Source organism: Nostoc sp. (assembly GCF_036917515.1).
Taxonomy (GTDB): Bacteria; Cyanobacteriota; Cyanobacteriia; order Cyanobacteriales; family Nostocaceae; genus Nostoc.
The window spans coordinates 1-56,125 of sequence record NZ_JBALDE010000047.1 but is presented as its reverse complement, the minus strand read 5'-3'; the positions used below and the strand labels follow the sequence as shown (position 1 = coordinate 56,125).

Here is a 56,125-nt window from a genome sequence, read left to right as displayed (position 1 = left end):
GTTAGGTTTTTGATTGGCTAAAAACCTTGAAATTACGTTAACTTTTGGTCACGCTATGGTTCACAGTTTGGTCATACAAGGAGTAAAATCACATTGAGTTAGACCAGACCATTACAAATGCCTTCAATGCAGTAACTAAAAAAGACATTATTGGATGGTTCACCCACTGCTGTTACTATATTGCACCCAACTGAGAACCGCTATAGTAAATACATTTATACGCCAAAAGATAGGAGTGTTTCAGGGGTAAAATCCCCATGTTGGGTGCAAATGCCGAGGTATGATCGCATGACTGCAAATGTTCCTCTACATCAAAAATTCAGGGACACTAATATTAGTCAAGACCCCCGCATAATATTTGAAAATAACTTCTGGAGAATTACCAACCTACCGCGCCACTTGTTGTACTGGGACACCACGCTCTAAACACTCTGTGATGAACGTGTGCCGAGCGTTGTATGGCGGTCGATATCGTGCTATTTTCCCCTCTTCTACAAGCTGACTAACCACACCTTTGTAGATTTTCTTCCCAGACCTACAGCCTCTCCACCTCTCCACACCTGGTATGTAAACTTACTAGCATCTATCAAGCCACCACGCAAAGATGGGAATACAACGCCGTCATGGGCTAGCTCGTTGGGGCGAATATCCAAAAGTAAATTTTTTAATTGTTCGTTACATGGAAATCGCCTAGATTTATGAGTTTTGGTGTCTTTACGAATTTTGAACCGTGTGTCATAACTTTCAACAATTAGAATCTCCGCACAATCAGTTTTAATATGGTTCCATTGAAGTGCGATTGCTTCACCGGGACGACACCCAGTCAAGAACAGGAATTTTACAAACGAGACATAGTGCTTGTACTGGTTGTGCGCTTCAAATGCCTGGATGATGCTGTTCATCTCACCCTTATTGAAAGGGTCAATGGCATTAGGAGCCTTACTTTTTGACTGCTTAACATCAGCCGCTAGACCATCGAAAGGATTAGTGGGTAGCAGATGTGATCGCACAGCCCATCGACAGCAGGCGGATATATATGTGAGGACACGCTTAGTTGTCTCTGAAGAGAATTTAGCCAAAAGATAATCTCTTATCTCTATAGCATTCCGAACATCTTTAGTTGGGAGCGCTCTAATATGGTTAGTGAACTTCCGAACGTAATCCTTTTCGTAAGTTGTTTTAGCTAACTGCGATCGCATAAATTCGCAGTACCTACCCCAAAGCTTGTCTAGGTTCCAAACCCAGTCCTGGGCTTGCAATAAAGGAGAACCCCCAGTCTTATATTTGTTCAAAGTCCAATCTAAAACGCCTTTGGCTATATCCTCTTCTATCGCCCATGCAACGACCTGTGCTTTTTTCTGATTCTCTGCCGTTGAAACCAATCCAGTGCTGAAATATCTGGATGCACCTTTAGCTACACAAGAGGGAAGCCTTATGCGAAAAAAACCACGGAAAGATTCAATACCAACTGTGCCCTTTGACACTCTACTCACAGTAAAACCTCGCAAAAATAATGATAGCTAACAGAAGAGAAACAGCTATCATTCTCTAACGAGGATTTGGTATATCCCTGTAAGAATTTATTGAAAAAGCCTATTTTGCCAAGGTTTGGGACTTACCCCTCACTACCTCTTAGAACTTTTGCAGACCTCTGCCTTACCACTTGGCTATGCCGCCACAGCAAAATATCCTGAACTACTTTAATGTTGCTAAGGTATTTTAGTAGCCATTTAGTAGTCATAGGGCGCTAGTTAAACCATGATAGCATAGGATTCTGAGGTAGAGATAGTAGGTTAACTGGATGTTTTTGGTAGTTTTTAGGCGATCGCTAAAAGGTGGCGATTACAAGTTGACCAAACCACAAACTCTCTTGGCAGATTAAAAATTTTGGGTTGTAACTCCTCACTCCTAACTTGTTACACCTTTACTTCATCGGCAAAACTACCCCAACGGAGAAAGTGAAATGGACCGGCGATAGAACCCCAGAGACGTTCATCGGTGTCTAAATCCCTTCCCCGGTCGAGACTGAAAAATTCTTTAGCGTCAATCTCAAATTCGTTATCTAGATAAGTATTTTTGCCGTCGCGAAACACTATGCAGCCTTTACCAGGTTCAACTCTGCCTTTGAAACTTTTTCCTGTCCACTCTACAATCATGTTGCAACCTGACATTTTTTCTAATTGGTCAACAGACAACTCTTTGAGGCGTTCGGGTTCACGAGATGCACCGTAAAATTTTTGTTCTTCTTTAACGGTGTAATGTTCAATCGCAATGTGGTTTTCTGCCGGAATTAACTTCATTACCCGCATCCGGTAGGGTTGATTGAGCATAAAATCATAAGCTTGTTCGAGAAACAAACTTACCCCTGAGAACAATTCTAAGGGGAGGGGACGGATACAGACGCGGATATGAGCATAAAAAGGCGGATTTTCAAAAGCTTGTTCTTGATTGCTAAAGTCAGCTGCCATCCAGCGGGCTAAAGTGGCGATATCAGTAGAATGAGTCATTACAAAACGATCGACTAGTTACTTAAATATTATCTAGGATTATTTTGACACTCCCCTGACTCAAAAATCCTGGCTGCGATCGCAATTTTTAAATTACATCTACGATAGATGCTTTAACTGGAGAAAATTAGTCTGCTTCAGTACAAGTTAAACTGCTGACATCTTGCGCCTAACAACTTAAACTCGTTAAGCATTTATTTTGGCAAAATTTGCACACTGCTTATTATCTGTGTGCTGAAGCCATATAGCTTTCACATAAGCTTTTCTTGTAAAGCTGGAGAAAAGCTGGAGAATAGTTAGTCAATAATAGGGGATGGGATAATTGCTAATTATCTCATGCAATTCACTCAAGGTAAAGTAAAGTACCCATGCTCAGGCACTTAATTGCGATCGCTACTGCCACTACACTCTTTAGCAATTCCTTCGCACTGGCAGAGAGTAAACCGCCGAAACCACCCGATCAATTTCCTCCCAGTCCTTTAGAGATTACCACACCCGATCCACTGTCACCACGTTCGCCCAAGAATAAACAGCCGTTAACGCCCCAAGAACGGCAAAAGTTAGAACCAGCGTTAGATGCATTAAATCAAGAAGCGACGGCGAAACTGCAAGCAGGTGAACCGATTGCGGCGTTTGAAATTTGGAACCGAGAATTACGTTTGCGGCGCTTTTTAGGTTCATTAGCAGAGGTGCAAGCATTATCACGAGTTGGGGCGATCGCTTGGAAGCAAAACAACAGCCAAGAAGTACAATATATTACGCAACGATTGCAAGCAATTCAAAAGCAAGCCCAATCTCAGAAAAAAACTACCCCAATCGATTTAGAATTGTGGCGATCGCTGGGTGAAGCTTACAAAAATGTGCGCTCGTCTAAACTGGCTATAGAAGCTTATGATCAAGTTTTGCTAGTGGTACGACAACAACAAGATCGAACAGCGGTATTAGAAACCCTCAAAACAATTGGAGAACTGCATTTGAGTTGGTTTGATTATCGCAAAGCTGCGCCAATCTACGAAGAATTGTTGAGTTTCGCTACTTCTCAAGGCGATCGCGTCAACGAGCTAAGATATCTGCAACAGCTGGCTTATATTTACGAGCAGACAGACCAACCGCAGCAGTCATTGAATGTACTTAACAAACTAACAGAAATTTATAGCAATGAAAATAATCTTACGGAAATATTAGAATTGAAGTTAGCGATCGCTTCAGATTACGAATCTCTAGCCAAAAAAGATCCTAATTTACTGCTAGAAGCTTTTAACAATTATCAAGAAGCTTATACCACTGCTTGGCAATTAAGGGAATACGTTCGTGCTGGTGATGCTTTGCAGAAGTTAATTGCGCTGTATCGTTCTCAAGGACAAACACAAGAGGCTTTGCAGGCTAGCGACATTCTGGTGCAGATACAAGCGCAAGCCGCCAACTTTTACGGAATGATGCAAGCTTATGACCAAATTGGGCAATTGTATCTAGAACGCAAAGAATTTCCTCAAGCACTAACAGCTTTTCAACAAGGGTTAAAACTGGCGCAACAACTCAAACATCAAGAAGCATACTTTACTGGACAAATTGAAAAACTGTCGAAAGCAAATTAATTGAAATTTCTGCGATCGCTTAACATAAAAATACCCGCCACGCTTACTACAAGGTGAAAAGCTATGTCAGAAACTACCCTAGCTGCACCAGATATTCAACTCCCACCCACTCAAGCAGAATTACCCGATGATGACGGTATTCCGATGGAAAGCGCGCGACACAAAGCCCAGATGGATTTGCTGATAGATGCTCTGATACCTTGGCTGGAAGAACGAGAGGATGGGTTTATCGGCGGTAATATGTTTGTTTACTACAGTCTGGCCCAGGTGCGAAACAAAGACTTTAAAGGGCCAGACTTTTTTGCTGTGTTGGGAGTCCCGAAAGGAGAACGTCGCAGTTGGGTGGTTTGGGAAGAGGAGAAAGCACCAGATGTAGTTATTGAGTTGCTTTCTGACAGCACAGCCCAAGCAGACAAAAATGAGAAAAAGCTAATTTATCAAAATCAAATGCGTGTGCCAGAATATTTCTGGTATGACCCTTTTAACCCTGATGATTTGACTGGTTTCTCTATTGAAAAAGGAGCTTATCAATCTATTGTAGTCAATACTCAAAATCAGTTAGTGAGTCAATCTTTAGGGTTAGCATTACAGTTGTGGCAAGGAAGTTATAAAGGTATTGATGCTACTTGGTTACGCTGGGCAAATTTGGCAGGGGAATTGCTACCAACTCCTGAAGAAAAGGAACGTCAAAGGGCAGAACAAGAAAGCCAAAGGACAGAACAAGAACGCCAAAGGGCAGACAAGGCAGAATCGCAGTTATTACAAACTGCACGTAACTTACTTGAATCTGGGATGACAGTAGAACAGGTAGCGAGGTTAACAGGTTTGAATGTATCTGAGATAGACACTGAAAAGGATGGATGATTTGTGGAATTTGTTTAAGTGATTGCTCCACCAACGTAATCATACAAGCGATCGCTAATCAATATCAATCCTGTTTTAAAATCCTGATACTAGTTCGTAGTGAGGGCTTCAGCCCTCATTTGAGGACTTTAGTCCTCACTACATGTTAATGAAAGAAAAGCGATCTGTACCGCCCTTAGCTATTGTATAGGGAAGGTAATAGAAAAAAATTCCATCGTTGTGTAGACAGAGGAAGAATCTGATAGTCGTATTCCTGATATTTTTTCAGTAGTTCAAATGTCAACTTAAACACAATATATTAGTACGAAAGTCTTCTTTGAGAACTATTTATAAATATTGGCAAATATTATTTGTATTACTAAATATTTCTTGCAATATTTATAAATTTAGTGCATGCTTCAGAAGTTGATAAAATCCAGAAAATTTTTTAGAAAAATCGTAATTTTAAACTTGATTGTGATAATACGTTTAGGTAACTCAAACCTGTTTATCCTAAACTATTAAAGTTCCCCGTACTAAACATGAGTAGAGTCAATGACTGCTTCATCACCAGAAAATTCAATCAGTTCATCAAGTACTCATACTTTAGATATAGCTAGGCAAGAGTATCAATATAACTACATCCATATACCATCTATTGCGATGCTAGATCGGCTTTCTATCGCCGAAGAGTTCACTACTAACTGGTATTTTTTATTAGCCCAGCAGTTACGAGTTGTGTTTATCAATACCTTGATTGTTAACAGAGGCAATCAAGGTTCTAAATCGATTCGTGATGATGTCGCAAAGTTTATTTTAGAAGCCTTGCTCAAGGGGGCAGTACCAGTTAAAATCAGCATTCTGGCAAGAATCTTGCAAATTATCCCTCAGTTTTTGCTCAATGGCATATCCAAGGATCTTAGAGAACTTGACGATCTTTTTTATTCTATTTTGAAAGAAAATGGACTTGTGATCCTCAGAGATGCTCTAAATAGGATAATTAACCTTCTATATGAAGGACAGCCTACAGGACATGCAACCAGTCTCAAAGACTACGAAAATTTGTTTCCAGTGATTGGTGTACCAGCGATCGCTAAAACCTACCAATCAGATGAAGTATTTGCCTACATGCGAGTAGCTGGCTACAATCCAGTCACGATTGAGCGAGTAACGACTCCAGGCGATCGCTTCCCAGTCACAGACGAACATTACCAAGGAGTAATGGGAACTGACGATTCATTAGCAGCAGCCGGACTTGAAGGCAGGCTCTACCTAGCTGACTATAAAATTTTAGATGGTGCGGTCAACGGTACATTCCCACACGAGCAAAAATATCTCTATGCTCCCCTAGCACTGTTTGCCTTACCCAAAAGCTCAGATCCCACCCGTCTATTGCGTGCGATAGCCATTCAATGCGGTCAAACCCCAGGCCCAGATTATCCGATTGTTACCCCTAACTCCGGTAAATACTCTTGGCTTTTTGCCAAAACAGTAGTCCAAATCGCAGATGCCAACTTCCACGAAGCTGTTACTCACCTAGCAAGAACTCACTTGTTAATTGGTGTTTTTGCGATCGCCACCGCTCGACAACTGCCACTCACCCATCCTTTAAGAATTCTACTACACCCGCATTTTGACAGTACTTTAGCAATTAACGATGCCGCTCAACGTATTCTCATAGCTCCAGGTGGTGGTGTCGATAGATTACTCTCAGCATCAATCGATAACTCTCGCGTTTTAGCAGTACTAGGATTACAAAGCTATGGTTTCAATAATGCCATGTTACCCAAGCAATTCCAACAGCGCGGTGTAGACGATCCTAATCTATTGCCTATTTATCCTTACCGGGATGATGCACTACTAGTCTGGGATGCCATTCATCAATGGGTTTGGGACTACCTGAACCTTTACTACATCACGGATGAAGACATTCAAAAAGACACAGCCCTGCAAGCGTGGGCAGCAGAAATCTCAGCTTACGATGGTGGTCGCATCCCCGATTTTGGCGAAGATGGGAGCATTAAAACGCGCAATTATCTAATTGATGCCATTACGCTGATTATTTTCACTGCCAGTGCTCAACACGCTGCGGTTAACTTTCCGCAAAAAGATTTGATGGGCTACGCCGCAGCGATTCCATTGGCAGGTTATTTACCAGCCTCAACTCTCAAAAGAGAAGTTACTGAGCAAGACTACCTGAATTTGCTCCCTCCCTTAGATCAGGCACAACGGCAATACAACATACTCAGCTTGTTGGGGTCTATGTACTATAACAAGCTGGGCGATTATCAGCAAGGATACTTTACAGACCAAAAAGTAAAACCATTGTTACAAGCATTCCAGAGTCATCTTCAGCAGGTAGAAGACACCATCAAGCAACGTAATTTGCAGCGTCCACCCTATGAATATTTGCTTCCTTCTAAAATTCCTCAGAGCATCAATATCTAAATTGGAAACAAATGCCCAATGCCCAATGACAAATGACTAAAAATAAATACCATGACACTTAAAGATAAAGTCCTCAAAGCTCACGATCGCCAGCTTTGGCTTGCACCTATACTAGCTAAAGTAGGTTACGACACTGCGATCGGCAAGTTTCTACGCTTGATTTTTTATTACATGGATGCGTCAATCATGCTCAACGCATGGCGAGACTTTCTCTACATCCGTAAGGACAATATTGGAGACAAGTATTTTGCAGTAGACCAAGCAATTATGCATTCCTCTCACTCCCAGGTAAGAGAACTAATGCAAACCCAACCACAACTGCGGGGAAATGATTTAGGTATCATCAGAATATTAGCTCCTAGCTACTTGCTTGATAATCCTTTGAGCTTGGGAACAAACGGTAACGAACACACAGGACTACGTACTGTAATCTTACAAGCCTTACCAGAACCGTCACAAAAAATAGACTTTTTAGGGAATCTAGTTGAGCAAAGGCTGTTAGAAGCTGCTAAACAAGGCAAATTACACATCGGCAACGATTTGCCAAAGATCATCCTGTCGATTTTGCATCAACTGGTTTTTCAGATATCTTTATCTGAGGAAGAAATCACAGCATCCGATAGTTACATTAAAGGTTTGGCTCTCGCATCCTTACCTAATTTTATCAGCAAGTATCTGCTAGCAATCTTAACAGCGCCAAAAATTCGGCATCGTCAATATTTAACTAAGCAATATAAACAATCAGTTTTCTGGCCATCTTACTTTCAAACAGGTACTCAGTATCAGTTGAACGAACACCAAATCGCTAATACCCTTTTCGATATGATTCATATCGCTGGTACTGCCGGCACAAGTGCGCTTTTGGGATCTGTGATTGGTGTTCTCTGCTTAGATAATACCCTTAGAAAGGATGTAGTATCAGAAATCAATACAGTCTGGAATGGCAAGAAAAGTCTAGATCCAGATGCTCTAGAAAAGTTAACACTTCTCAATCAAGTGATTTTAGAAACGGCTCGTCTCTATCCACCTGTACGATTTGTTAGCCAACTCACCACTGAAGCGGGTGAAGTTGAGATTGGAGAACAAAAATGTCCATTCCAAAAAGGTACTCGCTTGCTTGGCTCTATTCTTACAGGTAATCGGGATGCTAATAGATACCAAAATCCAGATGATTTTGACCTAACACGAAATTTTTCAGATATCTTATCTTGGAACGGCGCAGAGCATGAGCGAGCCTGTCCTGGTAAATCCTTATCAATTGGCTTTATCAAAATTTTCTGTTTACATCTGTTTCACAACTATCAATGGGACTCAATTACAGAAGTCAAGTGGGATTTTGAAAAAGTGACTGCCGTTACTCCTAACAACTTAGTACTACAAAGTTTTGCTCAACGACTGTGAGTAAGAGACTTCCAATTAAAAAAACATTCCATCGTAGAGGTGCACAGCTAACTGTGCGCCCATACCTCTTATGCTTGATTAAGTAAGCTTAAAGCAAGTGGCATTCCTGAATTATAATTTGGTAATTGTTCTAGTTTTTTGAGTTGATTTTACTCTTTTTCTAGTGTAAAATTACTCATCTTTTTTCTGACTCAGTTATTTAAAAATTTAGGTATTCGTTTAGCTGAAAGGAAGTAATTACAAATTATATGGCTGAATTAATTGAGAAAAAGCAACTTAATAATATTGCTACCTGGATGATTCCAATCAAAGAAACAAACTTACCATCTGTCCTGAAAGGCGTGTTTTTTATGGATGGCAATCCCCTGCCAGATACTTGCATTACTATGTATAATTTAGAATGGGATATACAGAATATAACTTTGCTTTTACCAGTCTTTGCACCGTTACAGTGGACTTTTCATAACTCGATTGCGGGTTGGATATTACTACGTTTAGTTCAATGGTTTCAAGTAAGTTACAAAATTCAGTTTGAAGATGAAACTTTGCAACAAGCTCAAGTCATACCTGTTTTCTTAGGAATACCAATTTCAAAATCGATTGTCAGTTTGACAATGTCCCAAGACAAAAATTCTCTCAATGGAGATGTTTGGCACAGAAAGAACGTTTGGTTCGGCGGACTTTCTCGGGCTGGTGAATATACTCTCCGTAGGGTTGTTGATCAAGATGGTTGTTATACTCCTACTTTTAACGATATGCTTACCAGAGTCCAAAATGAATGTTTAGTGATTGGACACCACTCAAATTGACCTAGCTCAGGTTGGTAAGCTAAAGCTTAAAGCCTTGAGAACCTATCAAGTAGTTAGCCATTATACGCGAATATCAAAAATTTAGTACCTTCATAAATGAACTCTGCCATCTTGCATATACCCATCTTTTGATGTGCTTGAAGTGATGCTTTGTTATTTGCCTTGATGAACAGTATTCCTTCCCGCTCTGGTAGAAAACCTTTTAACTTAGCAAACATCACCGCAGCAATACCTTGTCCACGCATAGTTTCATCAACACAAATGGGGCCATACAAGTAAGCATCTTTTTTACCAGGATAGGCTTGTAACATCACCTTTATAATTGGTAAATTAGCAGTTGTCTTTGACCAACTGAGTAAGAATCCTATAACTTGACCATCTTTACGGGCTACAACGCTCGGCATTTGAGAGATAGTCATTATCACAGCCTCTGGCTCAAGATGACCTAACAACATACCACCATGTTCTGCGTCATTGGCTTGGGCCAACTTGACGATTTCAGTAACATCATTGAGACTGGCACGGTCAATCACTACATCATTGAGACACATACCTGGTTGATAAAAATAGGAGAAAGACTTGGAGCAAAAGAATTTTCTTTTAGAAGAATAACAGAGACTAACAAAACCTATTTTTATGTTTTGTTACGTAATAGTTTAGCCCTAAGTTTCAGTACACAGCTTTAGCTCCAGAAAAACCTGCTGGGATTTGCACGACTTTAAGATTGACTACTTTACTTTATAAGCCAGTAGTCCTTAGCAGCGATCGCTTGGAACAGGCAGTACACTCTACTATGCCAAACCTTCCAAAGTGCGTAGGCGTAGCCCGCCGTAGGCATCGCTGTCTTTTTTGAATTTTAGATTTTGGATTGGGAATCGCTTTCTCTGTTTGGGTTCTATTAGTGCATCTGTCGTAATTATTTTTAAAATGGGTATAACTTAACAGTGATGCTTTGTCGATCGCTCTTCATTTTTATGCCCCAGGTATCGCTCCCCCAATCGTTCTATCCACACCTACCCCTCACCGCTCTTGCGCCCATGCAGGATGTGACAAACCTCTGGTTTATGAAGGTCATCGCCCACTACGGCAGTCCTGACTACTTTTTTACCGAATATTTCCGCGTCAATGATACCTCACGGCTCAATCGTAGCATTCTGGCAGCAATCACCGAAAACGACACAGGTCGTCCCGTTTTTGCTCAAATGATTGGCGAAAGCATTCCAGACTTAGTAAGAACAGCAAAGGAACTCTGCAACTATAATATCGCTGGAGTTGACTTGAACATGGGCTGTCCAGCACCTAGAATCTATCGCAAAAATGTTGGGGGTGGATTGCTGCTCTTGCCGGAAAAAGTGGATCGGATTTTGGGAGAACTACGGCAGGCAGTCAATGATCGACCTTTAACCGTCAAGATGCGTGTAGGCTTTGAAAATACAGATAATTTTTACAAAATTCTAGATATAATCAATCGCCACAACATTGATTTGCTCTCTTTGCATGGTCGCACGGTGAAAGATATGTACCACGGGGCAGTGAAATATGATTTGATCGCTGAAGCAGTCAGACGAGTTCATTGTCCTGTGCTTGCTAATGGCAATATCAACTCGGCGACAACTGCTGTTGAAGTGCTTTCTCAAACAGGTGCGGCAGGTGTGATGGTGGGACGCTGGGCGATCGGGAATCCTTGGCTTTTTAATCAAATTCGGCAAGCTTTGCGTTTCGAGCTGATCGCGCCCGTTCCTTTAGCGGAGGTACGCAACTATATTGATCGTTTATGGCAAACTCCCACAGCAGCAACTATGCCAGAGCGATCGCGCGTAGGCTACCTGAAAATGTTCCTCAACTACATTGCCCTGAGTGTTGACACTGAAGGTCATTTTTTGCGGTTGATGCGACAGACTTCTACTGAGGCAGAATTGTTTAACCTCTGCGATCGCGTTCTCCTTACTGATTTAACAAAAACTTTAGCCCTAGCACCCTCCTTGAGTGTGTAATATCGTGTCCAGCTAAAAACTTGCCTTAACCGAACATTGTGGCGTTGTAGATTTGGCTGTGATTTATGGTAAATTCAACCGCTTGCGCGCACCAAATCGAAATAAGTTATCTGGCAATATTGCTTTTAAGCGAGGCAACCATTGTGCCTCATTGCCAACACGATAGCGTAATCGTGGCAACCGACTACGAGCAGCCAATAGAATCGTCTGTACAACTTTTTCAGGATCGTCGCCTTGTGCAATTGCTTGACTAACAGTTGAGCGAATCACATCGCGTACATTGTCGTAATCAGCGTAATTCAATGTGGGTGACAACATGGCGTGGTTGAAGTTGGTCTTAAAGTAACCAGGCTCAATTAAAGACACTTTAATATTGAAGGGGTCTAGTTCCACGCTCAATGCTTCGCTATAACCTTCAAGTGCAAACTTACTTGCACTGTAAAAACCTTGTCCTGGTGCGCCAATCAATCCCGCCACTGAACTGATATTAATAATATGCCCACTACGCTGCTGTCTCATAACTGGCAAAACAGCATTGCTAACCCGGACAACACCCCAAAAGTTGGTTTCAAAAACCTCCTTGGCTTGTTCTAAAGAAGTTTCCTCAATCATGCTGGCATGAATTTGTCCAGCATTGTTAATCAGTAAATCAATGTGATTAGTCCGTGTGAGCAACTGTTTGATACAGGATTGTACTGAAGACTCAGAGGTAACATCGAGTGTCAACATTTCCACATCTTGTAAAGTTGGATGTTCCTTGCGACTAGTACCGAAGACCCAGTAACCTTCTTGAGCAAACTTTTGAGCAGTTAGCTGCCCGAATCCAGATGATGCTCCTGTTACTAGCACGACCTTTTTATCAGTCATCGGTTCTCCTTTTGTTTGTGAATTTCTTGGTACTGCGATGGACTACACCCTGCCTAATAAAGCGATCGCGTTTTTTCTAAATCTTATTCGTTCATTATTCATTCTCAATAACAACATAATTTTAGCAGTCCTGCACTTTGTACCTTATCTACTTGAGAACTGCTGTATATGTTTTTATAGAAATTTCATCAGTAACACCAAAATAAAAATATCCCCGACTTCTTTAAAGAAGTCGGGGATCTCAAGCTTTCAATTAGGATTACCAAAGCTATTTAATTGCACACAATATCACTCAAATTGCACAAGTGATCGCCCCGATACAACAATAAAACCCACAGAATCAAGCCTCAGAAGCGGCTGGCGAATTCCCTCTAGAATGGCTGCATTTAAAGCAGTTTCTATCTTCAATTCTTCAGCTAATGCATTATCCCAACTTTGCTGATTTAAACGTAGGCGTAATTGTTCTACTCTATTGGCTAATTTCTTTTCGGCGACTTTAGCACAACTTTGACATAAAGCAATAAAATCGGGACGATTGGAAAGTAATTCTGAAGAAGTGTTACGCACTTGATAGCAAAAATTTTCCCATTTACTAGGATCAACAAAATCGTCAAGAATTCCTAAGCGCTCTTTTGCTAAGTTGTAATCTCGTCCTTGATTATTGTTTTTATCTTTATATGGACGTTGCAGGATACTTAAGAGCGCTTTATCCTCAACAACCCGTATTGGCTCTTTGCGACCATCAACATAGATAGTTTCTATAATTGGCGGAAATAGAGCATCAACCCGTCGCTGCAAGTTTTTGAATTGAGAATTATCTAGTTTGTTATCTAGTAAAACTTGTTTGGCAATTCTTAAATTTGCCTCGACTACATAATTACATTGAAAACCGAACCACTCCTTTCCTTCTTTTGCATCCCAAGAAGTATCAGTGCGCCACAGAGCAAAGGCTTCACCTCGGTCATCCCAGTTGATATAGTTCAAAAGTGCTTCGATAAATCCTTCGCCAACTCGAAAGAGTTTAACACCAGTATTCTGGTTTGCCACTCTGCGATTATAAGTACCAAATTGGTCTAGATAACTCTCAGTAAAACGGTCTTTTAACTCATTTATCGGAACCAATGTCCGCGTTGTCGGTTGATAACGTCGTATCTCTGATGAATCTGGATTATTGAGTCCTCTGAATCCCAGTGCGTCACAAATCCAGCCTTCAATTGCTCGCCTAATTTCTAGATGACGAGCATCGTAATTATCTAGGTCTTGAAAATACTCGGTAGCAATTTCATCGTTTGCATCAATTTCATCTAGAGCATTTTGTTCGCTAATTTTGGCTATTTCTGCTTCAATTTGCTCTTGAATTAGTGAAACCATCTCTAACAATCCAGCTGCATTTGATTGAAACAAAACTGTTTCTAATTCTGCAAGTTTCTCATCGACATAAAACTGGAGACTAGCAATTGATTGTTGGAAAATACCAAACCCATCTTTTAATACTTTATACCAAGCATTGTGAGGGCTATCTTCCAAGTAGGGGCCAATCAAGGCACTAGATTGGATGCCAATTTTGCTGCCAATGCGGTCAAGTCTGCCAATTCTCTGTTCTAATTGATTAGGCGACCAAGGAAGGTCAAAATGAATTAACCAATCGGCAAACTGGAGGTTACGTCCTTCTTCTCCAGAACGATCGCATACTAAAATAAAACAGTTTGGGTTATTCTTGAACCTATTTAAGCCTTCCTCAACCTTGTCTGCTGATTCTCCAAATTGATGGCTAGCTATTGTCTGGGCACCAAAGGTATCAGATAAATACCGGACAATTTCGCCACAAGTTTGCACAAAACTGGTAAATACAACAAATTTGGGCAGAATGTCACCAGTAATTGGTCTCTTAATTCTCTGCTGTATTCTTGTGATGAATTCCTTTTGATTCTTGCGAACGTTTGCAGGAATTTTGAAGTATGTACCTAGCTGATTCAGCAACACTGTTTTCAAATTTTCCGTCCGTTGTCCGTCCTCTTGAGGTTGACGAACAATTTTTAGTAAGGATTGGAGAATCTCTTCTTCCCCTGAAAATTTGGGGGTTGTAGTTAATAGGCGAACATCATCTTCTTTAAATTCTTGGATGAGTTTAGCATGAGGTTTCGCTGTTAAACGCGCCGTAATTACCTGCTCTAAAATCCCTAACCAAGTACCAGCAGCAAGAAATAACAGCAGAAAAACTCGCTGATATTGCTTTTCATCAGGAGCAACACTCCGCCATTGATTGAGGAGTTCGTGGATATCAAGCGATCGCTCGTCTAAATCATACTCTTCTTTTGGCGTAAAGTTGCGGTCAAATATCACATCTTCCACGGCAGCGCGACGGTTGCGAAGCATTCGCCGATGTAGTCGATAGATATCGCTGACATGGACGCGAATCGCTTGGACGATTTGCTCTTGCTTGGTAGAATTTGCTTGTAAATTTTCTAAATCATCCGCCAGCTTCAGTAAATACTCATCCTCCGCAAACAGGTTTCGTAATTGCTGCAAGTTGCTTTTGAGAACTTCTGATTCTGCATCTTCTTTAAAAGAAAGTAGAAGTTTACCAATTTGTTGACGGCTTTCAACTTTGGTGCGGAAACTTGCTAAATCGCCCAGTTTATAGGTTGTCGGGTCGAGCAAGTGCAACATTGCCAGAAAATCCTGCTCGTGATTGAGAACCGGAGTGGCAGATAATAAAAGTAAGCGATCGCTTTTATGAGCAAGTTCTTTGCAAGTCTGAAAACGCTGGCGCACTGTTGCATCCTTAGAGGTCGCCATTGCCGCAATATGATGGGCTTCATCTAAAATTAAGCAACCTATCTTAGCTTTCAAGTTGATTTTATGGATATCTTCAACCGCCAGCACTGCTACCCGTTTAGGAAAATGGGAGATGTAAAACTTGTTTTCTAACTCAGTTTGCCATTGTTTGAGCAAATATTGCGGAACTATCACCACCGCACCTTTTTTCGGTTCATCAAGAAGAAATTGACGCAGAATCGCACCCGCTTCGATGGTTTTTCCGAGTCCCACCTCGTCTGCTAACAAGTAGCGTTGAATTGGGTCTTCCAGTACCCGCCGTACTACTTCAACTTGGTGAGGATAAAGATTAATATTTGCCGAAATTAGTCCCGTCATCCCGCGACTCACAGCGCGTTGCTGAATCAAAGATTTCACGAAAGCCAATCTTTTGTCGTGGAAATAAGGCGTTTCGTGACCCTTCATCGCCAGAGTTTGGATAGGGTCTGTATTTGGTAGATTACAACGAACGTAAATGTCTTCTTCATATGCGATCGTAGTTTTCTTATCTGGTAAATCAATTTGATACATTTCTGTATCATCATCCCAGATAAAAACTCTGCCAACTATCCATTTATCCTGAGTTTGGGACTTAATATAGCATCGAGCTTGGGGTTCCAGCTTGACTTGAGAAAGAGAATTTAAAGGTAAAGTTTTTTGGAGACGTTGCCCTATAGAGCAGAAATACTCAACAATTGCATTGGTATCAGATATTTCTGTAACTTTTCCGATACCCAAAGAGTTATTCTGGGACTGTACCAATAAACCAAGCTTAATCATAGATCCAGTCCCCTGAACACACTAAAAGAACCTTCCAGACTAGTTTTTAGCCCATATCTGGCAGTTTTATCGATTAACATTATAGATAATAAACTGGTATTACAGTTTTTGTGAGAGCGATATCTACCACTGGCTATTCAGCGTCGCTCCACCACAGCCAATTAATAAAATTAACAATTTTCAGGTAAATACACCACACAGTAGAGGTACAGCATTGCTGTGCTTCTACAACATATACGGTTCAATTAAATGAAAACTGGTGTAAATTCACATTTATCAGTAAAGTTTTTGCGTAAAAGCACAACGTTGTTAAGTGCAGGGCGACACAATGGCATTGTTTGCTGAGGCATTGGCATTGTCAGCCGATACAATGGCATTGTTTGCCGAGGCATTGGCATTGTTTGCCGAGGTATTGGCATTGTTTGCCGAGGCATTGGCATTGCAGGGTATGACCAAATTTAATTTGCTACGAATTAATGAAATGCTGTACTTAGCTGATTATGTGGTGTAACAGATTTACGCTTTGGCTTGAGAAGGCCACGATACAATTAAGATTGTATACATTTATTTACTATGAAGAAAATTAGAGACAACACAATTAAGTTAAATCAATTTTTAAAGTTGATGGGTATAGTGCCAACTGGAGGTCAAGCCAAGCTGATGATTCAAGGTGGCGATGTCCAAGTAAACGGTATGCTAGAAACTCGACGAGGACGGCGACTAGTACCAGGCGATAAAGTAACAATCCAAGGACAGACTTTAGAAGTGAATTTGAACAACAATGAAGATCCAGATGTAATGATAGATTTAGCCAAGCAAACCGAGTAAAGAAAATTTATCCTAAAGTTACAAGTTTCTCTTTTGCCTTGTGAGCAATGCTGCAAATTTCCAACAAAGTTATTATCCCACAGACTGAGATTGAAATTACTGCGATTCGCTCCCAAGGAGCAGGAGGCCAAAATGTAAATAAGGTTTCTACCGCGATCCACTTGCGCTTCGATATTGCAGCTTCATCATTACCCGATTATTATAAACAACAGCTTTTAAAGCTCAACGATCGACGCATTAATCAAGAAGGAGTAATTGTAATTAAAGCTCAGGAACACCGAAGCCAAGAGAACAATCGTGAGTCAGCCTTGAAACGACTTCAAGAACTCATTCAAAGCGCAGTTGTCGTGACAATCAAACGCAAACCCACTAAACCAACTCGCAGTTCTCAAAGAAAGCGTCTTGACCACAAAAGTAAGCGTGCACAGGTTAAATCTAACAGAAGACAGGTGACAGATTGTTGATTTATCTGTTATTCATAGAAAATGCACGTATTATTAAAGATGAAAAAAGATGAATAAAACATTACTAAATATATTGGTGTTTGCGCTTTTAATCTTGTTTATCATCTCTCCCTTTGCTGCCCTTGCTAGTTTAATGCTTGTAGTGTTAGTTGCGGCGTTCTTATTTTTACTAGGGGACACGTTTCAAGCAATTATTGGTGGCAACACTAACCCGAAAAAGTCATAAAAGCAAAATTCAAAATAAAGATAGGGATTTCTACGAAAAAGCCGCTTCCAAGGTAATACTTCTTGGTTAAGGGGAAAAGGGCAAGGTAGGGGTCTCTCTGAGGATAAGGGGCGGGGAAAAGGGGAAAGAAAAACCTTTAATCCAAACCCAGCATCCTTTTTCCAAAACCCGATTCCGAATGAAAAATGTACAAAGCGAGAAGTATTGGCTTCTAAGGTGCATCGCTTTAGCAAAGACAGTTTTCTATCTGTCACAGCAGGAATTAATATATATAATGAGTAATTTTCTCTTTTATAAATAAAAATACCTAAAATTCATTTATCTGGTGAGTAATAATTATATTTGTTGAAGATAAACACACTGAGGACTAGTAGAGTTAAACTAAAAAAAAATAAAAATTAAAAATTAGTAGTCACAATATAATAAATATTAGGAAAATGAATTTTTGATAACTTTCATAACAATCTAAACATTTTTTTATAGTCAACTTCAAGCAGAATACATAGATGCGGATAATTGGACATATCAACTACAAAAGGTACTAACCATGAGTTCCCGCGCACTGCTATTAGTAAATCGTCATGCTCGCCAAGGCCAAAAGGGTCTGTCGGAAGCGATTGAATATCTGAAAACACTTGGCTTTTATTTAATTGAGGAGTCTACAGAAGATCCCAAACATCTTGCTGAAGTTATACTTCGTTATAAGCATCAAGTTGACTTGGTAATTATTGGCGGAGGAGATGGTACTCTAAATGCCGCAGTAGATGCTTTAATTGAGACTCAGTTACCTTTGGGAATCTTGCCTCTGGGAACTGCCAACGATCTAGCGAGAACTTTGGAGATCCCAAATTCCCTCAACGAAGCTTGCAAAATTATTGCAGATGGATATTTACACCGCATCGACTTGGGTTGTGTGAATGACAAGCACTTTTTTAATGTTGCCAGTATGGGATTGAGTGTCAAAATCACTGAACGACTTACTAAAGAAGTCAAGCGCCGTTGGGGAGTATTTGCCTATGCTGCCACTGCATTGCAAGTGATTTTGGAAGCCAGACCTTTTACAGCAGAGATTGCGATCAACGGTGAATTGATTCGCGTCAAAACAGTGCAAATTGCTGTTGGTAACGGTCGCTATTACGGTGGTGGTATGGCAGTAGCTGACGATGCCACAATAGACGATCAAAGACTAGACCTTTATAGCTTGGAGATTGAACACTGGTGGCAGGTTATATTATTACTACCCGCAATGCGACGAGGGCGACATATACATTGGCAGAGTGTACGCTCCCATCAAGGTCAAGCAATAGAGGTACATACTCGCAAACCTCGCCCTATTAATACAGATGGTGAAATCACTACATACACACCTGCTCATTTTCGGGTTATACCTAAAGCTATAGCTGTTTTTGTACCCCCCCCAAAGCAGGAGTTAAAAGTCATTCAATTTTAGATTTTCTTTCAATCAAAAATCTAAAATTGGCAGTATTAGAAGTTATTCTTCCTCATTTTCCTTTACTACAAAGTGGGAACTCGCATCAACTCACGCCAAATGCATCTGAGATTTTCTCAAGATATAAAGTCCCTGTTGCAGCGCCTAGCTGAACAACCTCTAACTCTAGGTGATATTCTGACAGAAACCTCAGAACGGGGCTTTAGCCTGGTAATTACATTATTAGTTTTGCCTTTTTTATTTCCTATGCCACCGGGATTAACTGGCCCATTTGGTGGTGCTTGTTTACTGTTGTCAGTGCAAATGCTTTTAGGAAGGCGATCGCCTTGGCTACCGAAAAGAATCGCTAACTATAAATTTCCTCGTTCCTTCGCCCAGTTACTTTTGCAAAATTTGGGACGGCTTACCAAAGTTTTCCAGAAAATCGCCCGACCTCGATTAGCAAAAATAGCTTATAATCCTTTAGTTTGGCGAATTAATGGATTTTGTATCTCTTTATTAACAGTATTACTAATATTACCAATTCCGTTTACAAATCCTATCCCTACTATCGGTATTTTACTTTTGACTGTTGCCACCATCGAATCTGACGGTTTATTAATTTGCATCAGCTACGGCATTACTGCCCTAATTACCTTGCTGTTTGGATTTATTGGTTATGCAGTGTGGTTAGCTCCCAGTTTGCTGCCATCGATATTGAAATAGTAAAAGCCTCCAGCTTTTGGCTGAGGGCTGTAAATTCTTAGGGTGCATCTACCATTTATTAATCCGCTTTATTTATTACCATATCCGGAAAAATTATACTTTTGAAAAACTTTATTTTTTCCTGAATGAAAAATTGTTAGCAATAAAAAAGCCTTCAACTCAAAGCTGAGGGCTATGATTTAATTAAGGTGCATCTACCATTTATTAATCCGCTTTATTTCTTGCTATATCCGGGAAAATTAAAATTTTAAGTAAATTTATTTTGTTCTTGGATAAAAAAGTATCAGCAATAAAAAAAAGCCTTCAACTAAAAGCTGAAGACTGTGATTTAATTAAGGTGCATCTACTATTTATATATCCGCTTTAGTTATTGCTGCATCAGGAAGAATTGAAAAAAATGGATGACTGTGAAATTGATTTCGTTAGCTACAACAGTAGTATTAGTACGCCACGGCGTAAATAGAGTAACCATTTAAAATCCCTAAAAAGCTTATTCCATAATACTTTTGACTTTTGACTTTTGACTTTTGACTTCTGCCTTGGGTACTAGCCTCAATGAGGAGTGCCTACGGTATTTGACTAGGTAATTATTGATCAACTTCACATTAATTTTACAATTATCCCCATTTTACTCTGAATACACAAAGTTTCTGTTAATATCTCTGATTCGATATCCGTAATAGTACGAATTTAGTTTATTAGTTGGGTATATGACTATGAAAGTTAGACACACTCAACTTGATGAAGCGATCGCAATTTCTATTAGCTCTTGCTAGTCTTAGTATTGTCGGGGGAAGCTTTTTTCTGAGAACAACTTTTAACAGTACTAGTGAGCCTAAAATTATAACTGATACATCACGCTATAAAGAAATTCGTAATCAACTATGGTCTGATAATGACCAAGTAAAACATTTTCCTAATGAGATTCCTCCTGATGCTAAAGACGTTCGTATTGCTTACTCTCCCAAAGTTTTGCAAGGAAGTAGTTTTTTTCAAATTAGGTTAAAAGAGCCACAAAAGAAGATAGAAAAATTACTTTCACAATACAGAAATAGTGCCAAGCACAAGTATAGAGGTGGCAACACAAACGACCATATAAATCAACCGAATGGTGTGCCGACAACTTTCTTCTATACTAGTGACTCTCCTACAGAATCTTTTCCAGCTACTTATGAAATATTAGTATTAAATGCAGATGACAAAGGTAGAGCTGGCTTTAAGTGGAATCACGGAGATAGCTACGGCGTTGCTATTAATAGTTCCACCTCAGAAATTATCTATTGGTCTGAAAAATGGTAATTAGCAATTCAAAGTGAATTTGAATCGCCATGAGCAAAATCATTATTAAGGTGGGGAAATCGAATTCGGCGAAGCCAATGGAAGCAGATATTTTCTAGCCTTAAGCATTTGGACTCTAAATTTGTATTTGAGTGGTCGCATAAGGAGGCAGAATTACCATAAAAAATCGACTCGTCTATTCAATATACAGATGAAGAAGATTTAAGAATCTTCCATATCGGTATATTTGGAAAATTCATATAGTTGACAAAAGTCAAGTTTTAGGCAATAAGAAGTTCTGAGTGAAAGCTTACTCCACTCAGATTTGGCTGTCCTAAGTGTTGCTTTTATCCTTTTGAATATATCACTTTGGGTAGTTAAAACTGATGGCTAATATAGCTAAAGTTTATAAGTGATTAAAAACTATCTGAATATGTAGAATGCCAACTGCTTTAATTACTGGTGCCTCTAGTGGTATTGGTAAAGCTTTTGCTCAAGAACTAGCTGCACGCAAGACAAATCTTGTACTCGTTGCTCGTTCTGAAGAGAAACTAAGCCAATTAGCGAAACAACTACAAGAACAACACAAAATTCAAGTAGACGTTATAGTCAAAGACCTCACAGAACCTAATGCAGCGTCTAGTGTATTTGATGCCACAAAAGCAAAAGGATTAACCATTGACTTATTAATCAACAATGCTGGTTTTGGTTCTTATGGTGATTTTACTGAAGGGGATGGAGAAAAACAAGTTAAAATCGTACAATTAAACATTTTGGCATTGGTAGATTTAACCCACAAATTTCTACCATTAATGCGGCAACGTCGTTCTGGAAGTATTATTAACGTATCCTCTATTACCGCATTTCAACCGATACCATACCTTTCTGTTTATGCTGCTAGTAAAGCTTTTATTCTCAGCTTTAGTGAAGCGTTATGGGCAGAAAATTATCAGTATGGTGTCCGTATTTTAGTCACTTGTCCAGGGCCAATAGAAACAAACTTTTTTGCAGAAGCTAATTTTCCTCCAGCACTGGCAAGCAGTACAGATAAGGTGTATTCTTCCCAAAAAGTGGTTCTGGAATCTTTAGAGGCTTTAGAAAAAGGCTATCCAACTGTTATTAGCTCTAATAGTAGTACTCAAATTAGAAGCAAATTATCTCGACTTGTACCGCGCAAACTTTTACTGAATATGTTAGCAAAACACTTTAAAGCTTAAGTATTAAGTATATATTTAGAAGTTATAAGTTAGGAGTTAGGAGTAAAATAAACTAGTGTATTTAAAACTCCACACTCTTCACTTACTACATATACCTTGTTAATTGAACTCGGTAACGCTCTTTTTTTGTGACGGCGATTTCTCCAACTTCTAAACGCCCTTTAGAGCGAATGGCGATTAAGTCGCCTGATTTGACTTGAGAACTAGCTTGGGTAACTTCCTTCCAATTGACGCGGACATCACCAGCATCGATGAAATCAACCATTTTGCTGCGGGACATACCAAAACCAGCAGATGCGATCGCATCTAATCTTAAAGAAGCCTCCACAGTAGTTAATTCTTTTTTCTTGGGTTCTCGAACCTTTAATTCAGTTAGCTCAATCTGCTGAGTTTTCACAGGAACCGATCGCACCTGTTTGAGATTCATTGACAAAAATTCCACCAACTCTGGTGTAACAATTGCTTGCGCCCCTCGTTCTCCTAAGACAATTACATCTCCCGTTTTTTCACGAACAATTCCCGTCCCTAACATTGCGCCTAAAAAGTCGCGGTGAGAGGCGGTATCAAACAGGAAATTACCTGCAATTTCCACAGCTATAAGGCTGACTTGAGATCGATCTAACGGAAGTTCTGAACGAGCGATCGCTATTCTTTGGCGTTCAGCTTGCGGATATCCACCCCACGCCACCAATTGCACTTCTGTTAATCGATTAAATACCCGTTGAATTTCTGCCAATTCTGGTGGAGATAGAAAATCTGTCAAAACCACTTCCCAAGTTTTGATCGCTTGCTCTGCTTGGTCGATTGCACGAGCTACACTATCTCGATTTTCAACACCTTTTAAAAGTTCTTCTCGTGGCAACATTCTTAAAAATTATGAATTAGTCATTTGTCATTTATCTTTTACCAATGACGCCACTTGACGGCAGTTACTCCACTTGGGGAGACCCCAAGACCGCACTGCCTCCTCTACTTGGGGAGCCACCCCCGTGGGCGGGTTTCCCGACTTGAGGGGAGTGGCGTGAGACCCCTTGGCGCTAGCCTCTCCCTTTGGGAGAAGACCGCAGTGGCTCCCCCATGCCCCATTCGCCTCTTTAAAACTATCTTGATTCTAATTTTAATTCCCATTTCAGCAGATTTTCATCCTTAGCAATTTGTTGCATTCCCAGTTTTTCTAAAATGTGAATCGAACCAACATGATCGTCTGGAGAATGAGCGATAATTCTCTTAAGTTCTGGCTGAGTAAAGGCAAAATCGACCAGTGCTTCTACTGCTTCAAAAGCAAATCCTTGCTGGCGATAAGCTGATAGGACTTCATAACCCATTTCTACAGTTCCTGTGCGATCGGGTTTGCCACCAAATCCCAAATCACCTATCAGGGTAGAATCAGCAATGTGAATCATTAGCCAGATACCCCAACCCAACTGGGAAGGATCATCTACTAGCATCTGAGCATACATTGGAAAAAAATCTAGCACTTCAGATGCATACCAATCATCAGGAACCCATACCCCCAAAAGCTTTTCTACTTGGGGTTTATTTCTTGTCACAACGGCTTGCGCCACCTCCAAAGAACAGGGAAGCAACTCAAGTCGCTGTGTCGTGAAGTGTAAACTATGATTCATTACACACTACTTATATCAGCATAACCTTGGATATTTTCTGGATCAAACTGACGTAATATTTTGGTTGCTTGGCGAGTAAGAGTTTCAGAACCTTGAACGACAACCAAGTATTTACCCGCATCTAAGCGGTTGCGATAAGGTAAAGCATCACCACCACCTATAAGTAAACCGACTCCGCCACCGACAAACACACCACCCATTGCACCACTAGCAGCACCTAGCAGTCCACCAACAATGTGATTGCCAACTTCACCCGCCCAAGCAAAAGTATCTAAACCAGTAATGAGGCTAAATGTAAAACCTGCAAAAAAGCCAAATGGTATCAGCCAGGTTGCCATCTGTTTTGCTTGCTTTTTAGCCTGCTCTTTGGGGTCAATTAAGCCAAACTCGTCAGCCGTTTTATACCCTCTTCCCAAAATAGTGCTGTTGACGCCTTCTTTTTCTAAAGCTAAGTAAGCAGCTTCGGCTTGAATGCGGTCTGGTAATACGGCAACAAGGTAATTCATTGATTTTACAATTTGTCTAATAGAAGTTTTGCCTTAATTAACAGCGTATCAGTCCTGGTGGATTGAACCTCGCATGACTAGAAGTTATACACCTGAATTACTCCAAGGCTTACATCGGAGTTAAGAGGCTAACATATTGCACCAAAGCACTAAAAGGACTACACAAACGCAGTGAAAGTCTTCCCACAAACTAGTCTGTCTACACAGACTAAGGTCAGATTAAGGGTTTTGAAGCCGCTTTGCGTCTATGTTCGGGTAGCCGCGAATTTTAATCTCACGATTAAAATGCGGGCTGATCATTTTAGCAAATCTAGTGGCTCACAAAAATTGTTTACGCCCTGCTTGAGAACATATAGCAAAACTGGCGTTGCTAAAATCTTAGGAAATGTTGGCGTTGTTTTTAGATGTTCCATCATCTTCACAAGAGAAGTATTAAGCAAATCTTCTCGATATTCTTGTTCACAAATGACCACACGCCATTTTCTAGCCAAGGCATCTAACCACTCAGAATTTGCTCTTTCTGGTTGTTGTCCTGCTCGGATAGCTAGCGTCATGGCTGCATCTTCCAAATCTCCATCACAGTCTTCAATTAAATCCAGTGCTTCCATATCGCTAGGATCGTCTGCCAATTGAGAGCGAAACTGTGCAATTTCTTGAGATGTTACTTTAGTCATGAGTCTTTGACAAGGCAAGCGATCAAACACTCAGTTATGTTATACCAATTCTGTATGAAGATGGGCTAAACCATATTTAAGGATGAGAAAGAAAAACGAACCGCATTCGCGTTAGCGTCTCCCCTTGGGAGAAGGACGCATAAACACGAAGTGGCTTCCTGCAGGGTAGGACACAAAGAAAGAAGAAGTTAAAAAGGTTTGGCGCAGCCTCACAAAGAAATGGTATTAGTCCAAATTTGACTATAGCGCTTCTGTGTTAAGTCCAATACAAACCTCACAAAAACATCTAGCAGTGCTAGCAGTCAGGAAAATCAAGGGAATATGTGTTGTTTGAGTATTTTGGTGTAAGGTAGTTAGAACAGTGTAACCATCGATAAATTACTAAGTCAGGTAAATACTCTTGTATTTGCTGGATACCTACAAGACCGTTTTCAACACCTATAACATTAAAACCTTTAGCCTGAAGACCTTTTAAGTAAAGATTGAGGGTAACTCGATCATTTTCAATTAGAAGAATTGTTTGAACGGCTGTGCAGGTCATTTATATACTTGGCTAATCAATAAAAAATTTGATTGCTCTTCAACAATCAAGCGCTTTGGTGAGAGCAGGAGGAATACTACCCTCTATCTGTTCATATAAAAAACTGGTTTACAGACTGTTGCTACTGTACTTCATGAACCTGCAATTCGCTGTATAAGCGATCGCGCCTCATCAAATGGGAACCATGTGATGTAATTGCGTTCCTGGGCACCATGAAATTATTGAATTTTCTCAAATCCAGACTAGTCATTATAGCTTTAGCGATTGCAGTAAACATCACTGTCATTGATGTACATTCTTCTAATTCAAGTCTTCCCACAGGCAATAGTATAATTACTCAGTCTCAAACAGAGATTCAACTTGTTCACACACTAACTGGACATAAAAAAGTGACTTTTGGTGTTCGAGCAGTTGCGATTAGCTCAGATGGGCAAACCCTGATTAGTGGGGGTAGAGATGATACAATTAAATTCTGGAATTTACGTACTGGAAAATTGTTGCGTAGTTTAGACGCTCACTCAGATGGTGTGACTTCAGTAGCTATTAGTCCAGATGGTAAGCGGATTGTAACTGGTGGGATAAGCACCCCAACAATGAAGGTTTGGGATTTACGTACTTTCCTTATGCTAAAGGGCGAAAGTGGGCATACCCAACCAGTAGAAACCGTTGCGATTACTTCAGATGGTAGATTGATTGCTAGTGGCAGTGACGATGGCACAATCAAGCTTTGGGATTTACACACGCTTAAGCTGCTTGATACCATTACTGCACACTCAGGATTTGTGAGTAAAGTTGCATTTAGCCCTGATATGCAAACCCTTGTAAGTACTGGGGGTGGCGATGATAATACAATTAGGCTGATTGATTTGCAAACCAAAAAAACACGCCATATTCTTAAAGGACACAAAACCGGAGTTGATGCTATTGCCATTACTCCAGATAGCAAAAAGCTTGTTACTGGTAGTTTTGGTCAGCTAGTTTCTCGAAATCGTGCAATTAGTACTCTGAAATTATGGAATCTTAAAACTGGAAAACTGCTGCATGAGTTTACTGATAATTTTAGTTCAGTTGAATCTCTTGCCATCAGCCCCGATGGAAAAATTTTGATTTGCGGCAATTATGATGGCACTATTAAACTGTGGAGTTTAGAGACTTTAAAAATATTGCACACCTTTCAAGATGGTTCCAGTTCTGTTTTAGGGCTTGCTCTTAGTCCAAATGGTAAAACCCTTGCTAGTAGCAATGAGGATAGCATTATACATATTTGGCAAATTAAATAACTGCATTAGCCCTATTCTTGGCACATGGGAACTTCTAAGTTGGACATGGCGTTTCTTTTGGCGTATAGCTTTTTTTATCTGGTTAGTTGGTTGTTCATAAACTCGACTTTAATAATTGATGCAAAATCTCTCTGAGTTGCTCATGTTGGTGTTTCAAGACTCCCAGACGAAATTGGAATCATCAAAATAATATCGCCCTTGGACTTGAAATATATGTTCAAAGAGTTCTGGAATGCTCTTAGCAATAACTATGGGATTTTGAAGCTGATTATGATCTAAAGTCTGCTTGCCCAAAAGAATCAAACATTCGTTCTTGCGAAAGTTAAAGACATAGGCAATACAGCGCCCATCTTCGAGATCAATTAGGTGGGTTGCATCATAGCACAAAGAATTTGGCTCAGGGATTTCGTAGGTTTTACCAGAATTAAACTTTGGAATTTGCCAAGAATGACCGCTATTAGCATAAAGTATGGCCCCATCAAATCGCTCCAGGATTTGAATATGTTCCTTGGGAACTGCATCAGAAACGTTTTGATAAAATTCCGACCAATTAATAGGCGCTTGTGTAATGTGCTGCTGTTGAATTTTGTCGAGTAACTGTGCAAAGTTATTATTACGTTCACGTACAGCCCAGCCAATTTCGGGTTGTAAAGTTTGCTCTTTGGAATCTTGATGAACGCCAATGAAACCAGCAAGTAGTTCTAGAGAATATTCTTGTCCATCTGGCGTTATGAGCTGGAATGGAGTTTGAGAGAGTCCCAAAGGCAAGCATTCAGGAGAAATACCATGAGCAATTTGTTTGAAAAATAATGATTCAGATAATGACGCGTTCGGAAGTTCGCAGCGATCAATTTCTAAAACGGGATTCTTCACCGAGGGAGTTTTAGTTACTGAATGCGTAATATAAGGGAACAAATCTGTCAACCAGCCAGTAATTAATTCAACACCATAAACAGGTTCAGGTTTGTAGATACAGCGCCAAAACTCTAGTGATGGTCTGCCTGAAGCCGTTTCCACAAATTCTCGACAAATTGGCATTAAACGAGCAGTCCACCAGTCTAAATCATACTCAGCAATGACTTGAACGCGATCGCTGATACTTTGCCAATCTTCTACAGTACCCAACAGCGTAATCTCAGGAATGCCACACACGCAGTACATTACGTAGTCAAAATATTTTTGGAAGGCATTCATCATTACGACATGGCTAGCTGTGTGGGTAATGGGTGTTGTAGTACTAAAGTTACACTCTAGCAATTGATATAGATCCGCTCCTACATAATCGCGGATATGCAATGCCCATTCTTGAACTGCTTGACTCCAGTGCTGGGGATGGCTGGGTATTTGTCGGGTTTTAACTATCAGTTGTTGTTTCCCCTGGTGATTAACCAAGCGCGACCGCAATGTTTCTGCATGATTGTTAATATGTTGAGCAAATCCTTGTGATAATGTTATCCAAATAATGTCAGGTGTTAACAGTAACGAGTGGTGTTCACTAAAGGCAGTGTGAACAGCAAGCGCCAGCGAATGAATACCTTGGTCTGGAATTACCTCAAACGTATCATTATGGCTAAATGCCAGCAGTTGTTTCCCTAATTGCTTCTCTAACTGAAATTTCGCATTTTTTACAAGTAATCGCTCCTGTGCGCTTTTGACATCATCTACAGAAAAGCGAATCTTACCCACAGTTTGTTCAAGGATAGGTGCCAGTACTGTCATCAGCTAACTCGACTTAATATTTTCATCATGAAGAAATTCTGCCACTTTTTGGGAAAATGTAATATGGATATAATCCCAGAAGCATGGAATAAAGACTCTAATTTCAAAGTAAAATTTTCACTAGTTTTTGGAGTCACTAGGGAAGCCCAAGCGTGTTAATTTGATGGATTTGTCAGAAAAAGTATTGAGCTTGCTGTCGGCCCAAATCAAGGATTAATGTCAGAAAAACAATGCACCAATGCTTTGGTTGATTGCACAAAATAAAATTTGAACTTGTGCAGATGGGCATTTTATTACTGATAAGGGACTGAGCAAGAATATCTAACTACGAACAAAGATCAACAACATATATTTTCATAATTTTGATGAATAAAAGTAGTACTATTCGATGATGAAATCCCCAAGGAGTTACTACGATGCTGAGTTTGGACAGATAAGAAACGAAGATAACCACTGGACTTTAGCACAATGTGCTGTTTTGGGCGATCGCCGTGTACGGATTTGTGTGGATTTTGAACAGGGGCAGATTGGGGAACTTTCATCGCTAAGGGCGTGAAGCTATTCGGCAAGCTCTAGCCTTACCACCTAATGTGTTACGCATCACTGCTCCTGTTGTGCTGCAAAATTATGATGTATATTGTGACATGATTGGAGATCAGGAAATGCCGCTGTTGGCTGATCCCAGTCAGGTTTGGGATCAGGTCACTTTCTCATATATCTATGTGCCGCCACACGTTGAGTATGACCTGGATATTGCTACCTTTAAGTTGATAGCTGAGTGTGACTGGGAGCCAGAACACGGCTTGGAAGTGCGCTTTCGCAATGGAGTAGGAGACGATGCAGAAAAGACGAGGTGAAACAGGACGGTAAAAATTATATCGCTTATATACTGTGATCGCTGCCAGAGGAACCAAGTATCAATTGCCTATTGAACGACCTCTGTTTGGCTGCAACATGAATGCAGATAGTGTTAACTTGATTTTTGAGTAGATGTTCTAAACCACTTTATCAACTTTAATTTGGGACATCTGCTGGTATTATAAGCGTAATGCTAAAAGTGGCAAAGATGAATTTGTCAAAGCAATGGAGAAAAAGCAGTGAATGGGCAAACCCTAATTCAAATACAGCAGGATTTACTCACAAAAGCGTATGATGCCTTTAACACTCGTGATATTGATTCTGTTCTTGCACTGATGCACTCTGATGTGGAGTGGGCTAATGGTATGGAAGGCGGGTATGTTCGCGGTCATCAGGCGGTGCGTGATTACTGGACTCGTCAGTGGAGCTTGATTGATCCTCATGTTGAACCTACAAGCTTTCAACCCGATGAGAGTGGGCGAGTAGTTGTCTATGTTCATCAAGTAGTGCAGGGTTTAGATGGAAACTTGATCCGCGACCAAATGGTTCAGCATATTTACACTATTGAGAATGGCTTAATCCAACGAATGGACATTCAGGATTCATAAACAGGTCAGCATAAGCCAGCGTATTACAGATGGCATTCGCAACTTTGAGCTTTTTCCTTGGTGGCACACAGAACATGGTTGCTGGTGATGGGGTAGTGAGTAAGGAAATCTGGGGATAGAGGAAGTAGCGTAGGCGCAGCCCGTCGTAGACATCGCTCTTATGGAGGGTAGTTGATCGCCTAAGAGCAATCGATTCTCACGAGTGATTGCCGAAAGCTCTTTGAAAAGACAGCGAACGCTCGAATACAACAAACGTTCACGCTTTATCTAGTTAAACTAATTTTTGAATAGACTCTACCCATACGCGACAGAACAACACATTTTCATCTGTCATCCCTGGCTGCGGCTGTAGTGTGATGGGAGAATATAATTGTTGTGGGGTCAAAGTTGAGATCGCGGCTAATACAGATTTAGCAAAGTGAGTCTCATGCCCACTTTCTAATATATAGGGTCTGTCTGCTTGAATTGTAATCAGCAACTTGTAAACTTCCTTTCCTCTGCGCTCACACTTCACAAATTTCAGTTCTTTTAGATATCCATTTAAGGCAGTTTGGGTAATCGCACTTGTTTCACTGTTGTTTAGGGTATACCACAGTGAACCATTGTGACGATTGCAGTAGATGAGAGGAACTGCCAGCTTCATTGTGCAATCCCAGTTTCGGTTTATTGATTGCTGCGACTAGCTGCTTGAGTAGTTCCTCTTGGCGCATCAAGGCAGCAAGCAATTCAGCATTTTCTTGAGACATGATAAAGATTATAGATAGCACTTCACCGTGCTTTGGCGTAGCCTTTAGTTCTAATGACGAGGCGTGAAATTGGCAATAAAATAGTGCTCTTGCTATTACAAAAGCGCTGGAAAACTTGGTGATTTATATCAAGTAACTATTCTTCGGGAGCAACGCGATTTTCTGAAGTTGGAGAAAAAACGAGCGACGATGCTCTGCCTCCATTCTTGCGATCGCTCAACGGTAAATCAAGCCTTTGGGCTTGACCCGCAGCTTGGTTATGATTTCAAAAGCGGCAAAATTATGGTTAGCCTCCTTCCATCACTCTGGTCAAAGAAAAATTTCAGCCAACTTCTAAACAAGGTACAGAAACTGAATTTGGAGCTTTATTTTCTAACATTATGGCTAAAATAATCTCTTTTACCTGAAAGTCTTGTGTAGCAAGGGGTCTGAATCACCTTCTGATTTGTTCCTCCTGCCCTCTGCCTCCAGCAAGAACTACCTTCTTCAACAAAACAGACTTTTTATGACTAAATAATACCAAACAATTTGAATTTTATTTTCGACTTCATACTATTAAAGTCTTTTTCAGGCTGTGTTTTTCTTATTAAAAGCTTAATTTAGATTCAGGTTACGAAGACACCAAGTTAACTAGTTATCAAACAATCAAAGGTATAAACTTATGCAAGGTTTAAGTACTTGTAGTAAATCTTTACCTAATCTACAGCTAGCAGTGTGGTCAGACAAGTCTCTAAATCAGAATACGAAAACAACTCAAACTAAACTCTCTATGATCTGGATAAATGAATTTAACGGAAAGCGTAATCAGTTAGTTGCAAGATGGATTAAAAACTAGTAGTCTGTCAAATACATGATGACGGACAATAGGAGATATACAGCAAATTGCAAGTAAATAAGGTATTTTTATAAAAATTGCATAAATATCTAAAAATCAGCTGATAAGACTATAGAATGTCACGAAGTAAAGATGAAAGCCTTGTACAAGGCTCTACTAGAATATAAGTAAATGGCTAATAGCATGGAAACAACTAAAAGCATGACAAAATATAATTATCCAATAGAGCAAAGGGAAAAAATAAAAATCATTCGTCGAGATGAAATACCTAGTCTCACTCATGTATTGATTGATAATATAGAGCAGAATCTTGGCATACTCAAAGATTTTAGAAAACACTCAGATTTATTAGACTTCCTACCAAATGAAGGTAGAGTTTCTCTTGCTTGGGTGCATCTTAAACCTTTAGAAAAACTTGCATGTCATGTCCATCCAATTAAAACAATGATTATCATGTGTCATGGCCATGGACGCATACAGGGAGAGATTGATGCTGAATTTTCTGACGGTGATGTTGTGATCATCCCTAACGGATCTCTACACGGTTTTGTAGGTGCTGGAAATCAGGGTTTTTGGGCGCTTTCTGTTCAATTGGAAGGGAGAGGATTATACGAAAATCCTAATGAAGCACAGGTAGAATTCGCTGATGGAAGACTACATAAAAAAGAGTACAATCCAGGTTTCACAAAACTATTGCAAAGGAACAAGCAGTTTAGTGAAGACCACAAGCAAAATCCAATGTTTGCGTTGGTTACAAGTGGACGGCTTGCAGATAAACGCCTGAGAAATAGATTTTTTGATTGTGTTCAGGTATGGTCAAATTTTTTCCAAAAAATCCTTTTTGCTAGATCTGCTTTCACAGAAGAACGGGAGTTTGCTCTTTTGTTCAACAAACATTTAGATGAAGAATACGGACATAACAACAATCTGGCAGCCGAGAGAGGAGATGCGCTAAAGGTTGTATGGGATCCTATATTAGAGGCAACTTCTAACTGGTTTGCCTGGAAAATGCTAACCCTAGACAGTACAGAAAAAACTGTACTGGTACACCTTGTACTGGAAGTAGGATCGAGTGTTTTCAGTAAGGTTGCTAATCTTAACATATCATCCTTTGAACAGACAAAATACTTTGCTGTTCATGATGAAGCAGACGATGAACATCAGGTAATGGGGCTGGAATTACTTACGAACCTTGAGCAGAGAAGCTACGACAGGCTGATACAGATTCAACAAGAAGGGTGGGACATGTTGAATGTGATGTGTGCAAGAATTGCCGAACTTGTAGAGAGTTACTAAAATGAAAATTTCTGCAAGTACAACGCTGCATCCTCTAGCGAGGCGCAGCCTGAAAAAACTTACCCTACCTGAACCAATAGCACGGTATCGAAAGGCGACAACAGAACGTATCAATACCAATCCTTATGCTAGTGAATATGGAATTTATCCATGTCCCAATCCGATTGAAGTTCAGGCCAAATATGCAAAATATCTGATAGAAGAACTCAAAATACAGCATGGAAAAGTATCTTTTTCTGCTGGGAATATCTTGTTCACTCCTGGCTCTATCGTTGCCATTGATTTGCTAATTCGAGCTTTTTGTGAACCTCTAATAGACCAGATATGCATTCAGAATCCTACGTTTCCAGCATATAGAAATTATGCACTAGGATATGATATTGAAGTTGTTGATGTTCCTTTGATTGGTGATTGCTTGAATGCTCTGAATACAGATGCTATAGCTGCTGCAAAAGCAAAATTAACGTTTATTTGTAATCCTAATAATCCTGTTAGTTCCATTCTCAGTCAAGAGCAGCTGATTGATGTACTAAAGCAATCCTCTGGACTGGTGATTGTTGATGAAGCATATATAGACTTTTCTGAACAAGACTCAAGTATTAAACTCATCACAGAATATCCTAATCTTGTAGTGTTGCGTACATTCTCTAAAGCTTGGGGACTTGCAGGTTTAAGGATTGGTGTTGTAATCGGAGAACCCTCAATTTTATATACTTTGAGATTGCTGCTCGATCCTTTTTCTTTTACTTTACCTGCACAAAAGGCTGTCGCTGATGTACTTGATAATCTTGATCTGGTTCAAAGCAATGTCAAGAGAATTAAGTCAGAACGTGAACGCCTATATTTAGAACTTGAGCAGATATCTATTGTCAAGCGAGTTTATCCCAGTCAAACAAATTTCATTCTGGTTGAGTTTTTTAACTCAAGCATAGTATATGAAAGTCTTGTCAAAGCAAATGCACTCGTCTCTGATACCTCTTTTCAGATCAAAAATTCTCTCAGAATTTCAATTTCTGTGCGCGAAGAGAATGAAAGAATTATTGGCATATTAAGAAAAATTGTTTCTTAGGTTATTCAAATTTACATATTATCTACAAAAGTTAAAAGCGATTCCGTAAAAAGCACCACGAGACTTGTAGATAATAAGAGAAGTAATCAAACAAAAAAATCAAGAAATAAGTGTAGATGCAACTAACCTTTATTGGATGTCTGCAATATTTATTAAACTTGAAAATCAACTATAAAAACCTTTTGGAGGAATTTTTACCATGTCACATAATGTACAGAATATCGTTATCGTTGGTGGTGGTACAGCAGGCTGGATGACAGCAGCGTATCTCAGCAAAGCTCTCAGTAAAAATGTTCAGATTACACTAGTTGAGTCATCTAACGTCACAACAATTGGAGTCGGTGAAGCGACATTTAGCACTATCAAAGTATTCTTCGATTTCCTTGGTTTGCAAGAGCGGGAATGGATGCCAAAATGTAATGCCACATATAAAATGGCAATCAAGTTTGTGAATTGGAATGCAGCGGGACGACATTTTTATCATCCTTTCCAGAGATATGACAGTGTAGATGGGTTTGATGTCTCCGAATGGTGGTTAAAAATGAAAAAAGACCGGGAGGCATTCGATTATTCTTGCTTTTTAATCCCAATGCTATGTGACAACAAAAAATCACCCAAATATGTGAACGGCAAAGTCTTTGATGATAAAGTAAAAGATATTTTTTCTGAAGAGAATAAGGGTGAAAAAAATATCCTGGCTAACTTAAAGGTACAGTATCCATACGCCTATCATTTTGATGCTAACCTGCTTGCCAGATTCTTGAAAGATTATGCAATGCAGAGAGGTGTAAAGCAGATTGTTGATGATGTAGTAAAAGTAGATATAACAGAAGAAGGAAGCATAGATTGCATCCATACCGAAAAACATTCCACTATCAGTGGAGACTTGTTTGTGGACTGTACTGGTTTTCGTGGACTATTGATTAACAAAGCTCTGGGTGAGCCATTCATTTCTTTTTCAGAGTCGTTGCTCTGTGATAGTGCGATCGCTATGCAAAGACCCACCGATATCAAGAAAGATGGCATCAACCCTTACACAACGGCAACTGCACTGAGTTCTGGCTGGGTTTGGAACATACCTCTTTACGGCAGAGTCGGCACGGGGTATGTTTACTCCAGCACCTTTATTTCTCCAGAGGAAGCAGAGCAGGAATTTCGCGAGCATCTAGGAGCAGCTTCTGACGATCGCAAAGCTACTCACATCAAAATGAGGATTGGACGTAACCGAAATTCATGGGTGAAAAACTGCGTAGCAATTGGGCTTTCTAGTGGTTTTGTTGAACCTCTAGAATCTACCGGTATCTTCTTTATTCAACATGGAATTGAGGAATTAGTTAGCCACTTCCCGGACAAATCTTTCAACGAAGATTTGATCCGCAGCTATAACAAAGCTGTTGCTAATTGCATAGATGGTGTGCGGGAATTTTTGACACTTCATTACTGTGCTAGCGATCGATGTGATACACCATTTTGGAAAGCTAGTAAGGAAGATATTATAGTCCCAGAAGAACTGCGTGAAAAGTTGAGACTATGGAAGAGTAGATTGCCAAACAACAAAAACATCAATCAGAATTATCATGGCTTCGAGTCTTACTCTTATTCTGTGATGTTGCTAGGTTTAAATTATATGCCTAATAGCAGTCTACCAATTCTGGATTTAATCAATGACCAAAATGCCCTGTCTGTATTTAATGCAATTAAAGAGAAAGCCGAATACTTGAGTGTTACGTTGCCGTCCCAGCATGAGTACTTAACGTATGTCATCAAGTCTCAAGAGCAGTCGGAATATCTTGCTGAACAGAAATTTCATACTTACGCGCAAGCTAAAAGCGCATAAATGAAAAATAACTTATCTTATTTTCCTTGCTGAGTTTTGGCACTAGAAGAGGTAAGTTCAAACTATTAAAACTTATCGATTGTCTTACCATCTCTCAGTTCCGGGACAATTAAAAAATCAGGACTAGCAACATGAAAGATATTACTATTGTTGGTGCTGGATTAATTGGTTCTTTATTAGCAATTTATCTAGCCAAAAGGGGTTATACAGTTGAAGTTTTTGAGCGAAACTGTGACCTGCGAGAGGTCACTCCCAAACGTGGCAGGTCTATTAATATAACCTTGTGTGATAGAGGGCTAAAAGCTCTTGATGGCGCTGGTGTTGGTGACATTGTTCGTAATATATCTGTGCCAGTATATGGCAGGTTGATTCATCAAGAAAATCAACAACTGGAATATCAGCCTTACGGCAATAATCAAGAAGCCTTATATTCAGTTTCACGTAATGAACTCAATCGGGTATTATTAGATTATGCCCAAAAGAACTTTCCAATCAATTTTCACTTTAATGAAGAATGTATAGGGCTTGATTTGTCATCAACAACAATCACCTTCAAAAATTCTGTAACGGGGAATATATTGCATCGCCAGGCTAATCGAATCATCGGAGCAGATGGTGCATATTCAGCAGTACGCCAAAGATTGCAACAAAGGTCTCGCTTTGACTACTCACAGCATTATGCAGCACACGCTAATAAGGAATTGCTAATTCCCGCATCTGCTCGAGGAGCATGGACACTCGAAAAAAACGTATTACATATTTGGCCTAGAGGTCAATATATGCTGATATCCTTTCCTAATATTGATGGGAGTATTACCTGTACTCTGCACCTACCTTTCGAGGGTGAATCTTCCTTTGACTCCATTAAAAATAAACAAGATTTGCAACATTTGTTTGCAACTATGTTTCCTGATGCCATGCAAGAAATGCCAGAACTTGTGCAAGATTATTTTAGCAATCCTGTTATTCCAATGGTAACTGTCTGCTGCTCACATTGGACATTTCAAGATAAAATTGCATTAATTGGTGATGCTGCTCATGCGATGTGGCCTTCATACGGACAAGGTGCAAATTCAGGTTTTGAAGATTGCGCTATCTTCGACCAATGTGTAGGAAAATATAGGGATAATTGGATAGAAACTTTTCGTGCATACGAACAGCAACGCCGACCCAATGCAGATGCGATGGGAATGTTATCCGAACAACATTTCATTGAAATTCGGGATTTAGTGGGAAATCATGAATTTCAACTGCAAAAGAAATTAGAAAGGAAAATTAATCGCTTATATCCTACAAGATATATCCCATTGTATTCATTGATTGCCTTTACTCACATTCCTTATGTGGAAGCTTTAGAAATCGAAAAGCAACAAAAGCAAATTGTTGATGAATTACTAAAAATTAAGGTAATTGAACAAATAATTGACAACCCAGAGATAGAAAGCATTATTCATAAATTGATGTGCTCTAGGGATGTTGAATTACAAAAAGTATCTGCCAATTTACTTGAATTTACTAGATAAAGCCTTTCACATCATAGCCAAAAATTTCCTTTGAGGAAATATAGCCAAACAAAATTCAACTAACCTTAAATACGGATAAAAATAGATGTTACAAATTCAAAAGCAAACAGTCTCTGAACAAGAATCAACTCCTGTCGCACTGCGTCAGTTAATAACTGGATATTTTGCTTCGCAATCGATTTATGTTGCAGCCAAGCTAGGCATTGCTGACTTGCTTAAAGACGGTGCGAAAAACTGTGATCAACTAGCGCAGTCTACTGGAGCGCACCCCCGTTCTCTTTATCGGTTGATGCGCGTCCTCGTCAGTGTAGGGATATTCAATGAAATTGCCGACAACCAATTTACCTTGACGGCTATGGGAGAACTCCTGCGGTCAGATGCTCCAAGTTCATTACGCACAGCGGCAATATTGTTTGGTGAAGAGCCTTATCGCGCCTGTGCTGACCTTCATTACAGCGTCATGACAGGTAAAACAGCCTTTGACAATATGTATAAAATGGGACATTTTGAGTACCTTTCTCAAAACTCTGAAGCCGGCGAGACTTTCAACCAAGCTATGACTCAATTGACAACCCAAGTACATACCGCCGTTGTCCATGCCTACAACTTCTCTGATATCAATCGCATTGTGGATGTGGGTGGAGGACATGGCTTACTAATTGCGTCAATTTTGAAAGCTAATCCACACATGACAGGGATCTTGTTTGAGTTACCGTTCGCAATTGAGGGAGCGCAACGCCTTCTAGAGGCAGAAGGTATTGCAGAACGCTGCGAAGTTGTCACTGGTAATTTCTTTGAGTCAGAAGTGCCAAAAGGAGGAGATGCTTATCTTCTTAAGAGCGTAATTCACGACTGGGATGATGAACGCTCCCGTACAATCCTCAAAAATTGCCATCAGGCGATCGCTAAAAATGGCAAACTGCTACTAATCGAGCGTGTTTTACCAGATGGCAACAAACCCTCTGTTGCTAAGATTAATGACCTGGTAATGTTAGTAGTAGCAGGTGGCTGTGAGCGTACCGCACTAGAATATCAACAATTGTTCAATGCAAGTGGCTTCCAACTAATAAATATTATTCCAACTTATTCTGGATTTAGCGTCATTGAAGGACTGCCTGTTTAAAGTTTTGGCTTTAGGAAGTTGAAAATGCTTTATAGAGATGTAATTAATAATCCATTATTGGATAATTTACTGCTTTTTTAATACTAGCAGTTGCGTCTCTATAATTCCCCATCTAAAATTGAAACGCGGTATTACACAATGAACTTTGCTCCACTTGTTGAAACCCCTGAAGCAAGAAATATCTTCCAGAAACTTTTCCTTGAACTCTATAGTATTCAAGAACCAATTATCCAGCTAAACCATATTATGCATTGGGTTCGACGTTTTGGAATTGAGACTCCCAACCTTGATAACACTCCCACTCTCGTCTTAGAAGGATTTTTCTACAACACATCAACTCCTGTACCAACTGCATCAAAAATTACAGAATATCTGGAGATGGGATATCAAAAAGATGTACATCAATTTATAATTCCCACAGTTCGTAATAATGCTGATACAAAAGTTATAGAATCTCATGGATTTCAGAAAATTCCTTGGTTTATTGAAGCAACTTATGAGATTCATAATGGAGTAGATGAAGACCTGCGATCGCAATTAGGAGGTAAACGATTACGGGAAATTCTGCGGTTAGTCAGAATGGCAGAAAGAGACTATGAACTTGAGTTTTATACCATCAATGAAATTCTTGTAGATCCTTCCATACTTCAAACCACTGCTCATCTTCATGCTTGTAACGTTAACAAGTATAATCATGCTCTAAATTTTTATAGTTACTCTATTCTGAAACATATATCAGAATCACTGTTAGGAGAAAACTTACTAATCTGTATTCGTAAAGATAAGGAAACTCAACAGTCAATCCAAACCTCTATTTCATTTATCGATCAAAGTCGCTCCCAAATGTATCAATTGGTGCAGGGAATCGATCAAGAAAATATTAGAAAAGGTCACAATCTCTATCTTGTAGACACATATCATCTCTATAAATTTGCTGAAAATCTTGGCATTAGAGAAATTAATCTTGGCAGAGGAGGTCAACACGAAAAACTCAAAATAGGTGCAAATCGGTTTAGTTTACTGAATAACTGGGTAGCCAATGTTAAATTAGACATAAGTGAAGAAGTTAGCTTACTTATAAAACGTTCTATGGAAGTTTTAGGTTTAAAAGAACATGAAACAACTATTATTGGAAAATACCCTATTGGGTAAGATAATAAATTTTCTCAAATGCTACAGATAATTATTGCAAATATCCAAAAGGTGGTTTTGTTATGTCTCTGAAAAATATAATCGTGATCCATCGATGGCCCGATAATTTTGTTGACTACGATAACTTTATTGATTCCAATAAATATTTGGTACATTACATTGTCAATTCTTCAGGTAAAAGAGGAATTAATGCTGAATCTAATTTAGTTGGTAGTTTGTTTGAATTAGGTGATTTAACCCAGATTGATGCTCTGATAAAATGTACCGAAGAAATTATTGCAAAATTTGGCAAAATTGAAAAAATAATTGCCCCCTCAGAATCTGATTTAATCATAGCTGCTAATTTACGAACAAAGTTCACTGTACCTGGGATCCAAGAAAGCCAAGTGCAGTTTTTTAGAGATAAAGTAGCAATGAAAACAAAAGTCAAACAGGGAGGAGTTACAGTTCCTGAATTTATAGATTGTGAAGACGAAATCAAGACTTTAAAATTTGCTGAAAAAATTGGTTATCCGGTAATTTTAAAACCTAAAGATGGGTCTGGTAGCGAAGGAGTTAATTTACTTCATAATCAGGAGGGTTTAGCAATATTTTTAAAGAAAATTAATATTGCTAATTATGAATGTGAACAATTTATTCCTGGAACTATATTTCACGTAGATGGATTAGTCTCTCATCAGGAAATTATTTTTAGCAGTGTGTCCAAATACCTGAATACTTGTCTCGATTTTAACGATGGCAAAGCTTTGGGTTCTGTGATGATTGATGATGAATTATTGAGGAAAAAAATTGTTGAATTCACCCAGAAAGTACTAGCTACATTAGAGCTAAACAATAGTGCATTCCATTTAGAAATTATTTTAAAGGATGAGCTAGAACCTGTATTTTTAGAAATCGGCGCTCGTGTGGGAGGTGGTGGAATTCCTTTCTTGCATAAGGACATTTATGAAATTAATTTAGTTCAAGATTGGATGAAAATGGAGCTTGAAGACTTTTCTGGGTTACATCAAACGAATGAATCAATTATTGGTGGATTTTTAATGATGCCAGAACCCAGGGAGACTCCTTGTAAAGTTTTAAAATGTAAAGAGCTTAAAGGTACGATAACTACATTATATAAAGAAGTTTTACCAGAGGCGGGTGAAATTTTAGATGGTGAGGGAGGTTATAACCATATTAGCGGCACATTTTTTTATAAAAGTAATTGCTCCCAAGAAATAATAGCAGATATAAACAAAACAATTAATTATTTTGAAATCAAATATGAAAAGGTAGAAATTTAAATGCTGACAAATCAAAAGAAATCCCAATCGAATTTAGAACTTCAACAAACGAAGTTTAAATTGGTAGACAATATCGAAACCGAGAACCTCAAAAATGCCTTGCATCGAGACTCGTTTGTTCCTGGAAATATCACGAAAATTTACTACGACATATCAGCCTTTGACTTGAGGAGCGAAGCAGCATCCTACCTCATCAATCATGGGTTTTGCTCTCAACCCCTGCCTCTTGAAAGTCTGCACTTGCGGGTACCAATGGCAGAACAGTTACCAAGCAAAAATGGTATGAGTGCGCTTACCACCGAACTTGCTGATCTTCACCAGCCTTTCATTGCTGCTTATCACAAACTCGTGAAGTATATTGCTCAGGAAGTTTTGGGCTTCGACGTTGTGTTTGAGAGCAGTCCACCCCTGCGGTTTCATTTTCCAGTGCCGCTCCCTGATCGTTTCAAGTCCAGCAGAGGAAACCACCTGACCCATCATACCGATACCCTCTTCGGGGATTACTTCGAGCAGATCAACTGTTGGTTGCCGCTTACAGACTGCTATGGCAGCAGTGGCCTTCAGATGACGAGTTTTCTAGAGAGCATCTTAATTTTAGACAAGTTCGCCGAGACCTTGGGGTATGATTTTGCAGCTTTTCGTAATTCACGCCAGCAATTCTTCGATTTGTTCAATACGGACGAAGCTCTCCAGGATATATTGCTTCAAAACTGCACGGGTATTAATAGTAAATTTGGGGAAGTAATAATGTTTGACCCTCGTGTAATTCATGGCACAGCAGAGAACATTGAAGGAATTACTCGCGTGAGTATTGACTTCCGCTTACTTCCGCTCAACGCTTATAATGCCATTATAAAATCATTCCCAGCGGACTCTACCCTTCCCTATTTGACAATCGAAGGTGAACCTGCTGTGCGGGGTTGCTTTTATCACGAAAAGAGTGCCTTCGAGCTGTAATGTGTCATTCAATTTAAATTGTGTGGGATGTGTCCCTTTTAAAACATCTAGCAGGAGAAGCAACTGCATTTTGCTAGATAATTCTATTCATCTGATCTGAGGTTTTCATGTCGCCATTAATTCCAGAGTACCAAGCACCGTGGTACTCACGTTTATTCACTTCATGGGTTAAACCCCTACTTGATATTGGCAACAAACGAACTCTTGAAAAAGAAGAGCTTTTCCCTCTTAACCCACTAGAAGAGTCACATAAATGTGCACAGCAGCTTACTCAGGCTCTGCAACAAAATTCTCAGAAGCAGCACCCTATTCTATTATCTATTGTCCTAATTCATAAAAATATATTTATAAGTGCGATAATTCTCGGTATTCTGCACTCAATAGCAAGTGTAGTCACTCCATTTCTCTTTCGGTATCTATTGAACTTTTTAGAGCAGCCACAATCTAAAACTTATTATGGTTTACTACTGGCAGGAGGTATATTTATATCAAGTTTTCTGTCGTGGTTGGCAATCCACCACTGCTTCCTCACTGCTGGCAAATTGGGCTTTCGCATACGTGCTGGTTTGGTTGGTGCAGTATATCAAAAATCTTTACAACTTAAACCAGAATCACAACAAAACTTTCCAGTCGGGACAATTGTCAATTTGATGTCTAAAGACGTACAAAATGTTTATTTGGCAGCAGAGAGTTTTGTAATATTAATTATGGCTATAGTAGTGGTAATTGCTGCTATATCCCTGACTTACTTAATTTTGGGAATAGCTAGTTTTGCGGGAATTCTTACTTTGATAATTTCCCTTCCTGTTTCTAGCCAAATTGCCCGGCGAATGGAAGGCGCTGTTCAACGCAGCAATCGCTTTGCTGATAGACGTGTAGGATTAATCAACAATATTCTTAATGGGATTCGAGTTGTCAAATTTTATGCTTGGGAGAGAAATTTCAGCAGCAATATTTCTGCAATTCGAGAACAAGAAATCAAAGAACTCAAGCAATTTGCTTGGCAGGCAGCGCTTCTGAATCTCATCTTTTTGGCAACTCCCATAATGGTAACGATGGTGACATTTACTTGCCATGTCTTATTAGGTAAAGGCTTAAATGTCGCGGATGTTTTTTCTGGATTAGCTTGCTTTAATTTACTACAAAGACCCTTACTCCACATTCCTAATCTCGTGGTTAGCTTTGTAGAAGGACAAGTTTCTATCCGCAGGCTTGAAAGCTTTTTTAATTTACCCTCTTTTACAAAAATGCCTGCGAGTGAATTGCCAGTTGGTAGTGTGCAACTGTCTAATGCTTCTTGTTCTTGGCAGATAGAAGAAACAGCGACTTTGAAAGATATCAGTATTGACATTAAACCAGGTGAATTCGTGGCTGTAGTTGGTTCAGCCGGTTCTGGTAAAAGCTCTCTTTTATCTTGTTTGATGGGAGAACTAGAATTGTTGCAAGGACATCAAGAGGTTTCTGGACGCATTGCATACGTTTCACAGCAAGCCTGGATTTTAAATCAATCTGTGCGAGATAATATTCTTTTTGATGCTGATTTAAAAGAGCAGCAATACGAGTTAGTACTTCAGGCTTGTTGCTTGACAGAAGACCTTGAAACTTTTGCCTCTGGAGACAGTACAGAAATCGGAGAAAGAGGAATTAACCTTTCAGGAGGTCAGAAACAAAGAGTCAGCCTAGCACGAGCAGTATATAACGATGCAGATGTATTTTTACTTGATGACCCTTTTAGTGCTTTAGATAACATTGTTGGTAGACAAATTCTACAACAATGTCTGCTAGGGATATTGGGTAAAAAAACTAGAATTTTAGTTACTCATAACTTAGATTATGCAATGGCATCTGACCGAATTATCTTTCTAGAACAGGGCAGGATTACAGAAGTTGGAACGCCCCAAGAGTTGCAAGAAAGAGAGGGTAAATTTGCCCAAATGTTGAAGATGTATCAGTATAATGATGGCAAAAAAATTGGGGTAAATTCTAATTTAATCAATTTGGAGCTTAGTGGAGATGAAGATGAGACAAATACTCTTAAATGTAATCCACATCAGGCAAAATCAGCAACTAAAATAAATGCACTAGAGCAACAGCCGATGATAACGGCAAATTCTCGGATCATTCAAGAAGAAGAACGAGCTAGTGGTGCTGTCAAAGCAGAGTTGTATTTTTCCTATATTAGAATGTTGGGAACTAAAGCATCTCTGCTTTTTATAGTTGGATTATTCATCCTGCGTGAAATACTAAGTATCGGCTCAGATTTATGGTTGGCTTATTGGGCTGCTGACGGACAAAATCCTGGAGATTTATTTCTCATAGGATTTATATTGCTGGGAATTTTTGTGGGAATAATCACCTTTGTGCGAGCAATATATATGGCACTTAGGGGTGTGAATGCTGCTAATAAAATCCACAAACAGCTGCTTTCTGGAGTATTACATGCCCCACTTTCTTTTTTTGAAGCTACACCGAGCGGGCGAGTGTTAAATCGCTTTAGTAAAGACCAAAAGGTAATTGATCAGCAAGTCATTTTTAAATTTCTAGAAGGCATGAGTACGTTGTTTCTCTTGCTTTCCAGCCTTGTTGTGATTATTGGAGCAACTCCTCTAGCTCTAGTGGCGATTGTACCGCTAGTTTGGGGTTATTACAACATCCAAAAATATTTTAGGGCGTCTGCCCGCGATGTCAATCGCTTGGAAGCGATCGCCCATTCACCAATCTATGCTCATTTTTCAGAAACCCTGGTAGGAGCCTCTACGATCCGGGCTTTTGGTTGTGAACAACTGTTTATTCGAGAAATTTATCGAAAAATTGACCAAAGCCAACGGGCGCTTTTCACCCAACTTTGTCTTGAGCGATGGTTGAGTCTGCGACTAGATATCATGGGGGTGTTGCTTGTGGGTACCGCCGCCGTCTCGGCTGTTATGTCCCGCAATATTTTGGCCTCTGGGTTGGCTGGACTTTCCATTACTTATGCCATGAGCGTTACAGGAGCATTGGGAAGGGCAGTTCACGCCATTGCAGAACTGGAGATTAGTATGAATTCTATACAACGGACGCAGCACTATGCCAATCTACCTCCAGAGAAATGGCAGGGGCGGCAAACTATCAATGCAGATTGGCCACTTGCAGGAAAAATAGAAATTGCTGCTTTAGAAGTACGCTATCGCCCAGAACTAGAACCGGCTTTGAAAGGTATTTCCTGCGCGATCGCTCCTGGTGAAAAAATTGGAGTTGTAGGTCGAACAGGATCTGGTAAAAGCACTCTCCTGCTGAGTTTGTTTCGTATGGTGGAGCCAACCCAGGGACATATTTATATTGACGATGTAGATATTGCTAAGATACCGCTGCAAGAATTGCGATCGCGCCTTACCATCATTCCCCAGGAACCAGTTCTATTTCAGGGAACAATTCGTACTAATCTAGACCCGTTCCATGAATTCACAAATCAACAACTCTGGCAGTCTTTGCAACGCGCCCATCTCCAAGGCGTCATCAAACATCTATCAGCCGGACTGGATACAGACATCAAGGAAGGCGGAGCTAATCTTAGTATGGGTGAGCGACAGCTGCTTTGTTTAGCACGCGCCCTCCTAAAGAATACTCGTATTCTGCTATTAGATGAAGCGACTGCCAACGTGGATTATGAAACCGACAATCTCATTAAGCAGACCCTAAATGATGATTTTGCACACTGCACAGTTGTCACCATTGCCCATCGTATTCATACTGTGATTGATACAGATAGAATCATGGTAATGGAGCAAGGTAGAATTATGGAATTTGATTCTCCTAAGGTTCTATTAACAAAACCGGAAAGCATTCTACGAAAAATGGTGTCGCAATCAAGATAATCTCATTTGGGCATTGAGCCGAGATGGCGCTGGTTGTGTTGCAAAAAGAGGAATAGCAGATGATAAAGTCAGTAGACCGAAAACTTTTGTGAGCGCTAAAAAATAGTAGTGTATGATACCGTTTTTGGAGGAATGGAAAAAAGCTGCTCATCTACGATAAATGATAATATTTGCTTATTAATTAGCGGGACTTAAACATTTTTTAGCAATAAATAAGCCTCAAACCCTTGCAGGGTTAGGGAAATACACCAAATGCCTGAAAACGCCTGAAACCCAGATATATCAACAAACCAAGCAAAATGAGGTCAAAACCCTTTGGAATATACGTTTGAGGTCATTTTATCGGTGTTTTTTGCCTAAGTCCCATTAGCTCCAAAAATCAACCAAAATTACCCAGGTGGTAAACAAACTTTGCAGGCTACTCCATAGTTGCGGTCTACTGCTTGACATAAAAATTCAAGCATCTGTTTGAGGGTAAATAGCAGGACTTACGCAACTGTCACAAGTGAGGTCACGGCGTAGGCGTGCCGAACGCCAAATGACTAAGTGATAAACATGGGAATATCCGGACGTTTTAGTTGCTGAACTAAATAATTTGACAGCAAAGAGTGCTTAATTTGATAAATTGTTTGACCAGTTTTAGACGCTAAATCTTTGAGCCTCAGCCAGACTAAAATAGCACAGGCAATATGGTTTCTTTGAATACAACCTTTGCGGCATTGACATGATTCAATACCAGTCAATTGTTTTAATTCTCTATGAAACTCCTCAACCTTCCATCGTTTGCGCTAGCGTGCCGGAGGTACACCTTACATACTTGTTGTACAACATCCGTAGAAACTTGAGATAAATCGTTTGTAGCGATAAAATCCGTTCTGTCAGTAGAGACAGTTACCCTACTAGATAAATCCAAATATTAATAATCAAAAAAAGATAAAGTCATAAATAAAAACCAAATAATGGGATTTTTAGTCCCACTTTTGTTTCATCCTGACACAGGTAGCGAACACACTTGTTTTGCGTTAAAAGTTGTTTTAAAGTTAAGTAGGTCAACCAAAAAAAAACGTAAGATAGAGCAAGTAAAAAATTAAGTAAAGAATGATGCCTAGTGCGTTAAGAATAATACTAACTGCTGAAGAAGACCGTACACTTTTAGAACTCAGTTGTGCAGATCAAGTGCCACGTCGAACCAAATAAAGAGCGATCGCCTTGCGCCTCAATGCCTATGGATGGAATGTACCGTACTATCGCACAATATCTAGATTAGGCACAACAAACGGTAAGGCAAACAATAAAACGCTGGCAATTTCAGGGGTTAGGGGGATTGGGGGAAGCGCCAGGACGCGGAAAAAAGCGAAGCTGGCATGAAGTTGATTGGCAAGAGGATACAAAGCAATGAACATAGATCCGTAAGGGACAAATTCAAGGTGCTGCTAAAGGGGACATTTCAGATCAGGTAGAATTCGTGTCTCAAATTTTTGCAGTCGTTGCATAAGAAGTGATGATTGAGCTGGCTCGTCTATTCTCAAATTGTTTTTGCAACACAACCAAAAAAACTGGGATGCTCCCCACTTACTTTTTCTATGCTCAATACCGCTTAGAGCTTAATAGAACCGTATTGCCCCTACTATTTACACTCAACTTGGTGGTCAATTTTTTACTCCTGAGTAGTCTTTTTTCTAACTCTCAAAAAAATGGGCGAACCGGAAGTTAGAAATCCATCTTCGGAAAAACCAAGTAAAAATATTTACTAAGTCGGCAGAGAAAAAGTGAGACAATCAAAAAGCAAAAAAAAATGCTACCTGTCGCAACGATATAATTAGTGATGTGGCTCATGACACTCATCTGGAGAGAGAGTTCAATGATTGCTCTAGCCGGAGTCGCTATCCAAAGTAAAATTTATGAGAGTTCTAATTCTCTGGTATATCGAGGTATCAAAGTACAAGATGGTCGAGCGATCATCGTTAAAATGCTCAAGCAAGATTATCCCTCTCCCCAAGAGGTAACCCGCTACAGACAGGAATATGAAATTACTCGTTCCCTCAAAGAGCAAGGAGTTGTCAAGGCATACAGCCAGCAGGAATATCAACGCACACTCATTATTATTTTAGAAGACTTTGGCGGAGAGTCTCTAGAGCAATGGAGACACAAGCGCCCAGAGATTTTCTGCCCCATGCCCTTATCCAGTTTTCTACGTCTTGCCATCGACCTCACAGACATTTTGGGTAGAATCCATGCCGCCAATGTCATTCATAAGGATATCAACCCTGGAAACATCGTCCTCAATCCGGATACTGGCGTTGTTAAATTTATTGACTTCGGAATTGCCACCCAATTTAACCGCACGAATCCGACATTCAAGAGCCACTATGTTCTAGAAGGGACACTCGCCTACCTGTCTCCGGAGCAAACGGGGCGCATGAACCGTTTGCTCGATTACCGCACTGATTTTTACTCGCTCGGTATAACGTTATATGAACTTTTAACCGGACACCTGCCGTTTCCAACAACGGACATCCTTGAACTAGTCCATTGTCATATTGCTAAACGGCCACCTTCGCCTCATGAGGTGAATGCAATGATTCCTAAATCAGTTTCAGACATCATTGTGAAACTGATAGCGAAAAATGCGGAGGAGCGTTATCAAAGTGCTTGGGGAATCAAAGCAGATTTAGAAATCTGCGTTCAGCAACTAGCCCAAACTGGTCAAATTGGTAGTATTAAACTGGGTCTTCAAGACATTTGTGATCAGTTTCAAATCCCCCAAAAATTGTATGGAAGAGACGAGGAAGTTGCCATGTTGCTGGCAGCGTTCGCTCGCGTCGCTTCTTTGCAAAACAATTCAGAAACGACTTCTTCTGGGGACCAAACGGGCAACCCAACATTCAAAGTCGAAATGATGTTGGTCTCTGGTTATGCTGGAATTGGGAAATCAGCCTTAGTGCAGGAAATCTACAAACCAATCACCCAAAAGCGCGGCTATTTTATCTCTGGTAAATTCGATCAATTTCAGCGCAATATTCCCTACAGTGCGATCGCCCATGCCCTGCAAAAACTGGTGCAGCAACTGCTCGGTGAACCAGATGACCAAGTGCAACAGTGGCGATCGCGACTTCTAACAGCTTTGGGAACTAACGGACAAATTATTATTGACGTGATCCCGGAAGTTGAATTGATTGTTGGCAAACAACCGCCTGTACTAGAAGTTGGAGCAACCCAGGCTCAAAATCGTTTTCATCGAATCTTTGGGCAGTTTGTACGGGTGTTTTGTTCAAAGTCACATCCCCTTGTGATCTTCTTAGATGATTTGCAGTGGATAGACTCAGCCACGCTCAAGTTAATCGAGTTGATGCTGCTTGATGAGCAAACCCAATCCTTATTTATGATTGGAGCCTATCGAGATAATGAAGTGAATCCAACGCATCCATTAGCATTAACGCTAGAGAGACTGCAAAAACAAGGAGCAATGCTTCAGGAGATGATCCTGACACCTTTAACGCTTGAGCCATTAAGTCAGTTGATTGCCGAGACGCTACATCACAATCCTGACACCGTTCGTTCTTTAGCCCAGTTGGTGCTACGTAAAACTGAGGGTAATCCTTTCTTTGTCAACGAATTTTTGAGAATGCTATATAGCGAAAATTTATTGACTTTTGATGCAGTACACTATCGCTGGCAGTGGAATATTGCTCAGATTCAAGCCCAAAATATCACTGATAATGTTGTGGAGTTGATGCTCCTCAAGTTGAAGAAACTGCCAGATGTCACACAGCAAATTCTTCGTTTAGCTGCTTGTGTTGGGGCTGAATTTGATTTAAATACGTTATCGATTATTTGTGAACAATCTCCTAAAACAGTTTTCCTGGATTTATTGGCAGCTATACAAGGTGGATTAATTCAACCCTTATCTGAATTAGACGAGGACTTGTTAGTTCAAGAATATAAGTTCTTGCACGATCGCGTGCAGCAAGCAGCATACACCTTAATTGATGAGGCGCAAAAACAAGTTGTTCATTTACAAATTGGTCGCAATCTGCTAGAAAAAACTTTGCCGGAGCGAATATCAGAGCGGCTGTTTGAAATTGTAGATCATCTTAATCATGGGATTGAGCTTGTCAACGAGCAAGCAGAACGAAATGAAATTGCCAAATTGAATCTATTGGCAGGTCAGAAAGCGAAAGCAGCGATCGCCTATAGTGTGGCGAAAAAATATTTAGCTACAGCAAGAGTTTGGCTAGCAGCTTCTAGCTGGCAAACCAACTATGACCTGACTTTAAATTTATATACAGAAACAACAGAAATCGCCTATTTATGTGGCGATTTTGAAGATGTAGAACACTGGTTGTCGATTGTACTACAAAAAGCTAAGACAGTTCTCGATACCGTAAAAGTTTACGAAGTCAAAATTCAAACCTATGTCGCGCAGGAGCAGTTGTCAAAAGCGATAAATACTGGATTGCAAGTTTTGCCGCAACTGGGGTTCGCTATTCCTAAAACGCCTAGCCAGTCAGATATTCAGCTTGAACTCGACGCAATCGCATCACTCTTCAACGAGAGGTCAAGTGAAGAGCGGGTTCATTCACCGAAAATAGCCGAGCCAAACCAGTTAGCGGCGATGCGAATCCTATCCAGAATAACGCTTGCTGCTCATCTTGCCGCCCCTGATATAATGCCACTATTTGTTTCTAAACAGGTTAGCCTGTCAATCCAATATAGCAATGTGCCAGTGTCTCCCTTTGTGTACGCTCTGTATGGATTCATTCTTTGTCGGACGGTGGGAGACATTGAGTCTGGCTACAAGTTTGGGCAGTTGGCTCTCAAACAGTTGTCACAGCCAAATACTCAGCCACTCAAAGCTAAGACATTACTGAGCGTCAACATATTCATCGCTCACTGGAAAAAGCATTCCAGAGAAACATTGCAGCCATTCATAGAAGGCTATCACAGTGGTTTGGAAACTGGAGATTTAGAGTTTGCTGCCTACTGTGCTGAAGTTTACTGCTTACTGTGCCTCTGGGTGGGCAAGGAACTCGTAGAACTCGAACGTGAGATGAGCATGTACGGTGAAGCCATCCGTCAATTGAAACAGGAAGCAGCACTTACTTGGACTCAGATGCATCATCAGGTTGTCTTAAACTTGATGGGACGCTCAGCCAATCCTATCCGTCTAAACGGTGAAGCTTACAATCAAGAGAATAGATTGCGGCACCATGAAACAGAAGATAATGGTACCTCAATCTTTTTCGTATATTGCTACCAGCTTTTTCTTTGCTATTTATTTTCTGAGTATTCCCAGGCAGTTGAAAACTCCAGTTTAGTGGTACCGTATGTGCGCTACGTGGAATCCACACCTCCTGTTTCTGTGTATTATTTTTATAGCTCTCTGGCACAACTGGCAGCCTATTGTGGAAGCAGCGATCAAGCGCAGGAAAAAATCCTGGAAGCAGTTGCAGTTAACCAGAATAAGCTCCAGGTATGGGCAGATCGTGCGCCTATGAATTATTTGCATAAATACCAGTTGGTGCAAGCAGAGACGGCGCGAGTTCTAGGTCAGTTGTTTGAGGCAGAAGAATTCTACGAACAAGCAATTCAAGGTGCTAGAGAAAATTGCTATCTCCAAGAAGAGGCGTTAGCTTATGAATTGGCTGCAAAATCTTATTTGGCACGAGGTCGAGGAAAAATTGCCCAAACCTACATCAAAGAAGCTCATTACTGTTATGAACGTTGGGGAGCAACTGCAAAGGTCAGAGATTTAGAAACCCGATATCCGCAGTTTTTTTCCCAGTCGTCAAACAAAGCTTCTCAGACAATTCCCAAGATTTCTAAAACGACTTCTAACAACTCGCCCATTGCTTTTGATTTAACGGCAGTACTAAAAGCATCACAAGCTATTTCGAGTGAAATTGAACTAGATCGATTGCTCAGTTCTTTAATGAAAATCTTAATTGAGAATGCTGGTGCACAAACTGGATTTCTAATTTTGGAAAACTCAGGAAAATGGTTGATCGAGGCTTCTTGTGAACTAAATGATGGTGAGAATGTCTGTGCTACGCGAGTACTGCAATCGATTTTAATAGAAAATTATCTTCCGGAATCGATTATTAATTATGTGATTCGGACTCATGAATCTGTGATCTTAAATGATGCCATTCGTGAAGGAAATTTTGTTAATGAACCATACATTCAGCATAACCAAACGAAATCAATCTTCTGTTTGCCACTGCTGAATCAAGGTAAGCTCGTAGGCGTGTTGTATCTAGAAAATCAATTAGCGGCTGGAGCATTTACACCGGAGCGATCGCAAGTTTTAAATTTGTTATCAACTCAAGCAGCCATTGCCATCGAAAATGCCAGACTCTACTCAAAACTGCGCGCCAGCGAAAGTCAAATGGCTCAGTTTCTAGAAGCGGTTCCGGTAGGAATTGGAGTTGTGGATACGCTGGGTCGCCCTTGCTACGCCAATCAACAAGCAATTCAGCTCTTGGGCAAAGGGATTGTGCCTTCTGCAACATCGGATCAACTTGCAGAGGTTTATCAACTTTATCTGGCAGGAGGGGAGCAACCATATCCAATTGAAAACCTGCCAGTGATGCGGGCATTGAGCGGTGAACGTACTAGAATTGACGATTTAGAAATTCACCAAAACAATGCAATCATTCCAGTTGAAGGGTGGGGAACTCCAATTTTTGATGAACAGGGCAAGGTGGCTTATGCGATCTCAGCTTTTCAAGACATCACAGAGCGCAAACAAGCCGAGCAACTGCTAGCGGATTACAACCGCACCTTAGAGCAACAGGTAGCTCAACGAACTGCGGCTTTACAAGCAAGCGAAGCTGCATTGCGTGATGTCTACGACCAGCTTCGCTTACGAGAGCAAGAATTACGACTGATCACCAATGCTCTACCCGTTTGTATCTGTTATGTGGATGCCAATCAGCGTTATCAATTTGTCAACCGCACCTATGAGGTCTGGTTTAACTGTAGTCGAGATGAGATTCTGGGCAAATCTGTCCGTGAACTTTTGGGTGAGGCGGCTTATCAGGTTGCACAACCGTACATCAATCGAACACTGGCAGGGCAGATGACAACCTATGAGGCAGAAATTCCTTACCCGTTTGGCAAAAAGTATATCAGTGCTACCTTCATCCCCAATTGCGATCACGAAGTGGGCGCTCTAGGCCATCGCAATGCTCAAGTCAAAGGATTCTATGGTCTGATCACAGACATTAGCGAACAGCAAAACGCTGCACTGCGTGAACGCAAACTTGCCGAAGAAACCTCAATTACAGAAGAACGCAACCGCATGGCGCGGGAAATCCATGATACACTAGCCCAAGCTTTTACTAGCATCATCATTCACTTAGAAGCTGCCTCTTTGAAAATCACAACTGATTTAGAGGCAACACAAGCCCTACTCAAAACGGGACGCGATTTAGCTCGTTCTGGACTTACTGAAGCGCGTCGATCAGTAGAATCGCTGCGTCCACAAGCACTAGAGAATCGTGATCTTTATAGCGCCCTGCAGCAACTAGCTGAGCAGATGTTCTCATACACGGAAACACAAGTGAGCTGCAACCGTGTGGGCAGTGCTTATCGCCTAGAATCCGTCGTAGAAAATAACCTGCTTCGCATTGGACAGGAAGCACTTAACAATGCGTTTAAATATGCCAAAGCCAGAGAAGTTCGAGTGGAATTGGTCTATCAGCCATTGCACTTCATCCTCCGGATCAAAGATAACGGTCAAGGATTTATCATGAACAATGACACAATCGGCGGGTTTGGTTTACTTGGAATGACTGAACGAGCGGAGCGCATCGGCGCACAACTCACTATTGGGAGCGCACCAGGACGAGGAACAGAAATTGTCGTATCTGTCAATCCCAGGGAGGCATTATGAGCCAATTTCCTCTCATTCACGTTCTGATTGCAGACGATCATATGATGGTAGCACAGGGGTTAACCATTTTGCTTGAATCTCAACCAGATATCAAGGTGATTGGACGAGCAAGCAACGGGCGTGAAGCGATCGCACTTTTCCGTCAACATCAACCTGACATTGTGTTAATGGATTTACGAATGCCTGAAATCGGAGGAGTTGAGGCAACGATTACGATTCGTGCTGAATTTAAACAAGCTCGAATCATCGTACTGACTACTTACGACGGAGACGAAGACATCTATCGCGGACTGCACGCTGGAGCAAAAGGATATGTCCTCAAGGATGCTGGGGCTGAGGAACTCTTGAGCGCCATTCGTGCGGTTCATGCGGGTCAACAGTACATTCCACCCGCAGTAGGTGCGAAACTGGCTGAGCGTATGGGCATTTCTGAACTGAGCAATCGCGAGTTAGAAGTGCTGAACCTCATGGCACGCGGTAAGAATAATCAAGAGATTAGTACTGAACTATCGATTAGTGAAAGTACCGTCAAGTTTCACACCAAAAATATTATGAGTAAGTTGGGAGCCAGTGATCGGGCACAAGCGATCATTACTGCTTTAAAGCGAGGTGTGATCGCTATTTGATAGCTAGGCTATGAGCAAACATCTATTTTAAGATAGGAATGACCTGTCTGTGAGACAGGTTATGACTGCTCAGTTTGTATAGATAAAAAACTCTGTTTGAGCAGGGCGACAATTACAGGGGATTTCCATACACTAAATTTACGTGCAGTAGCAGAGATTTAGCAAATCCATACTACAGCAAGACTTTTTCTAACCCGCTCGCATGGAGCAGCCAAGTTACCAGGATCGATCGCTACTTACGATCAATCCCCACGATCACCTGCAAGGCACGATAGATGCACCTGTCATCCTGATTGAGTATGGCGACTACCAATGTCCTTATTGTGCAGAGATTCACAAGATGATTAAAACCATTCAACAACGACTCGATCATCAACTCTGCTTTGTGTTTCGTCACTTTCCCCAAAAGCAACTTCATTTCCAAGCACAAAAAGCAGCTGAGGCAGCCGAGGCAGCAGCAGCACAGGGTAAGTTTTGGCAAATGCACAACATTCTCTTTGAGCGTCAGAAATTCTTGAGTGATAGCAATTTATTGGAGTACGCCAACGAATTAGGGCTGGATTTATATCAGTTTCTAAGAGCGATCGCCTCACATCAGTGTGCTGACCGAGTGGCTCAAGATATTCAAGATGGCAAGCAATGTGGTGTAACCCGTACACCGACACTTTTTATCAATCAAAATCGTTACGACGATGCTTGGGAAGTTGAGCGCCTGATAATAGCTATTTTGAGCCGAAGTGAGCAGTAAATGACGGATGACGTGTTGGTTAGTCCTAGTAAAACTGCCAAACAGCAAACGAAGCAAGAGCTTATCTTCTCCCGCCAATTAGTCAGATTTTTTCTTTAGCAAATCAAACGCAATCAGACGATCGCTTATTAGTGGCTGCATTCATTAATCAGAGGAGGTCTTATGAGTTCGTGACTATCATCGTTCGCATTGCTCGCCTCAATGTTGCGAGCAGGACTGTGAACTAACAGTCAACCAACGGTTAGGGTTTCTAAAAGCCTACCTGTAACTCTCGGTTCCTTAATCTCGAAATACTCACCCTATCTTGCACTATAAGGAGAAAGAGCCATGAGCCAATCTATATCCACTGCTGTTCAAGAAGCTGTAACTGATACCATTCTGGATACTGCTGCCCAAGAAACGGCAACTGACACTATCGTGAACATTGACCTCGACGTTCAAGCCCAAAAGGGTCCAGACCTACGAAAAGACCATCCTAAAAGTCATGGCTTGGTTTGGGGAGAGTTCAAAGTTGAGGAAAATATTCCGGAATCGTTGAAGGTGGGTATCTTTGCCCAGTCCAAAACCTACCCACTTTGGATGAGGCTCTCCAATGCTTCCCCCGCCCAAAAGCGCGGTAAACTCGCGTCAGACCTCGATCCCGATGTTCGGGCACTTGCGATCAAACTCTTACAGGTAGAGGGTGAAAAAGTGCTGGATGATGAACAAGAAACCCAAGACTTTTTGATGATTAATCATCCGGTCTTCTTTGTCCGCGATGCCCAAGGATTTGCCAACCTGACCAAAGCAAGCGTCGGTCAGGCAAATGAACAAGAACTGCGATCGCTACAACCCACTTTTGAAGTCCTCAAAGCGGTTACGAGCAAACAAGTTGCAAATCCGCTACTGATCCAATATTGGAGTACAACTCCCTATAAACTTGGCTCTGTGTCCATCAAGTTTTCTGTAAAACCTCATCAGCAAGATACTCCCGGTTCGCCTTCCACTTGCGAGACTTACTTGCGCGAGGCAGTTGTCGAATACCTCACAGAAAAGGGCAAAGATGCGAATGGCACTAAGAAAAGCTCTAAGCCATGCAGGATAAGTGGTACAGATTTTAAAGCTATTGAACAGTGAAGGTCTTGGTATGGGACAGGCGA

The 56,125-nt window shown here is 40.5% G+C and carries 46 protein-coding genes and 1 pseudogene; 31 read left to right on the top strand and 16 right to left on the bottom strand.

Annotated elements, in window-relative coordinates; translation table 11 throughout:
• Nucleotides 1-387 precede the first annotated feature (387 nt).
• The 3 genes from V7K89_RS05935 to V7K89_RS05925 form a co-directional block, all read right to left on the bottom strand.
• Nucleotides 388-510, bottom strand: coding sequence for a hypothetical protein (locus V7K89_RS05935; protein WP_335185238.1), 123 nt, complete (start codon nucleotides 508-510; stop codon nucleotides 388-390).
• On the bottom strand, nucleotides 492-1,493 hold the full coding sequence (locus V7K89_RS05930) for a site-specific integrase (RefSeq protein ID WP_335185236.1): 1,002 nt from the start codon (nucleotides 1,491-1,493) through the stop codon (nucleotides 492-494). The genes V7K89_RS05935 and V7K89_RS05930 overlap by 19 nt, the downstream gene beginning before the upstream one ends.
• A gap of 423 nt (nucleotides 1,494-1,916) precedes the next feature.
• Nucleotides 1,917-2,507, bottom strand: a complete 591-nt coding sequence (locus V7K89_RS05925; protein ID WP_335185234.1) for a chromophore lyase CpcT/CpeT — start codon at nucleotides 2,505-2,507, stop codon at nucleotides 1,917-1,919.
• 368 nt (nucleotides 2,508-2,875) lie between these two features.
• Here V7K89_RS05925 and V7K89_RS05920 point away from each other — a divergent pair, with 368 nt between their 5' ends.
• From V7K89_RS05920 to V7K89_RS05900, 5 genes are all read left to right on the top strand, one after another.
• Nucleotides 2,876-4,102, top strand: a complete 1,227-nt coding sequence (locus tag V7K89_RS05920) for a tetratricopeptide repeat protein (protein WP_335185232.1) — start codon at nucleotides 2,876-2,878, stop codon at nucleotides 4,100-4,102.
• A 63-nt stretch (nucleotides 4,103-4,165) separates the two neighbouring features.
• Nucleotides 4,166-4,966 (top strand): Uma2 family endonuclease, encoded by an 801-nt coding sequence (locus tag V7K89_RS05915; RefSeq protein ID WP_335185230.1) that lies wholly within the window; start codon nucleotides 4,166-4,168, stop codon nucleotides 4,964-4,966.
• Nucleotides 4,967-5,500: 534 nt separating this feature from the next.
• Entirely contained in the window at nucleotides 5,501-7,393 is a 1,893-nt protein-coding gene (locus tag V7K89_RS05910; RefSeq protein ID WP_335185228.1) for a lipoxygenase family protein, read from the top strand.
• Between the two features lie 51 nt (nucleotides 7,394-7,444).
• Entirely contained in the window at nucleotides 7,445-8,794 is a 1,350-nt protein-coding gene (locus tag V7K89_RS05905) for a cytochrome P450 (RefSeq protein ID WP_335185226.1), read from the top strand.
• 248 nt (nucleotides 8,795-9,042) lie between these two features.
• On the top strand, nucleotides 9,043-9,603 hold the full coding sequence (locus V7K89_RS05900; protein WP_335185224.1) for a hypothetical protein: 561 nt from the start codon (nucleotides 9,043-9,045) through the stop codon (nucleotides 9,601-9,603).
• Nucleotides 9,604-9,656: 53 nt separating this feature from the next.
• On the opposite strand, the gene V7K89_RS05895 is transcribed toward V7K89_RS05900, so the two are convergent.
• Entirely contained in the window at nucleotides 9,657-10,154 is a 498-nt protein-coding gene (locus V7K89_RS05895; protein ID WP_335185222.1) for a GNAT family N-acetyltransferase, read from the bottom strand.
• A gap of 423 nt (nucleotides 10,155-10,577) precedes the next feature.
• On the opposite strand from V7K89_RS05895, the gene V7K89_RS05890 reads away from it, so the two are divergent.
• The gene (locus tag V7K89_RS05890; protein ID WP_335185220.1) at nucleotides 10,578-11,597 is read left to right on the top strand and encodes a tRNA-dihydrouridine synthase family protein; all 1,020 of its coding nucleotides are present in this window, start codon (nucleotides 10,578-10,580) and stop codon (nucleotides 11,595-11,597) included.
• 63 nt (nucleotides 11,598-11,660) lie between these two features.
• On the opposite strand, the gene V7K89_RS05885 is transcribed toward V7K89_RS05890, so the two are convergent.
• Nucleotides 11,661-12,464 carry an SDR family NAD(P)-dependent oxidoreductase gene (locus tag V7K89_RS05885; RefSeq protein WP_335185218.1) on the bottom strand — a complete coding sequence of 268 codons (804 nt, stop codon included), beginning with the start codon at nucleotides 12,462-12,464 and terminating at the stop codon, nucleotides 11,661-11,663.
• A gap of 288 nt (nucleotides 12,465-12,752) precedes the next feature.
• Nucleotides 12,753-16,061: a protein DpdE gene (gene dpdE, locus V7K89_RS05880; protein WP_335185216.1), complete on the bottom strand. Its 3,309-nt coding sequence runs from the start codon at nucleotides 16,059-16,061 to the stop codon at nucleotides 12,753-12,755.
• A 328-nt stretch (nucleotides 16,062-16,389) separates the two neighbouring features.
• Here dpdE and V7K89_RS05875 point away from each other — a divergent pair, with 328 nt between their 5' ends.
• The 8 genes from V7K89_RS05875 (at nucleotide 16,390) to V7K89_RS05840 (ending at nucleotide 22,229) form a co-directional block, all read left to right on the top strand.
• Nucleotides 16,390-16,572, top strand: coding sequence for a hypothetical protein (locus V7K89_RS05875; RefSeq protein ID WP_335185214.1), 183 nt, complete (start codon nucleotides 16,390-16,392; stop codon nucleotides 16,570-16,572).
• 62 nt (nucleotides 16,573-16,634) lie between these two features.
• A complete protein-coding gene (locus tag V7K89_RS05870) occupies nucleotides 16,635-16,889 on the top strand; it encodes an RNA-binding S4 domain-containing protein (protein WP_335185213.1) in 255 nt (84 codons plus the stop codon).
• Between the two features lie 47 nt (nucleotides 16,890-16,936).
• Complete coding sequence (gene arfB, locus V7K89_RS05865) at nucleotides 16,937-17,353, top strand: alternative ribosome rescue aminoacyl-tRNA hydrolase ArfB (protein ID WP_335185211.1); 417 nt, start codon at nucleotides 16,937-16,939, stop codon at nucleotides 17,351-17,353.
• A 49-nt stretch (nucleotides 17,354-17,402) separates the two neighbouring features.
• Nucleotides 17,403-17,579 carry a hypothetical protein gene (locus tag V7K89_RS05860; RefSeq protein ID WP_335185209.1) on the top strand — a complete coding sequence of 59 codons (177 nt, stop codon included), beginning with the start codon at nucleotides 17,403-17,405 and terminating at the stop codon, nucleotides 17,577-17,579.
• A 547-nt stretch (nucleotides 17,580-18,126) separates the two neighbouring features.
• The gene (locus V7K89_RS05855; RefSeq protein ID WP_335185208.1) at nucleotides 18,127-19,029 is read left to right on the top strand and encodes a lipid kinase; all 903 of its coding nucleotides are present in this window, start codon (nucleotides 18,127-18,129) and stop codon (nucleotides 19,027-19,029) included.
• 99 nt (nucleotides 19,030-19,128) lie between these two features.
• A complete protein-coding gene (locus V7K89_RS05850) occupies nucleotides 19,129-19,734 on the top strand; it encodes an exopolysaccharide biosynthesis protein (RefSeq protein ID WP_335185206.1) in 606 nt (201 codons plus the stop codon).
• Between the two features lie 741 nt (nucleotides 19,735-20,475).
• Entirely contained in the window at nucleotides 20,476-21,033 is a 558-nt protein-coding gene (locus tag V7K89_RS05845; RefSeq protein WP_335185204.1) for a hypothetical protein, read from the top strand.
• A gap of 419 nt (nucleotides 21,034-21,452) precedes the next feature.
• On the top strand, nucleotides 21,453-22,229 hold the full coding sequence (locus tag V7K89_RS05840) for an SDR family NAD(P)-dependent oxidoreductase (RefSeq protein WP_335185202.1): 777 nt from the start codon (nucleotides 21,453-21,455) through the stop codon (nucleotides 22,227-22,229).
• An 85-nt stretch (nucleotides 22,230-22,314) separates the two neighbouring features.
• Here V7K89_RS05840 and V7K89_RS05835 read toward each other — a convergent pair whose 3' ends face one another.
• The 5 genes from V7K89_RS05835 to V7K89_RS05815 form a co-directional block, all read right to left on the bottom strand.
• Complete coding sequence (locus V7K89_RS05835) at nucleotides 22,315-23,094, bottom strand: photosystem II S4 domain protein (protein WP_335185201.1); 780 nt, start codon at nucleotides 23,092-23,094, stop codon at nucleotides 22,315-22,317.
• A gap of 235 nt (nucleotides 23,095-23,329) precedes the next feature.
• On the bottom strand, nucleotides 23,330-23,854 hold the full coding sequence (locus V7K89_RS05830) for a GNAT family N-acetyltransferase (RefSeq protein WP_335185200.1): 525 nt from the start codon (nucleotides 23,852-23,854) through the stop codon (nucleotides 23,330-23,332).
• Complete coding sequence (locus V7K89_RS05825) at nucleotides 23,854-24,360, bottom strand: hypothetical protein (protein WP_335185199.1); 507 nt, start codon at nucleotides 24,358-24,360, stop codon at nucleotides 23,854-23,856. The genes V7K89_RS05830 and V7K89_RS05825 overlap by 1 nt, the downstream gene beginning before the upstream one ends.
• A gap of 296 nt (nucleotides 24,361-24,656) precedes the next feature.
• Nucleotides 24,657-25,034, bottom strand: a complete 378-nt coding sequence (locus V7K89_RS05820; RefSeq protein WP_292775463.1) for a hypothetical protein — start codon at nucleotides 25,032-25,034, stop codon at nucleotides 24,657-24,659.
• A 295-nt stretch (nucleotides 25,035-25,329) separates the two neighbouring features.
• The gene (locus V7K89_RS05815; RefSeq protein ID WP_335185197.1) at nucleotides 25,330-25,575 is read right to left on the bottom strand and encodes a hypothetical protein; all 246 of its coding nucleotides are present in this window, start codon (nucleotides 25,573-25,575) and stop codon (nucleotides 25,330-25,332) included.
• Between the two features lie 212 nt (nucleotides 25,576-25,787).
• Between V7K89_RS05815 and V7K89_RS05810 the strand changes: the two genes are divergently transcribed.
• Complete coding sequence (locus V7K89_RS05810; protein ID WP_335185195.1) at nucleotides 25,788-26,855, top strand: WD40 repeat domain-containing protein; 1,068 nt, start codon at nucleotides 25,788-25,790, stop codon at nucleotides 26,853-26,855.
• 153 nt (nucleotides 26,856-27,008) lie between these two features.
• Here V7K89_RS05810 and V7K89_RS05805 read toward each other — a convergent pair whose 3' ends face one another.
• Nucleotides 27,009-28,574 carry a DUF4419 domain-containing protein gene (locus V7K89_RS05805; RefSeq protein WP_335185193.1) on the bottom strand — a complete coding sequence of 522 codons (1,566 nt, stop codon included), beginning with the start codon at nucleotides 28,572-28,574 and terminating at the stop codon, nucleotides 27,009-27,011.
• A 388-nt stretch (nucleotides 28,575-28,962) separates the two neighbouring features.
• Between V7K89_RS05805 and V7K89_RS05800 the strand changes: the two genes are divergently transcribed.
• From V7K89_RS05800 to V7K89_RS05790, 3 genes are all read left to right on the top strand, one after another.
• A complete protein-coding gene (locus V7K89_RS05800) occupies nucleotides 28,963-29,130 on the top strand; it encodes a hypothetical protein (protein WP_335185191.1) in 168 nt (55 codons plus the stop codon).
• Nucleotides 29,131-29,134: 4 nt separating this feature from the next.
• Complete coding sequence (locus V7K89_RS05795) at nucleotides 29,135-29,431, top strand: DUF6985 domain-containing protein (protein WP_442941594.1); 297 nt, start codon at nucleotides 29,135-29,137, stop codon at nucleotides 29,429-29,431.
• Between the two features lie 240 nt (nucleotides 29,432-29,671).
• Nucleotides 29,672-30,040 carry a nuclear transport factor 2 family protein gene (locus V7K89_RS05790; RefSeq protein WP_335185187.1) on the top strand — a complete coding sequence of 123 codons (369 nt, stop codon included), beginning with the start codon at nucleotides 29,672-29,674 and terminating at the stop codon, nucleotides 30,038-30,040.
• Nucleotides 30,041-30,311: 271 nt separating this feature from the next.
• Here the strand turns inward: V7K89_RS05790 and V7K89_RS05785 are convergent, their stop codons facing one another.
• Both V7K89_RS05785 and V7K89_RS05780 read right to left on the bottom strand, forming a co-directional pair.
• Complete coding sequence (locus V7K89_RS05785) at nucleotides 30,312-30,518, bottom strand: hypothetical protein (protein ID WP_335185185.1); 207 nt, start codon at nucleotides 30,516-30,518, stop codon at nucleotides 30,312-30,314.
• Nucleotides 30,519-30,609: 91 nt separating this feature from the next.
• Nucleotides 30,610-30,786, bottom strand: a complete 177-nt coding sequence (locus tag V7K89_RS05780; RefSeq protein ID WP_335185182.1) for a hypothetical protein — start codon at nucleotides 30,784-30,786, stop codon at nucleotides 30,610-30,612.
• Nucleotides 30,787-31,792: 1,006 nt separating this feature from the next.
• Here V7K89_RS05780 and V7K89_RS05775 point away from each other — a divergent pair.
• The 9 genes from V7K89_RS05775 (at nucleotide 31,793) to V7K89_RS05735 (ending at nucleotide 45,715) form a co-directional block, all read left to right on the top strand.
• Complete coding sequence (locus V7K89_RS05775) at nucleotides 31,793-32,917, top strand: cupin domain-containing protein (RefSeq protein WP_335185180.1); 1,125 nt, start codon at nucleotides 31,793-31,795, stop codon at nucleotides 32,915-32,917.
• A 1-nt stretch (nucleotide 32,918) separates the two neighbouring features.
• Entirely contained in the window at nucleotides 32,919-33,986 is a 1,068-nt protein-coding gene (locus tag V7K89_RS05770; RefSeq protein WP_335185179.1) for an aminotransferase class I/II-fold pyridoxal phosphate-dependent enzyme, read from the top strand.
• Between the two features lie 199 nt (nucleotides 33,987-34,185).
• Nucleotides 34,186-35,823 carry a tryptophan halogenase family protein gene (locus V7K89_RS05765; protein WP_335185177.1) on the top strand — a complete coding sequence of 546 codons (1,638 nt, stop codon included), beginning with the start codon at nucleotides 34,186-34,188 and terminating at the stop codon, nucleotides 35,821-35,823.
• 131 nt (nucleotides 35,824-35,954) lie between these two features.
• Complete coding sequence (locus V7K89_RS05760; RefSeq protein ID WP_335185175.1) at nucleotides 35,955-37,346, top strand: FAD-dependent oxidoreductase; 1,392 nt, start codon at nucleotides 35,955-35,957, stop codon at nucleotides 37,344-37,346.
• Nucleotides 37,347-37,431: 85 nt separating this feature from the next.
• Complete coding sequence (locus V7K89_RS05755; RefSeq protein ID WP_335185173.1) at nucleotides 37,432-38,469, top strand: methyltransferase; 1,038 nt, start codon at nucleotides 37,432-37,434, stop codon at nucleotides 38,467-38,469.
• A gap of 138 nt (nucleotides 38,470-38,607) precedes the next feature.
• Nucleotides 38,608-39,621, top strand: coding sequence for a hypothetical protein (locus tag V7K89_RS05750; protein ID WP_335185171.1), 1,014 nt, complete (start codon nucleotides 38,608-38,610; stop codon nucleotides 39,619-39,621).
• A gap of 62 nt (nucleotides 39,622-39,683) precedes the next feature.
• Nucleotides 39,684-40,904: an ATP-grasp domain-containing protein gene (locus tag V7K89_RS05745; protein ID WP_335185169.1), complete on the top strand. Its 1,221-nt coding sequence runs from the start codon at nucleotides 39,684-39,686 to the stop codon at nucleotides 40,902-40,904.
• Nucleotides 40,905-41,861, top strand: a complete 957-nt coding sequence (locus V7K89_RS05740) for a hypothetical protein (RefSeq protein ID WP_335185167.1) — start codon at nucleotides 40,905-40,907, stop codon at nucleotides 41,859-41,861.
• 107 nt (nucleotides 41,862-41,968) lie between these two features.
• Entirely contained in the window at nucleotides 41,969-45,715 is a 3,747-nt protein-coding gene (locus tag V7K89_RS05735; protein ID WP_335185165.1) for an ABC transporter transmembrane domain-containing protein, read from the top strand.
• A gap of 542 nt (nucleotides 45,716-46,257) precedes the next feature.
• Here the strand turns inward: V7K89_RS05735 and V7K89_RS05730 are convergent.
• Both V7K89_RS05730 and V7K89_RS05725 read right to left on the bottom strand, forming a co-directional pair.
• A pseudogene (locus tag V7K89_RS05730) lies at nucleotides 46,258-46,613 on the bottom strand (IS701 family transposase); the annotation flags it as partial.
• Between the two features lie 346 nt (nucleotides 46,614-46,959).
• Complete coding sequence (locus V7K89_RS05725) at nucleotides 46,960-47,118, bottom strand: hypothetical protein (RefSeq protein WP_335185163.1); 159 nt, start codon at nucleotides 47,116-47,118, stop codon at nucleotides 46,960-46,962.
• Nucleotides 47,119-47,576: 458 nt separating this feature from the next.
• Here V7K89_RS05725 and V7K89_RS05720 point away from each other — a divergent pair, with 458 nt between their 5' ends.
• The 4 genes from V7K89_RS05720 to V7K89_RS05705 all read left to right on the top strand — a co-directional run bounded on the left by V7K89_RS05720 (nucleotide 47,577) and on the right by V7K89_RS05705 (nucleotide 56,102).
• On the top strand, nucleotides 47,577-53,612 hold the full coding sequence (locus tag V7K89_RS05720) for an AAA family ATPase (RefSeq protein WP_335185161.1): 6,036 nt from the start codon (nucleotides 47,577-47,579) through the stop codon (nucleotides 53,610-53,612).
• Nucleotides 53,609-54,238, top strand: a complete 630-nt coding sequence (locus V7K89_RS05715) for a response regulator transcription factor (protein WP_335185159.1) — start codon at nucleotides 53,609-53,611, stop codon at nucleotides 54,236-54,238. Before V7K89_RS05720 ends, V7K89_RS05715 begins: the two co-directional genes overlap by 4 nt.
• Before the next feature lie 202 nt (nucleotides 54,239-54,440).
• Nucleotides 54,441-54,986, top strand: coding sequence for a DsbA family protein (locus V7K89_RS05710; protein WP_335185157.1), 546 nt, complete (start codon nucleotides 54,441-54,443; stop codon nucleotides 54,984-54,986).
• Between the two features lie 327 nt (nucleotides 54,987-55,313).
• Complete coding sequence (locus V7K89_RS05705; protein WP_335185155.1) at nucleotides 55,314-56,102, top strand: catalase; 789 nt, start codon at nucleotides 55,314-55,316, stop codon at nucleotides 56,100-56,102.
• The last annotated feature ends 23 nt before the right edge of the window (nucleotides 56,103-56,125 follow it).

Excerpts from the sequence above, each read along its gene's own strand:
- V7K89_RS05925 (WP_335185234.1), bottom strand. The coding sequence starts at position 2,507 with ATGACTCATTCTACTGATATCGCCACTTTAGCCCGCTGGATGGCAGCT.
- V7K89_RS05920 (WP_335185232.1), top strand. The coding sequence starts at position 2,876 with ATGCTCAGGCACTTAATTGCGATCGCTACTGCCACTACACTCTTTAGC.
- V7K89_RS05915 (WP_335185230.1), top strand. The coding sequence starts at position 4,166 with ATGTCAGAAACTACCCTAGCTGCACCAGATATTCAACTCCCACCCACT.
- V7K89_RS05910 (WP_335185228.1), top strand. The coding sequence starts at position 5,501 with ATGACTGCTTCATCACCAGAAAATTCAATCAGTTCATCAAGTACTCAT.
- V7K89_RS05905 (WP_335185226.1), top strand. The coding sequence starts at position 7,445 with ATGACACTTAAAGATAAAGTCCTCAAAGCTCACGATCGCCAGCTTTGG.
- V7K89_RS05900 (WP_335185224.1), top strand. The coding sequence starts at position 9,043 with ATGGCTGAATTAATTGAGAAAAAGCAACTTAATAATATTGCTACCTGG.
- V7K89_RS05895 (WP_335185222.1), bottom strand. The coding sequence starts at position 10,154 with ATGTGTCTCAATGATGTAGTGATTGACCGTGCCAGTCTCAATGATGTT.
- V7K89_RS05890 (WP_335185220.1), top strand. The coding sequence starts at position 10,578 with ATGCCCCAGGTATCGCTCCCCCAATCGTTCTATCCACACCTACCCCTC.
- V7K89_RS05885 (WP_335185218.1), bottom strand. The coding sequence starts at position 12,464 with ATGACTGATAAAAAGGTCGTGCTAGTAACAGGAGCATCATCTGGATTC.
- dpdE (WP_335185216.1), bottom strand. The coding sequence starts at position 16,061 with ATGATTAAGCTTGGTTTATTGGTACAGTCCCAGAATAACTCTTTGGGT.
- V7K89_RS05875 (WP_335185214.1), top strand. The coding sequence starts at position 16,390 with ATGGCATTGTTTGCTGAGGCATTGGCATTGTCAGCCGATACAATGGCA.
- V7K89_RS05870 (WP_335185213.1), top strand. The coding sequence starts at position 16,635 with ATGAAGAAAATTAGAGACAACACAATTAAGTTAAATCAATTTTTAAAG.
- arfB (WP_335185211.1), top strand. The coding sequence starts at position 16,937 with ATGCTGCAAATTTCCAACAAAGTTATTATCCCACAGACTGAGATTGAA.
- V7K89_RS05860 (WP_335185209.1), top strand. The coding sequence starts at position 17,403 with ATGAATAAAACATTACTAAATATATTGGTGTTTGCGCTTTTAATCTTG.
- V7K89_RS05855 (WP_335185208.1), top strand. The coding sequence starts at position 18,127 with ATGAGTTCCCGCGCACTGCTATTAGTAAATCGTCATGCTCGCCAAGGC.
- V7K89_RS05850 (WP_335185206.1), top strand. The coding sequence starts at position 19,129 with ATGCATCTGAGATTTTCTCAAGATATAAAGTCCCTGTTGCAGCGCCTA.
- V7K89_RS05845 (WP_335185204.1), top strand. The coding sequence starts at position 20,476 with ATGAAGCGATCGCAATTTCTATTAGCTCTTGCTAGTCTTAGTATTGTC.
- V7K89_RS05840 (WP_335185202.1), top strand. The coding sequence starts at position 21,453 with ATGCCAACTGCTTTAATTACTGGTGCCTCTAGTGGTATTGGTAAAGCT.
- V7K89_RS05835 (WP_335185201.1), bottom strand. The coding sequence starts at position 23,094 with ATGTTGCCACGAGAAGAACTTTTAAAAGGTGTTGAAAATCGAGATAGT.
- V7K89_RS05830 (WP_335185200.1), bottom strand. The coding sequence starts at position 23,854 with ATGAATCATAGTTTACACTTCACGACACAGCGACTTGAGTTGCTTCCC.
- V7K89_RS05825 (WP_335185199.1), bottom strand. The coding sequence starts at position 24,360 with ATGAATTACCTTGTTGCCGTATTACCAGACCGCATTCAAGCCGAAGCT.
- V7K89_RS05820 (WP_292775463.1), bottom strand. The coding sequence starts at position 25,034 with ATGACTAAAGTAACATCTCAAGAAATTGCACAGTTTCGCTCTCAATTG.
- V7K89_RS05815 (WP_335185197.1), bottom strand. The coding sequence starts at position 25,575 with ATGACCTGCACAGCCGTTCAAACAATTCTTCTAATTGAAAATGATCGA.
- V7K89_RS05810 (WP_335185195.1), top strand. The coding sequence starts at position 25,788 with ATGAAATTATTGAATTTTCTCAAATCCAGACTAGTCATTATAGCTTTA.
- V7K89_RS05805 (WP_335185193.1), bottom strand. The coding sequence starts at position 28,574 with ATGACAGTACTGGCACCTATCCTTGAACAAACTGTGGGTAAGATTCGC.
- V7K89_RS05800 (WP_335185191.1), top strand. The coding sequence starts at position 28,963 with ATGATGAAATCCCCAAGGAGTTACTACGATGCTGAGTTTGGACAGATA.
- V7K89_RS05780 (WP_335185182.1), bottom strand. The coding sequence starts at position 30,786 with ATGTCTCAAGAAAATGCTGAATTGCTTGCTGCCTTGATGCGCCAAGAG.
- V7K89_RS05775 (WP_335185180.1), top strand. The coding sequence starts at position 31,793 with ATGGCTAATAGCATGGAAACAACTAAAAGCATGACAAAATATAATTAT.
- V7K89_RS05770 (WP_335185179.1), top strand. The coding sequence starts at position 32,919 with ATGAAAATTTCTGCAAGTACAACGCTGCATCCTCTAGCGAGGCGCAGC.
- V7K89_RS05765 (WP_335185177.1), top strand. The coding sequence starts at position 34,186 with ATGTCACATAATGTACAGAATATCGTTATCGTTGGTGGTGGTACAGCA.
- V7K89_RS05760 (WP_335185175.1), top strand. The coding sequence starts at position 35,955 with ATGAAAGATATTACTATTGTTGGTGCTGGATTAATTGGTTCTTTATTA.
- V7K89_RS05755 (WP_335185173.1), top strand. The coding sequence starts at position 37,432 with ATGTTACAAATTCAAAAGCAAACAGTCTCTGAACAAGAATCAACTCCT.
- V7K89_RS05750 (WP_335185171.1), top strand. The coding sequence starts at position 38,608 with ATGAACTTTGCTCCACTTGTTGAAACCCCTGAAGCAAGAAATATCTTC.
- V7K89_RS05745 (WP_335185169.1), top strand. The coding sequence starts at position 39,684 with ATGTCTCTGAAAAATATAATCGTGATCCATCGATGGCCCGATAATTTT.
- V7K89_RS05740 (WP_335185167.1), top strand. The coding sequence starts at position 40,905 with ATGCTGACAAATCAAAAGAAATCCCAATCGAATTTAGAACTTCAACAA.
- V7K89_RS05735 (WP_335185165.1), top strand. The coding sequence starts at position 41,969 with ATGTCGCCATTAATTCCAGAGTACCAAGCACCGTGGTACTCACGTTTA.
- V7K89_RS05725 (WP_335185163.1), bottom strand. The coding sequence starts at position 47,118 with ATGTTCATTGCTTTGTATCCTCTTGCCAATCAACTTCATGCCAGCTTC.
- V7K89_RS05720 (WP_335185161.1), top strand. The coding sequence starts at position 47,577 with ATGATTGCTCTAGCCGGAGTCGCTATCCAAAGTAAAATTTATGAGAGT.
- V7K89_RS05715 (WP_335185159.1), top strand. The coding sequence starts at position 53,609 with ATGAGCCAATTTCCTCTCATTCACGTTCTGATTGCAGACGATCATATG.
- V7K89_RS05710 (WP_335185157.1), top strand. The coding sequence starts at position 54,441 with ATGGAGCAGCCAAGTTACCAGGATCGATCGCTACTTACGATCAATCCC.
- V7K89_RS05705 (WP_335185155.1), top strand. The coding sequence starts at position 55,314 with ATGAGCCAATCTATATCCACTGCTGTTCAAGAAGCTGTAACTGATACC.